The following is a 56,581-nucleotide window of genomic DNA, read 5'->3' as shown; positions in this document are numbered from 1 at the left end:
ACCCACGTTGTTCGGGCCGTAATGAACAGCCGCACCGCCACGCACCAAGTCCACCGCTTCAAGGCTGGGCAAGGTAACCGGGAACAGCGACAAGCCCACGTTGGTGTAGGGGCCAATGGCAATCGGGTACCCGTCTACCAAAATTTGAATGCGCTCGCTGCGCAAGGGGTTCAAGCCGCGCAAGCCAATATTGGGCAAAATCCCGGTACCGGTCTCATCGAGCACTTGAACACCCGGCACACGACGCAATGCATCTTCCAGGTTCAATGCACCACGCTCTTCAAGGTCTTCTTTTTCAAGCACGGTGCGCGCACCCGTGTAGGTTTTTACGCTTTCCTCAGTGGGTGGGCCCAACCAGTCGGATTGCACGGTAACCGGTGCCAGGGTTTCAGCAAAGGCTGCATTACCCAATGAAAGGCAAACCATGGCAACTGCCATGGAAAGCGGGGAAACAAGGGGACGTTGGCGTGTGTCAGCACGACCATCAGAAGAGTACATTGCAATTTCCTTTAGTTAATGTAAATCGTTCTCATTATCTTTATTTTTACCATTAGTTTGTTGTACCCCGCTGCCAAAGCCAACTTTTTTATTCAATAAGCAAAAGAATTCATGCGCCAGTACCCATTTCGAGCGATGAATTGTTAAATCTTTTGAAGCTTTATTTTATTTAATGCTAATATAAATCATTCTCATTTACTAAATTAAAGAATGATCCAATCCTCCCCGCTGACCAAGCCAAAGCCCAACCAGTCACCTTGGCTGGGCTTGCTGAATTCCCTGCCCTCTCCGCTGATCGTCGACATGATTGCCCAGTGCAATTACGACTTCGTCATCATCGACACCGAACACGTACTACTCGATGAAAATACCTTGCGCGAATGCATTCAAACCTGTCGACACCACCGCTGCATGCCATTGGTACGTGTTGCTGAAGTTCGCCCCAACTTCATCGGGAAGGTGCTGGATGCCGGGGCCATGGGTATTGTGTTGTCGCGTGCCGAAACTGCCGATCAAATTCATGCACTGGCGCAGGCCATGAAGTTTCCCCCGCTGGGCAAGCGTGGCATTACAGGTGGCACGGTCACCGGCTACGGACAACTTGCCCTGAGTGACTACATTGCGCGGGCCAACGAGGAAATCTTGCTCGTGCCCATGATTGAAAGCCAAAGTGGCTTGACTGCCCTGCCCGATATGCTGGCCACCGGGCAGGTCAGCTTTGTCATGGAGGGTGCGCTAGACCTTGCCTTGAACCTGGGCCTTGGACCCAGCCCCTTGCACCCGGCCACGTTCGAAGCATTGAACAACATGCATGAAATTTGCGTTCAAGCCAATGTCCCTTTTTGCCCGAATCCACGAACACCGAGTCAACAGAGACACTGGCAAGAACTGGGCTGCACTCTTTTTCTGTGTGGTGAAGACCGCAGCCACTTCAGCAAAACACTGCGCAACAACCTTCAACCATTCCACACACTCCAGCCCGCCCCTCAAGGAGCCTGAATTGAAACCCACCATTGTTTTCCTGACCCATGTTTTGAACAATGCGATTGTCGATGGATTCATTCCAGCAGCCCAATCGCTGGGGCACGACGTCATTGTGTTGACCGACCACGGCCATGCACATCAGCAAGCGCTGGCCAATGTACACATTCATGAATGCGATGTGTTCAACCCAATCGCAGTAATTGACCTGATCGCCGCACTGAAAATTCAACCCCGGGCCGTATTCTCCAATAGCGATCACCTTCAAACCTGCACCGCGCTGGTGGCCTCGCTGTTGGGTGTTCCTGCAAAACCCTGGCAGGTTTGTTACCACGCGAAAAACAAACACTGGATGCGAAAAAGGCTTGAATCGCTTCACCTGCCCACCATCTGGAGTCAAACAATTCGCCGCGGCGATCCGGTAAACATGGAATGGCCTTTCCCTTTGGTGGTCAAGCCCACACAAGGTGTGGCATCCATGGATGTGGTTCGCGTCGACACGCCCGCACAGCTCAATCAATATCTTGCACAAATTGATGAATCGCAAAGCGTGTTGCTGGAGGAATTCATGGACGGCCCGCTCATCACGCTTGAAACGCTGGGCGATGGCAAACACCTGCACACCATCGGCGGGTTCGACGTCAGCCTGTCCAACCCACCCTATTTTGTTGAAACTGCGGCGCAATGGAATGGCCCGCACACGCGGCAATGGCGCACGCACATGGCACACATTCTTGCGCAATTTGGCGTGGCGCTGGGCGCTTGCCACAGTGAATTCATCGTGACTCCGCGTGGCCCGGTTTTGGTGGAAATCAATTACCGCAGCATTGGCGACAACCGCGAATTTTTGCTTGATCAACTTGTGGAACAAGGCTGGTTCAAATCCATTTTACAAATTCACCTTGGTCATGAAATTGACGTGCCACATGTAAAACCGACCTACGCACAAATCAATTACCTGGTTGCGTCCAAGCCAGGCACCGTGCGCCTGGCACCGCGCATTGAAAACAATGGAAAGGTTCAATACCGGGCAATCAAACAGGAAGGGGAAACATTACAAATCAGCCACTCCAACAAAGACTACATTGGCGTGTTCACCTTCCAGGCCGATTCCGAAATCGAACTGCAACAACTACAAAGTGAAACCTACAAGTGCAATCCCTGGAGCGTTCAATGAACACACTGCACAACCAGCGAATTGCGCTACGACTGATCAATACCTGCCTGCGGGAAGACGTTCGTAACCTACTCAGTTTGGGACGTATTGAAGCCAACGAAGGCCGCACATTTCTGGTGTTCGACCACCTGCCCACCGCCTGCAGAATTGAAGTGAAAGAAAGCCCCAGCATGCAAACCCACCGGGCCACCAACCCCCACTGGGAAATACGTCAACACGGTCAGTGGGTTGAGCAACACGGCGCAAGGCAATGGATCCGTTTTCTGGCGCAAGGCTTGCCCGAAGATTCAGCCGCCCTGTACCGAAATTATGAACTTGAAGTGCAAGCGGCCATTGATCAAACCGTGCTGTGTGATCAAACCTACACAGAACAGCAGCACCAACTGAATTTTAATGACAGCCCGCGCAACTGGGCCGAGCGCATGCTGCACGCCGATCAAATGGCCAGTTTTCTGGATCATCCGTATTACCCCACCGCCCGTGCAAAATTCGGTATGGACACCAGCGAACTGAAGGCCTATTCACCCGAGTTCAACCCCACGTTTGAGCTGGCCTGGTTTGCCGTGCCTGCAAGCGAATTTGAAAGTACAGGCACTGAACCCGTGTGGTGGCCCACACTGGCACAGGTGGGTCTGCCACAGTCACTTTGCACCACACACACATTGCTGCCGGTTCACCCCATGATGCGCGCTGCAATAGCACAGGGCATCCCGGAAAGCATTGAAGCACCACACACGTATTTGTCCGTCAAACCCACGCTGTCGGTGCGCACTGTGGCCGTGCTGAACCACCCCGCCTCACACCTCAAACTACCCATGCCCATTGCCACACTGGGCCAGAAAAATATTCGCTACATCAAGCCATCTACCCTGAGGGATGGCGACTGGTTTGCCCGGGCGCTTGCGTCGATCGAACAAACCAATGAAGGAATCAAAGGCTTGTACCGACACGTGGATGAATCGTTCACCGGCTGCTACAAACAACTGAACACCGCAGGTTTTTTACACCGTCTGTACCCGGCAGAATTGCCCGATGAAACACTGGCTACCGTGGCCACGTTGTGCAGCCCCATGCCCAGCGGAAAATCTTATCTGCTTGAGTACCTGGAACAACAAGGGCAAGACTTGCAAAGCTGGTGGGCAAGCTATTGCACACTGATGATTGGCGTGCACCTTCGCTTGTGGATTCAACATGGCATTGCGCTGGAATCGAATCAACAAAATTCGGTGCTGTCGTTGCGCCCAGGGCGACCACCCACGCTTGTGATGAAAGACAACGACGCGGCACGTTTGTGGCCAAGTCGCTTTGAAACAGCCGCTGCAAGCCACGGACACAATGTGCACGACCTGCAAGACGCCCGCATTCTGGTGAACGACGAGGCACCGCTTGCCCACATGTTTATCACCATCACCCTGCAGCTGAACTTGCTTGCTGTGCTCGACGGGCTCGCCCAAAGTGGTGCCCTGAATCGCCAACAAGCTTTGCTTACATTGCGCAAGGCCATTGAACACACCCTGAGCAACCTGCGCAAGGAGGGATTCGACACCGACCTGGCCAGCGAGCTGTTGTTGTATTCACGCATGCATCCTGTTAAGTACCTGTTGCAAAGCGCGAGCCTGTTGAGCAAACAAGAGTGCGGCGCACGCGACGTGAACAAGTTTTACGGCATGACTGGCCCCAACCCCTTGCGAGACCTGCCATGAATCGTGTCTTGCTCGCAGTGCTGTCCTGCCATTTTCTGGCCGCATTCACAGTGTTGGGTATGCCCCTTTACCTGCCCTTGCTGTTCACCGATCTGGGGCTGCCATCGAACAGCCCATGGATCGGATTTGTATTTGCATGGCCCACACTGCTGACCGCACTCAGCGGCCCGCTGTGGGGCAAAGTGGCTGACCGGTTTGGCCGGCGTTTCTCGTTGATTCGTGCACTGGCCGGTTTGTCCATCGCGTTCGTGTGGGTCGGTGTTGCCAGTTCAGTGCCCGAACTGGTCATGGCATTAACCCTGCAAGGCCTCATGGGCGGCACGCTGGCTGCGGCCAATTCCTATCTGGCCACCACCATGCCGCGTGAAACCCTGGCAGCCACATTGAACTGGACACAGTTCAGCGCGCGCATGGCGCTGCTCACTGCGCCATTGGTGCTGGCTGTTGGCATTGAGTATCTCAAGTTGCAACAACTGTACATTGTGTTGGCCGCTCTCCCCATGCTGGGTGCACTGTATGCCTTCACATTGCCCAAAGACTCGAGCCAACCGAACTCGGCACACTTAAACCCGGCGGTAAAAAAAGATGCCATTGCCAATGAAATAAACCCGCCAGATCAATATGCATCGACGCTGGCCGTGTGCAGTCTGCAAGCCCTGTTCTGCTTCGCAATGGTGGTCACATTCCCGTATTTTCTTCCCTATGCTGCCCCCGGCATTGCCAGCACAACAGCCATTGCCCTGCTGTACGTACTGCCCCACCTTGTTTATTTACTGCTTCAACCGCTGCTGAAAAAGCGTTTTCCAAACTGGGCTTTCAATTGCCAACTCAGCATGTTGACGCTTGCGACTGCCGCATGCATTCAGTGGCAATTCAGCAACGAGTTGGCGTTGGCGGGAGCACGCATTTTGTTTGGCGTTGGCATCTGGATGGGTTACCACGGCATTCACCAACTGGTTGCAAAATCATTTCAGGCTGCGCACGCCGGCGCCTGGTTTGGTTCACTCGATAGCGTCGGAAAACTGGCCGGTGTGGCCGCAGGCATTGGTGCCGGTTTTGCAGTCAGCCACATGACCCTTGCTTCGCCTTTTCTGCTTTCCGCCGTGGCAAGCCTTGCTGCCATGCCACTTGTTTATCACATTCAAAAAACAGGATCACGCCAATGTCTCAAGCTGAACTCCACAGTCTCAACCACCTGCTGAACTGCTACCTGCGCGAATTTGCAGTGCCGCATCAACTGGTCGACTGGCATGCTCAGGGCGACTTGCCCAAGGCCTTGCAAAGCGACCTGCTGGAAGGCGAAACCGTAAGAATTCGCACAGCCTACCCCGTGCTGAAAATCGCTTTCAAGGTACAGGCACGGGGCGCATTGAACCAGATCAAACTGGGCTCAAAACTGTTTGCCAAACCCATGGGAAAACCATGGCAAGTACTGAGTACGCAAGCGGCCATTCAAGCCCTGCTCGAACACATGGCCATGCTGACCCAAACCGAACCAAACGTCGAATTGCAGGCGCAGATCAACAATAGCCTGCAGAACATGCAAAGGTTTTTGAACAGCACCAAAGTGCCTTACCTGAACGCCTTGCAACACACCGAACAGTCCTTGCTGTGGGGGCACCCGTTTCACCCGAGTCCGAAAAGCCGCTCGGGTGTCCAGCCCGACGAACTTATGAACTGCTCACCAGAAGTGGGCGCCGCTTTCCAGTTGCATTGGTTTGACATTGATCCTGCCCTGCTGCAAGAACTGGGGAAGCCAGTGATCAACAAAGTGTCTGAAGTGCTAACCGGGCGTGGCGGTTTGTACCCTTGCCACCCATGGGAAGTGAACCTTGTTCTGGGCTCAAGAATTTATCAACAGGCAAACCAGAAAAAACTGATTCGCCACCTTGGCCCTTTGGGCAAAGTGGTGTGGCCCACGTCGTCGGTGCGCACGCTGTATCACCCTGAACTCGATGTGTTTTTGAAATGCTCCATTCATGTTCGCCTGACCAACTGCATTCGCAAAAATGCATGGTACGAACTTGAAAGTGCAGTGGGAATGACTGAATTACTTGCACCCACCTTTGAACAGGTTGAATACAGGCACCCTGGCTTTCGCATGTTGCGGGAACCGTCGGCCTGCACACTGAACCTGAACCAAACCTACACAGCCGCCAGCATCGAAGAAACCGTCAACCTGCAGGAAAGCTTCGGAATTATTTTCAGGGAACAACTTCGCACCCAGCACAGCGATATTCACATGGCTGGATCCCTTGCCGCCTGGAACAACTCGGGTGAAAGTCAACTGGCACTGCGACTTGGCGAACAGGCCGAACAGGCCGCACAGCAGGGTGCAGGCAAGGCTGAATTCATCCTGAACTGGTTACAGTGTTACTTCAAACTGCTGGTACCCGGCACGCTAACCTTGCTGTTTAAACATGGCGTAGTACTTGAACCGCATTTGCAAAATACGGTGTTGGCCACTTCAAACGGATTGCCCGTGCAGGTATGGATCCGCGACCTGGAAGGCACCAAGCTGATTCCGCAACATTGGCCCCATGAACGCCTGAAAAACCTTTCGGAACGTGCGATTGCTTCGGTGCATTATTCCGCAGACCAGGGCTGGAAAAGAGTCAGTTATTGCCTGCTCGTGAACAACATTGCCGAGATGATTTTCCACGCCTGCCAGCATACCCCGGGCCTGGAACAACGCGCCTGGCAACACCTTGCAACATTGTTGCAAAACATTCTCCATGAGTTGGGTGAACCACAGGCCCTTTCCGATTTGCTGCAAGGGCATGCACTGGCATCGAAAAACAATCTTAAAACACGTTTATTCAGAAAGGCAGACCGCCTTTCAGACTACACATTTCTTTCACATCCTTTGATTGCACACCATGACAAACAAACTGAAGAAACTGCTTGTTGAAAAAGCCAGCTCAGGCACATCACCCTGGTGTGCCTACGTGTACGACCTGCCTGCATTGGCCACGCATGCACAACACATGAAACAGCACCTTCCGCAAAACTGCCAACTGTATTACGCGGCCAAAGCCAACCCCGATGTGCGGCTGCTAAACACGCTGGCCCCACACGTTGACGGGTTCGAAGCCGCATCGGCGGGCGAGCTGGCCCACTTGAATGAGCAGCAATTTGGCAAACCCCTGATTTTTGGTGGCCCCGGCAAAACCACTGAAGACCTGCAACAGGCACTGAACCAACATGTGGCCTGTATTCATGTGGAAAGTCTCACTGAACTGAAACGCCTCGCCACGCTTTGCGCCAACGGCTCTCAAACCCAAACCATCATGCTGCGCATGAATATTGCGCTCGACGGTATCGCGGGCAGCAAACTGCAAATGGGCGGTCAAGCCACCCCCTTTGGGCTCGACCCCAGCGACCTTGGCACCGCGCTGGCGCTGATTCAAGAATCACAACACCTTGAGTTTGATGGATTTCATTTTCATTCCATGTCGCATCAAATGTCTGTCGAGAACCATTTGAAATTGATGGAACGATACTTTCAGATCAATCGTGAATGGGAATCGCAATGGCACATTCGCAGCAAAGTGTTGAATGTGGGCGGCGGGATTGGCGTGAACTACCAGTGCGTTGACGAACAGTTCAACTGGGAACAATTTTGTAGTCAGCTTGATGAGTTGATCAAGCAACACGACCTGCAAACACGGCAAATCAGGTTTGAATGCGGCCGCTTTGTAAGCGCGTTTTGTGGGCACTACGTGATGGAAGTGATTGATCTGAAACAAAGCCATGGACAGTGGTTTGCGATTGGCAAAGGCGGTACCCATCACTTCCGAACGCCTGCGGCACAAAGCCACAACCACCCAGTGTGGGTGCACCGCAACGGACAGGCTGCGGTTGTACACAATTCAACGGCGAATATTGTGGGGCAGCTGTGCACACCAAAAGATCGTTTGCACCACCAACTCCCGGTTCAAGAATTGGCTCTTGGTGATTACCTGGTGTTTACGCTGGCAGGGGCTTATGCGTGGAATATTTCGCACCAGAATTTCTTGATGCACGCGCCGCCCCAGGTTGTTTACCTGGAATAAATCAGGCTGTTTGCTGGCTCATTTCGCTGACCTGAACCAGCGTATTGTGAGCATCAATTTCGCTTTGGCAGTGCATGCGGCACTGGCCACAGCCTGAACATGCACCTGTTTTCATGGTGATGTCGTCTACAGAACCGCAACCGCTGCGAACAGCTTCGGAAATGGTACGGTCGCTAACATTGGCACAAATGCATACGATCACGGGCGGACCTCAAAATGCGTTGAACTTGAAATTAATAATAATGATTCGCATTACTATAATCAAGTGTTTTTTCAACGCATCGTGAAAATCTTTAGAGAATTTACTCTGAAACACCCATCATGGACTGCTCATAATTCTGCAGACCTACCCTGTCAATCAGGCTCAGCTGGGTTTCCAGCCAATCGATGTGCTCTTCGGTGTCTTCCAGAATCACTTTCAAAATGTCGCGAGAAACATAATCCCGCTCTTCTTCGGAAACCTTGATGCCGTCTTTGATGGTGACCTGGGCTGCGCTTTCCATTTTCAGGTCGCTTTGCAGAATTTCATGGGTGTTCTCGCCAATCATCAATTTGCCGAGGTCTTGCAGATTCGGCAGCCCGTCCAGCATCAACACACGTTCAATCAGCAAATCAGCGTGCTTCATTTCGCCAATTGATTCTTCGTACTCTTTTTTCTTGAGCACGTCCAAACCCCAATTCCCGAAAATGCGCGAATGCAGGAAATACTGGTTAATCGCTGTTAGCTCGTTCTTCAACTGCGCATTCAGCGCCGCAATAACCTTGTTCGAACCTTTCATTGTTCTTCTCCCTTGCATTCATAAATCGACTCAAGACCATAGTGTACAACGTGCGCCAAGTCGCCTGAAACCCTTTTCTGGTGCGCTTCTTAAAAAAACACTTGATAAAATCAAAAAGCTAAATGATAATGAGAACACTTCTCGTTTTAATCTTTCCGAGTGAGATTGCCGTGGGTCTACCGCAAATCTCCTTCTTCGCAACAGTTGGCATCCTCACCGGTAGGCCCTCCTCGCTCGGAAAGACCCTTCTCGGTGGCAGCGCTGCATGAGTAATGACCCGAACCTGACGGTCGAGTTTTAAAGGTGAAGATCTGCTACACTCTCTTTGATATTAATTCTCATTCACTAAACTGGAATGCATGACACCGGCTTGCTCACCCCATGGGCAGCAAGCAAAATGGCAACAAACGATTCGATGAACACCCTATCCATTCCAATGAGTGCTCCGCTGAGCAACAACGCACAATCCCTTGGCAACGCCACGACTTTGGTCGGCGTGGTGCTGTTGCACGTGCTGGGTTTGGTTTGGGCGGCACAGCAAATGAGCATTAGCGATCCGGTGATTACACCGCCAAGCGTGATCGGTGTGCTGGTGGCTCCTGAGCCTGCACCACCACCGCCAAAGCCGGTTCCGCCACCACCGAAGCCCGAGCCAAAACCGGTTGCGAAACCCGAACCCAAACCGGTGCCCAAACCCACACCAAAGCCCACACCAAGGCCCGAGCCTGTTCGTGAAGTGGCACCGGAACCCGTTGAACAGACTGCACCGGTTGCACCACCTGCGCCGCCAGCGCCTGTGCAAAAGGCAGCCCCGGCACCCGTGGCACCCGCACCGGTCACACCACCCCGCACCGATGCAGCGCACCTGAATAACCCTGCCCCGCAATACCCCGCGCTGTCGCGCAGATTGGGTGAGCAAGGCCGTGTTTTGCTGGACGTTTACATTCTGCCCGACGGCAGCGTGGGCGAGATCAAACTGAACCGGTCAAGCGGCTTTGCGCGACTGGACAACGCAGCCCTTCAGGCTGTGAAAACCTGGAAGTATGTGCCCGCCAAGCGAGGCGACAAACCAATACCGTTTTGGTACGTACAGCCGGTTTCTTTTGTATTGAATAACTGAGAACATTGAATTTAAGCGAGGTTTATTGAAATGGAAAACAACCCCTACGGTATGGCCGCAATGTGGGCCCAGGGCGACTGGGTCATCAAAAGCGTTGCGTTGTTGTTGCTGATCATGTCGATCGCGTCGTGGTACGTCATCATCACCCGCAGCATTCGCCTGTACCGCTTGCGCAAAAATGTGGGCGCAGTCGATCAGTTCTGGCACACACACAGTTTTGCTGAAGGCCTTCAAGTGCTGGGCAAAGACACCGGCAATCCGTTTCACCACATGGCCATTGAAGGCCAGGCAGCGGTCAACCACCACAGCACCAACAAAGACGACTTGCACGGACAAATCAGCCTGGCCGACTGGCTGAGCGAGGCCTTGCGTGGCGCCATGGACGAGGCCGCAGAAAAACTGCAATCTGGCTTGTCCATTCTGGCCTCCGTGGGTTCAACCGCGCCGTTTGTTGGCCTGTTCGGTACCGTGTGGGGTATTTACCATGCCTTGGTTGGCATTGGTGTTTCCGGCCAGGCGAGCATTGACAAGGTGGCTGGCCCCGTGGGCGAGGCACTCATCATGACAGCCTTCGGTTTGGCTGTGGCCATTCCGGCGGTTCTGGGGTACAACGCACTAACCCGAGCCAACAAGGGCTTGCTGGGCAAGTTGAACCGTTTTGCACGCCAGCTGCACGCCTACTTCCTGACCGGCTCACCCATGCAAAAAGATTCCGCAGTGCGCACGATGTCCTTGAAAAAGGAGGCGTAAGCCATGTCGTTCAATTCTTACGACGATCAGCAGGAAATGAGTGAAATCAACATGACGCCCCTGGTGGACGTGATGTTGGTGCTGCTGATTATTTTCATCATCACCGTGCCCGTGATTACGCACTCGGTGAAAGTAGATTTGCCACAGGCCAGCCAGCAACCCACCGAAGTAAAACCTGATGTCGTCACGCTCAGCGTTATGCGTGACGGCACCTTGAACTGGAACGATGAAGAACTCACCTTCGAAAACCTGGAGCTTCGTTTACAGGCCGTGGCGCAACAGGAAAAACAACCTGAATTGCGCATTCAAGGCGACAAGGCTGTGGAGTACGAAAAAGTGGTGCAAGTGATGGCTGCTGCACAACGTGCCGGCATTGAAAAACTCGGCTTCATGACCGAGCCGCAAAGCACACCATGATCTAAATTTTCAGATAGATTAAACACTCTGTCTTGAAGTCGTGCGAAACTGGGCGCCAAAGCTTGTCTTTAGCGCCTTTTTTTATTGATGCCTTATTCATGAACACATCAGCCTTGAATCCCGGTTTCCTATCCCGAAGTGTTGGTCCCATTCATATCAATCTTGACAGGCAGCTTTACAGCGCCAGCGAAGTATTGAACTTTGAAAAAACAAAGGCTCACCAACAATTGTCTACATTCATTCACCACATGTTCAGCGGTGAAGTGGTCAATTGCACGGAAAACCGGCCAGCGGGTCATTGGGCCCTGCGCGCAGCATGCAATGCACAGGCCTACCATTCTCCGGTGTCTTTGGTGGTCAATGGGCGCGATGAATTGGCCTTGACCAAACAGGTGCAGCAGCACATGGAAGCCTTCGTTGATCAGGTTCGATCCGGGCGCTACACCACACCGGACGGTGTACCTTATGACAGCGTGTTGCATTTGGGCATTGGTGGCTCCGACCTGGGTCCTCGCTTGCTCAACGACGTGTTCAGCAAACTGGATTTGGGCGAGCCGCCTGCATTGAAAATCCGCTTTGCAGCGAACGTGGATTTTCATGAAATGAAAGCTGCACTGGCAGCACTCAATCCGAAAACCACGCTGGTGATCATCGCCAGCAAATCCTTTTCAACCCGCGAAACCCTGCACAATGCCCAGCACATTTTCAAATGGCTGGATGCGGCTGGCCCTGCTTACCGCGCCAAGGCATTGGTCGCTGCCACCTGCAAACCGAACAAGGCCATTGAAGTGGGGGTGGCCGCCGATCGCGTATTTGAATTCAGTGAAACAGTGGGTGGGCGCTATTCACTGTGGGGCCCTGTGTCGATTGGTGTGCGCATGGTGCATGGCAACCTGGTATTCAATGAACTGCTGGAAGGCGCTGCCCTGATGGATGGGCATGTACTGGAAAGCAAAGCAAGCCAGTGTATTCCAACCCTGCTGGCCCTGAGCGACCTGTACAACCTGGAGCAAGGCGTGGCCTCGCTGATGTTGAGCCCCTATGATTCTCGCTTGGGCCAGCTGGTACCCTACCTACAACAACTGTGGATGGAATCGCTGGGCAAAGGCGTGAACAACAAAGGCGAGTTACTTGACAGGCCCTCCTGCCCCATTTTGTGGGGCGATGTGGGCACCAACGGTCAGCATGCATTTTTTCAAATGCTTCATCAAAGCCGCATTGCGAGTTCGGTTGAATTGATTGCCGTGGTTCAACCCGACCACGATGAAGTGCGATCGCACCAGGTCTTGCTTTCTCACGCTTTGGCACAGTCGGAAGCCTTCTCAGTGGGTCGCTTGAACTCACCCGCTGAACTAGGCAACCCGGCCAGCAATTACAAATCTTGCCCCGGGCACCGACCGGTTCAAATGATGTTTCTCGACTCACTCACACCCTACTCACTCGGCGCACTGTTGTGCCTGTGGGAACACCGCACCGCTGCCTTGGCCGCCATGCAAAACATCAACCCCTTCGATCAATGGGGTGTTGAGCTGGGCAAAGGCATTGCCGAGCAACTGGAGCACAGTGTGCCGCCTGGCCATGCCCCTGCAGAAAACCCGGTGACAGCGCACTTGATTAACCACTTTCTGAAAAACGCTGCGCAATGATGCCTTGGCAAGCCCTGCCATTGCCTGCGTGCAGCCTGGCTGAGAGCCCCCGCTACGCGCATGGCGGCTGGGCTTGGGTGGACATCAATCAACGCGTGCTGTACCGATTAAACCAACACGATATTTTCAAGCCCAAGCCACAGAACTTGCACACCTTGCAACTTCCCGATGAAATGGGCTGTGTGCTGCCCACTGCAAAAGCAGACACCTGGGTGGCACTGGGCAGGCAGGGTGGCTGGTTGATCGAAGGCGATACCTGCACACATCAGCTGAACGCACCATTTGATTCGGGCAAACACCGCTTCAACGATGGCCGGGCTGACACAGTTGGCAGGATCTGGATTTCCACCCTTGTCGATGCACGCAGCCCTGCGACCGCTGCCCTGTATTGCATTGAGTCAGGAAAGGCAGAACTGAAAATTGCTGATTTGATTGTGGGCAATGGCCTTGCATTTTCACCCAAGGGGGACTCGGTTTTTCTAAGCGACACCCGGCACAAATGCATTTGGCGATTTGACTACACGGTCGAGACAGGTGAGTTAAGCAATCAACAATTGATCAAACAATATTCTGAGGGCACAGCACGGCCAGATGGTGCCTGCTTTTCTGCCGATGGCAGCTATTGGGTTGCAATTCTGGAAGGCTACCGACTAGACCGATTCAGTGAGCGCGGTGAATTTATTGAAAGCGTTGAATTGCCACTGGCCAAACCCACCATGCCGTGTTTTGGCGGCGAACAGGGCAATGTGCTGTTGGTGTGCTCGGCACAGGCCGACGAGAAATTCCCCAACGCGCCAGGTTTCGAAAACATCAGCCTTGTTGCCTGCGAAACCGGCTTTAAAGCTTTACACGAAAATTTTGCCGACGCCACTCACTTGGCATAACGACTTTCGATCAGGTTTTTTTTCAATCGCGCCATGTTTTTCTGAACTGAATCGCCCAATTGAATAGCCACCTGCGTGGCCAGAATATCCACAATACACAAATGCAGCAGGCGCGACACCATGGGGCTGTACTGTTCGTAGTACTCACCGTGATCTGCGGGTATATGAACCTGCACCGCATCGGCCAGGGGTGAACCCGAGGCTGTAATCGCAATGGTATTTGCACCGGCTGCGCGTGCAATTTGGGTGGCGTCCAGCAAGTCCTGACTGCGACCCGAATTTGAAATGATGATGAGGCAATCGCCCTTGTTCAACATGGATGCTGCCATGATCTGCAAATGCCCATCGGAGTAGGCATGCGCGGTGCAGCCCATTCGAAAAAACTTGTGCTCGGCATCCAATGCCACAAACCCTGAATTGCCCACGCCGTAGAAAATCAGCCGACCCTTTTTGGCGATGGTTTTTGCAAGCAGCTGAGTGGCTTTGGCAATGGGCGCTGTGGGTACGGTATTGCGAAACGTACGCAGTGTGTGAATTGCGTTGTCGAGTACTTTCTGAATCAGAATTTCAGGGGTGTCACTGACCTGCACCGATTGATGAACAAAGGGCACGCCCTCGGTCATGCTGGCAGCAAGTTTCAGTTTGAAGTCGCTCAAACCCTCATAACCAAGCGTTCTACAAAACCGCACCACGGAGGGGCTGCTCACCCCTGCACGTTTGGCCAACTCGGTAACCGGCATTTTCTGAAAACCACTGGGGTCTTTCAAAACCAGCGTAGCCACAGCTTGCTCGGCGCCGGAAAACTGATCCAGCGCCATGCGGATTCGATCGAGTAAATTCATTCACTCAGCGGGTAAAAACCCGAGGTAATAAAATTACATTGTACTAGCGAATGACACCACGCGCCTTAAAGTACTGCACCAGCACATTGGGCTCAAAAGGCTTGGAATAAAAGGCGTCGATTCCTGCCGCCATGGCACGGGCATATTCAGCCAAACGCGAGCCTGCGGTGACAGCAACTATTGGGGTTTTCACATATTCAACCATGTCACGAATGTGGCGTGTGGCACTGAAACCGTCCATCACAGGCATGTGCAGGTCCATTAAAATGGCCGCCACATTGACACTTTTGTCCTGAAGCATGTCCACAGCCACTTGGCCATTGCCCGCCACTACCACTTGGGCACCCAGTTTGCGCAAACGAATTGCATTGATTTTGGCAACGACGGGATCGTCTTCAACCAAGAGCAACGTCAAATTGTTCAAAGGCAATTCGCTTTCAGGATTCTGCGTGGAAATAGACTGGGCAGTGGCCCGCCCCACCAGCTTGACCGGAATCTGAAAACCGGCACACGTGCCTTTGCCCAGTTCACTTTGTATCTGGAACTGACCGTTCATCATCTCGAGATACTTGTGCGTGAGGTAAAAACCGACCCCCATGCCACCACCACCGCGCATGCGACGTTCCGATTGGTTTGCAAACGGAGTTCCTAACGAATCAATCAGCCCGGCAGCCATGCCAATGCCGTTGTCGCTGACCTGAAAATGGAATTCTGGCTCAGGCTGGGCATGAAACGAAATTTCGACCCGAATCTGGTTGGCATCTGAAAACTTCATGGCATTGTCGATCAGGCCATGCATCATCCGCCCGATCCTGACCTTGTCGCCCAACACAATGGGATCAAATTCAAATTGTTCTGCACTTTGCAGCAGATGAATTTGACCCGGGTGAGCGCGCTGCACCAAACGCAAACGATCAATCCACAAGGCTCTTAAATCGAATTCTTCTTCGTCCAGTTGAAGATCGCCCAACATGCTGTCGGCATAATCCATCAACATTCGCACGCTGCGGGTTACGTCAATATTGGCTTTGTCGAGGTCTTGAAAAAGCTCAGCCTGGTCTTCATCCAGTTGCGTTGCGGAAAGCTGGTTCAGCATTTCGAGAGAATTGTTCAGTGGGGTACGCAGTTCATGGCTGACCACGTTCAAAAAGTGATTTTGCTGCCGAATCACCTGCATCAACTCTTTTGTTTTGTGCCTTAAACGCTCGTTGCCGTGCTTCAATTCGGCAAGAAGCCTGGCTTTTTCAGTGACATCGGCAATGGCCAAAGTAACCAAGGGCCAGGCACCCTCGCGGTTCACATTCAAGCCGATCTGAACCATGATTTCTTCACCTGATTTGCGACAGGCCGGGAAGTATTTTTGCCCGGTACCCTGGCCCATCATTCGGCCCTGGGAAGACTGCAGAAAACCTTTAAACAGGACAGCATGGCCGGCACGCAAATGGGCAGGCAGCAGCAACTCGAAATTTTTGTTGTGCAGTTCGCGTACGGTGTAGCCAAACAGGTCTGCACAGAAAGCATTCAGAGAAAGGATCTTCCCGTGGTGATCGATCTGCATCAAACCAACAGGGCTGTGCTCCAGTAAGTCAGGGGTGATCTGTTCGAAGTTCAAGATGGAGCAGTTTCAATGTATTGATTACTGCCCAGTGTGCCAACATCCCGGCGGGAACAAGGGGACATTACAGCGGTAAAGTCCCCTCTTCTCTCTGAATTGATAAATTAATGTTTTTAAATTAATTAACAATTAAAGACTGTTAATTTCGAAACGCAGCAGACGCCCAACCCTGCCTTGAGTTGGCAGGTTTGGCGGGCAAAGGTACGCCACCAATGATCTTCTCAGTGGCAGTGCCGTAACGCAGCCAGGTCTGTGTGGGCTGTGTACCCACACCCGGCAAGGTGTAATCGCACACACCTTGCGGGAAAATTTCTTTCACCTGCGCCACAAAAGCAGCTGTATCGGCCATCGGCACCACACCTGCGTAGTCTGCTGCATCAACTGGTTTCAACACGCATTTGTTGGCCAGGGTGCGAATGTCGTCGCCAGCCACGGTGCGAGGTGTACCGAAACGCGTTTGCACCAGCACGTGTTGCAGCTCGGCAATCGGGCCGGTCAGTTGAGCCGACATGCCAGTGGAATCCACCGCCGAGAAATCCAGACCGCACACCTGATTGCTCAGCTGGTCAAAAATTTGACCCGCCTCGGGTGGTGGCTTTGGAATGCTGCTGGAATTGGCCATGGGCAAAATCGGATCGGGGAAGAACAGGTTGCCACTCATTGGCACAAACGGCCCGTCTTCGGCATAAATGCTTTGGGCCGATAAACATTTGTCTCGCGCAGCACGGGGCTTGTTGGCCACCACTTTTTCCGGCAAGGGTTTGGTGCTGCCATCGGCTTCAATCTGGCTTAGCCAGCGGTCCATCACCAGCAAGGCTTCTGTGCTGTAAGTGGAATCGCCCGCCAATACCAATTGACCGAACCAGATCACATGGTTGTCAAAATGCCCTTGGGTGGCGTTCAAGCGTGCACGCATTTGCCAGCTGTGAAATGCATCGTGGGCAATGCCGGGGTCGGGGCCGCGCAAGTCGATAATCGGAATATTGCTCAAATGTTCAGCCGTATTCACTGCACCGGTTTTGTACGAATTGGTCAAAGCCAGTGGGTCGGCCACGGTGCGCTTGGCCACACGTTGAATGTCCACATCGAAACCACCGATGTTGCGGTTCAAATCCAGAAATTGATTGGCCGTGATGGTGCCCTGCTTCAAGGCGCCCAGGCCATACTGCACGCCCACATTGTCCAGCGGTATGCCGCCGAACCCACGACCAATTTTTTTCTCGTTGGCGCTCCACACATCGGGCGTTCTAAAGCCGAACTGGGTGCTCATGTAATCGATCAAGCCGCAACGCAAACCACCCGGGTTGTTCACGGGGTCATAAGGCGTGGCTGCGCCATTCAAGCCGCGGCAATTCTGGGCATAAGGATAGGCCTTGGGGAAAAAGGCGTTGTCAGACAACACAGGGTTGACCGGCAAGTGCCCGTAGACAGCGCTCCACTGCACATAGGGCAAAAAGTTTTGGTTGAAATTCGGGAACTGATTGGCGTTTTCCGCCTCGTTCACGCCTTGGTAACGGTTGCCAAAATAGGAATTCAACAGGTTGTAATCTGCAAACTGGCTTGCGGTAGTCCATACATCGGGATACGAACATTGCACGATAATGCCCTGATAAATTCCGGGGTAGGCATTGGCAATGTGCTGCTGCGCAATGGCCCCACCCGAACAACCTGTGCCCATGGTGTAGCGGATTTCGCCGTACTGCTCAACAATGCGTTCTTTCACCATCATCAGTGATTCTGCAGCAGTCACCAAATTCACGTTGTGACCCAAATTGGCCATGGCTGTGGAGGTGGCAATAAAACCCCGGCCCAAGGCCACGGTGATGCTGTCACCCAGCAAGAATTCAGCGCCGTCCGGGGCTGTGCCGGAAATGTCGCCATTGGGAGGATTGCCGGGCGCATAGCTCACGCCCACATTGCCACCGTGATGAACCAACACCTTGCCGTTCCATTGGGGCTGCGGCTTCCAGGGTTGCCAATCTTCTGCCGGATTAAACAGCGTGCGAATTTGATACCGATCGCGATTTTGCACACCACGCTCGGTGCGAATGATGAAAGGCACGGTCACGCCGTTGTCGGTCGTGGTCATTGCAATTTCGCTGGCGGGTGGTGGGTTCGCCGGGTCGTAAGGCAGGAAAGTGGGGGCAAATTCCTGTTCCTGAAAATTGGAATTGCTCAGAAAATGCTGCAACTTGTTGGCAGGCAAATAAGAAAAACTGAACACGGCAGGCTGGTTGCATTGGGCATCCACTGCGCCTTCGTTGGTACAGGTCCAGGGCTGCACTTGCGGCCCGGAAAACACAGGGCCACCGTTGGGGTGATTGATGATGGTGGCAACAATGCGGCCTGTGTTTTTCAACACCGCCATGATGCGGTTTTCACCCAAGGTCAAGCCTTGAATGCGGCCCATGTAACGGCCATTTTCACGCAAGGCAAACTGATCGCTCACATCAACCGTGCCCAACATTACGCGCACCACTTGCAGGTTGGCGGGGTCTTCTGCAGTAATTTCAACCAGGGCATTGCCGTCGCTGATCAAATCAGCGCGGTTGGATAAAACCCGAATGCCATCACCGGGCTTCAGGTCCACGGGTGTTTCTTCGTTGGGATTGGTCACGGTGGGGCTGTCGCCCCCGGCCACAGTGCTGGAATCATTGCCGCCCAGGCAACCAGCCAAAAGCGCAAGCGTGCTGAACGCCAGCGCAGTGTGAAGTGTTTTGCTCATGTTTTCTTGTAAGTTTGAATTGTCTCCAAACCTTCATACTTCAAGCCAACACTTTCAGATTCATTTTGTAAATCAGTTACTTACTTATCAAGATACTTTACTTAACAACTTTTGCGCTTTTTACTGCCGGTGTTTTTTGGGCATGATATGGATTAGCCCCAACTCCATTTCCACCACACAGGGTGCACCTTTTTTCAGGCCCAAACGCTGGGCCCCCGACACCGCCATTTTCAGTGTTTCAAAAGGCGCCACTTCCATGGTCAGATCGATCAGGCTGAGTTCACCCAAGTCGCGGTGGGCATCGACATGCGCGGGCAACACCACAAATCCATCGCGTTGCAAATTATAAGCTGCGGGTTTCAAGGCCAGGCCATCGGCATGCACCACCCAATTCACGGGGAAACCTGGCGGAATTTTTCCTTTGTCTTTGACCTGAAGCTGAAAGCTGTTCGACGGCAAGGCCTGTTGCGTATCCAGCGCGCTGGTCCACTGCAGCATGCCAAATCCCGGATGATCCGAAGGGCCCAGCCATGCACCATGGAACCGGTTTTGAATACCCACCAAATCGGCCACACGAGAATTGCGAGGTCTGCGGTGTACATCGAAGGCCTCGCCTTCTTGCAACACCTGCCCATGGTCAAGCACCACCAGTTTGTCGCACAACATGCGGGCTTCATTCAGATCGTGGGTCACCAACACAATCGGAATATTCAGGTCGCTGCGCAGTTCTGCCAGCAATCGGTAAAGGCCTTCGCGGTTCATTTGATCGACTGCGGAGAACGGCTCGTCCAGCAACAACAACTTCGGTTCGCGGGCCAAGGCACGGGCCAAAGCCACTCGCTGCTGCTGCCCTCCCGACAATTCGGCGGGCTTGCGCATGGCTTCGTCATTGCTCAGGCGCACACGTTTAAGCCACTGCACTGCTTCGATAATTTGATCGCCTTTGGGCAAGTGCTGCAAAGCCAAAGCCACATTGGCAGCTGCGCTTAAGTGGGGCATCAAGGCGTAGTTTTGAAACACCAAGCCAACCCGGCGTTGCTGGGGTGTTTGAAACACGCCTTTTGTAGTGTCTAACCACACTTGGCCACCCACTTCGATGCGCCCCTTCGCGGGTTTCATCAAACCTGCCAATACACGCAAAATGGAAGACTTACCTGCCCCCGAAGGCCCCACCAGGGCGAGCAGTTGACCCGCCTCACAATGAAAACTTCCACGCAGTGGCATGGGTTTGAGTTGCTCAAACTCAATGTGAAGACTTGTGGGCAGGCTCATTTGTTGCGCCTTCTTCGGTTTGACAACAACAGGGATGCGGCCACCGCCACCAATGAGAACATCAACAAGGCCAGCGACATGGTGTTGGCTGCTTTCAAATCGAAACTTTGCACACTGTCGTAAATGGAGATCGCCAAAGTTCGGGTTTCGCCAGGAATATTGCCACCGATCATGAGCACAACGCCAAACTCGCCCAGCGTGTGCACAAATGTCAGTACCATGGCCGACAAAATGCCAGGCCAGGCCAATGGCAATTCCACTTTGGTAAAAATCGCCCAGCTACCCAAACCGCTGACTTGTGCAGCCTCATTTAAATTGTGGGGAATCGACTCAAAAGCACGTTGAATGGGTTGCAACATGAAAGGAATGTTGAACAGCACCGAGGCCAGCAGCAGCCCGGCAAAATTAAAAGTCAGCGTGATGCCAAACGTACTTTGCAACCACTGCCCCACTTGCGAACCACCCCCCACCGCCACCAACAGGTAATACCCCATCACAGTGGGAGGCAAAACAAGCGGCAGTAAAATTGCAGCTTCAATCCAGGTTCGGCCCTTGAACTGGGTGCGGGCAAGCCAGCGCCCCGAGACCAGGCCAATGGGCAACAATACCAGCAATGTGCTTAAAGCAAGTTGAATGGAAAGCGAGAAAGCAGACCAGTCCATCATGGTTTTAACACCGGATCGTAGCCATATTTTTTCAGAACCGCGCGGGCTGCTTCCGTTTGCATGTACTGCACAAACGCCTTGGCAGCCGGGTTACCTGCTTGACACAAGACCATGCCCTGAATCAGTGGCTGATGCCACTCTTTGGGAATCAAACTGTGGCTTGCGCGTGCGGCCACCTCGGGTGCAATTGCCAAAGACAAGGCCACCAAACCGCCCTGAGCCGCACCAGAGGTCGCAAATTGCGTGGCCTGCCCAATGTTTTCGCCCATCACGAGTTTTCCTTGCAATGCATCCCACAACTTGATCTGGATCAGAACCTCTCGTGCCCGCATGCCGTACGGTGCCACCGCGGGGTTGGCAATGGCCAGTTTGTTCAGGCGACCGTCTTTCAGCGCGGCGGCCAGGTCTTTCAAACTGCCATCGGGTTTTAATGCACTTTGGTGCGGCACAAGCAAAACCAGTCGTCCTTCCGAATACGGCACAACGGGTGCAGCGGCCAACTTTTCGTCCACCAGCTTTTGGGGAAACACCATGTCGGCTGACAAAAATACATCGAAAGGGGCACCCTGTTTGATTTGACTGTAGAAGTTGCCCGAGGAGCCATACGCCACCTTCAGTGTATGCCCAGTCGCTTGGGTAAACCGGGGCGATATTTCATCGAGTGCGTGACGCAAGGTGGCAGCAGCAGCCACTGTGACGTTGCCAGCGTGGGCAAGGCCTGCACAGATCAACGCAATTAAACAGACAAATGTTTTCAAATTAAATGCTGCGCTGGTTGACTCGTTTGGACAATTCCTCTGCAGACTCTACCCGCTCAGAATAGCGATCTACCAAATACTGTGCGTGACCACGGGTCAGCAAGGTGAACTTCATCAGCTCCTCCATCACATCCACCAAACGGATGTAGTACGGGGAAGGCTTCATTCGGCCACTTTCGTCAAACTCCATAAACGCTTTGGCAATTGACGATTGATTGGGAATGGTGATCATGCGCATCCAGCGCCCAAGTACCCGCAACTGGTTCACTGCATTGAACGACTGCGAGCCACCACACACTTGCATCACCGCCAGTGTTTTGCCCTGCGTGGGCCGCTTGGCGCCACCGGTTAACGGCAACCAGTCAATTTGTGTTTTCATCACGCCGGTCATGGCGCCGTGGCGCTCGGGCGAGCTCCACACCTGCCCTTCCGACCAATCGGCCAGTTCACGCAGTTCTTGCACCTTGGGGTGCTGCTCATTGGCGTCATCCACCAAAGGCAAACCATCGGGATTGAAAAACCGGACTTCTGCCCCCATCAGCGTGAGCAAGCGCCCAGCCTCTTCTGCGGCAAGTCGACTAAAAGAGCGAGCGCGCAAAGAACCATACAAAATCAGGATTCGGGGTGGGTGCAACAGGCTGTCACCCAACAATTCCCGATCGGGTTGCTTAAAACAGTTTGCGTCCAGATTGGGCAAATCACTTGGATTCATAACAACACCATTTCCTTCCCATTCAATGAATTAGAACCAGGCCACCGACATTTCAGAAAAGTAAATCACAGCCACATAACGCAGCGATTTACCAACGCCCACAAGCAGGATAAACAGCCACAGGTTTACTCGCATAATACCGGCGACCAGCGTCAACGGGTCACCACCAACGGGCATCCATGCAAACAACAGGCTCCAGACACCATAGCGTTGAAACCAAGCCTGCATTTTCTCGATTTGCCTGGGTTTGAAATAAAACCATTTTTTGTGCTGAAAGTGCAGCAGGTAACGCCCCAGCACCCAATTCACCACAGCCCCCAGGGTATTGCCCATTGTCGCAACTGCAAGCAACAGGCCGGCGGGTTCGCCTGCACGGATCATGGCGAACAGCACCACCTCGGAATAGAAAGGCAAAATGGTGGCTGCCAAAAAGGCGGAAGCAAACAGCAAGGAATACGACATGGATTATTGACTCTGGGGAGCTTGCCTGCATTGTTGCACAAGCCATTTGAACAAGCGCCTGTGTTTGGGGCGGTACAACAAATATTCCGGGTGCCATTGCACCCCCAGCCATTGGCATGCGCCGTCGGGCTCAATGCCCTGCACAAAACCGTCCAGGTCGCGGGCCACAATTCGTACCCCTTGGCCCAACTCGTCTATGGCCTGATGGTGCAGGCTGTTGATGCGCAACCGGCTGGCGCAGGTTACCGCTGCCAGGCAACTGCTGGCACGCAATGCCGCTGTTTTTCGCGGCAACACGGTGCCCCGGTTTGAAGTTAATTTGCGCCTTGCGCGAATGTCGATGTGCAAACTGCCGCCCAGGCTGACATTGATTAACTGGGTACCACGGCAAATGCCCAACATGGGCAAGCCATGCTTCAATGCCCAGGCAATGTGCGCCTGTTCCAGCGCATCGCGATCGGGGTCGTAGTGTGCTTTGGGTGCTTCTTCTTCGCCATAGAGCGAAGGGTGGATATCGTCCCCACCACTTACGATCAAGGCATCAATTTGATCAATTGGCCAGTGGTGCCTCACGCTGATGCGTCGGGCCTGCCCACCAGCCAGCCACACGGCCATGCGAATGCTGAACCACGACGGCGACCACCACTTGGCATTGCCAGTTACACCGACAACAGGTTTTCGTGAATGTGCGCCAGTTCCTGGTGCCAAGGCTCTTCCTTCAGGTTGATTAAATTCTGGTTGTACTCAATCCACTGCTCGCACATGGACCTCAATGTGACCGGGTCAGCGGCCAGGTGTTCCACCACACACCAAATATTCCAGCTGTCCGTTAAAGTCCAGCCCGGTTTTTCGATTTCGCAATTCGGCAAGCGATAGTGAAAGGTTGGGCGTGCATTCACACGCTCATCGCTGACCACTGCCAGTACACGAGCCTCATCAATTTGCTTGAACAAAGGCAACAGGTCCATGCCCCGATTTCGGGTGGGGTTGAACTCCAGATAATCGTCGATGATCTGCGACAACGGAGTATCGGCTGTGTAAGCCATGACCAATTCCACATACCGCTTCGGATACATGTCAATGTAGGGCGTCAAACGGCGCAAGGTATCAATTCTGTGCGCCTTCATCAACCAGTGCTGTGACACACAATAGGCTTGCAGATAGGGCACGATGGTTTGTGAATTCAGATCAGGCAACTCGGCGTTGATGTGTACCCCAAAAGCATAAATAAGCGAATCGGAAGTACCCAGGGCCCCTGCCTCTCGCAGCTTGGTCACCATGTCGTTGAGTACGGAAAGCCTGTTCACGGGGATGGGTGGGCACACCACTTCCAAGGGCACTATCTGCCGGGCCAAATCTGTCATCAAAGCCAGCACAGCATCTTCATTTGCGCCCTGCTCTTCAAGGCGCTTGCGGGCCATGTTCTTGGCGAAACTCCAGTCCAGTTCAATTTTAAAATGACCGAACTCGGGATGTTTTACCTTGCACTCGGCCTGCGTGTCACGAATCACTTCACCCTGCAAGGCCTTGGCCACTGCGGCTGCCGCAGACTGCAAGTCCAAGCCGGCAAACTCCAGTTCGAACCCCGCACACCGAACTTCGCGCTTGACGTTCTTCATCCAGGCGGGTTTGGCATAGTTGTGCTGCATTAATCATTCCCTGCAAAAAAACAAAAGCGGCGGGCTTTAACAAAAGCCCACCGCCAGTCAACGGTTAAGTGGCTGCGCTTGCTTACACCACAGTCAACTTTACATCCACATTGTTACGGGTTGCGTTTGAGTATGGGCACACCTGGTGTGCTTTCTCAACCAATGCGTTGGCGGCTGCTTTGTCCATGCCTTCCAGCTTGATGCTCATGTCCACCGCAATGGCAAAACCAACACCCTTCGGGTTGCCGCCAATGCCCACAGTGGCAGTAATTTCGGGCTCGGAAGGCAGCTGGATTTTGTCCTGACCGGCCACGAACTTGATCGCGCCGATAAAACAGGCGGAATAACCTGCAGCAAACAATTGCTCAGGGTTGGTACCCGGGCCGCCCGCGCCACCCAGTTCTTTGGGCGTGCTCAATTGCACTTTCAACCGTCCATCGTCTGTGGCTGAACCACCCTCGCGACCGCCAGTGGATGTGGCCTTAGCCGTGTAAACAACTTCCATGAATTTCTCCTGTAGTTTGGTGGATGAACAATCAGATAGTTATCGCGATAACTATCTAAAGAATTGATTTGATAAAATCTTGGTCTCTTTAGAAGGTTATCGCAATAATTAATGAAGGGCAAGCAATCAGGCTTTCAACAACCTTTCCCGCAAGGCGTCCAGTTCACATTTCAGGCGATGAATTTCCGTGGGTGTCATGCCGCACTGGTCAACCACGCAGGCGTATACATTGAGGGCCTTTTCCCGAATCTGCTTGCCCTCCTCGGTCAGGTAGATCTGCAGTTGCCTTTCATCATCTGCACTTCGGTTGCGTGTTAGCAGGCCTTGCTCGGCCATTCGTTTGATGACGGGGGTCAATGCGCCAGGCTGTTGGCCCAGTTGACGGGCCACATTGATCAAACTGACTCCGTCTTCTTTCCACAAAATCATCATGACCAAGTATTGCGGAAAGGTTAAACCCAAGGGTTGCAGCAGCGGCTTGTAAACCTGCGTAATTGCAAGAGAGGTTGCATACAAAGAGAAACAAAGCTGATTGTCTAACGCTAGTGGATTCTCGATTTTCATGTTCTTGGAGTTTTAACCAGACGATTGGGATGACTCAAGTGTAATCGCTTGAACGGTTTGAGTCATCCTTGTCTAAGTCAATCCAAGACAATCGTGAATAAATGCATTCAATTTGACTCAAATTGTCCTCGTCTGGCCCGTGTTTTTACACGCCCCGCTCTTTAAACCAGTCCAAAGTCAGTTTCCAGGCATATGTGGCAGCCCGCCTGTCATAGGTGGGGCGGTAGTCGGCATGAAAACCGTGATTGACAGCGGGGAAGACCACAATTTCAGAGGCGCTGCTGCCCTTGCCCAGTTCGTTACGCATTTTGTCCACAACGTCATCGGGCACAAAACTGTCCTCGCCAGCGTACAGGCCCAGCACGGGGACCTTCAGATTTGCAGCCACATCAACCGGGTCTGCTGGCTTGTTTGGTCCTTTCAACCCGGCCAGCAAGCCGTAATAGGCAACGCCAGCCTTTACATTTGAATTGTGGTTGGCGTACAACCAAACCGTGCGACCACCCCAACAATAGCCCACGATACCCAAGCGCTTTGTATTGGCTTTGCCGCTGGCTTTTGCAAATGCCACGGTGGAATCAATGTCGCTCATCACCTGGGCATCCGGCACCACTGGCACCACTTCTTTCAAAATTGCTTCAAGGGTCATGTTGGACACATCCGCTTCGCGGCTGAACAAGGCCGGTGCAATGGCGTAATACCCTTGCTTGGCCAAGCGACGGCAAATGTCCTGAATGTACTCATGTACGCCAAAAATTTCCTGAATCACAAGAATGACCGGAAAGTTTCCGCCTTTGGCAGGCATTGCGCGGTAGGCTGGAATTTGCCCGTCTTTCACGGGAACTTTCACTTCACCCGCAGTAATTCCCTGGGTGTCTGTTTTTATGGCCTGTGCAAACAGGGGCTCTGAAGCCACTGCAAAACCACCCGCAAGCGAGGTGAGCAAGAAGCCTCGGCGACTCACGGTGGTTTCATTGATTTTCTTTGCCAAGCCAAATTTCAGTTGATCCATGGTTACTGCTCCTGGGTGTTAAAATTGAAATTATCAGTTATCACGATAACAAAATATCACAACAAATCGACTACCTTGGCGATGGAATAAGCCCGATCCTGCGGATTTTTTATCTTGAGCGCAGATTGAAGGTTGGGGCTGTAATGCAACCTCAACAATTCTTTGTAAAAGTCGTATTCGTTTTGAATTCCCAATGCAGCACGACGCATTTTCAACTGGGCTTCCTGAAAGGCTTTACGATGCTTGGGGAAATAACGCTCAACATGAGAAAGTGCGAACACATCGGCATACAGTTCTTCGCGGTGGCGCCTGCGCACAGGTCCAAAATCAATTTTCTCTTTCATTTGCACGCAATGGCCTGACTCGTGCGCAAAAAAGGCTTCGTACACCACCTGCTTCGGCAAGCCATCAAAAAACTCCAGGTACTGCTCAAAGCTGTGCCAGGTTTTGTCGCGAGTGCTGATAAGAAATGTGCAGCGCTTCAATGGGGCGTTGTACTGAACCAGCAAGGGTGACTGGTGCGGCGTTTCTTTTCCGATCAATTTAAAATCGACTGAATAGCCATGCATGCGGCCATAACCACGGGCCACGCTGCCAGCAATGTGATCGATCAACTCTGCATCATCGAAGTCTTCAAAGCCATTGGCTTTCAGTGGTGTTGAGCACAGCACCATTGCGCAGGCCAAGGCAAGGCCAGCCCAGTTAAAACACCCAGATTTTTCCACCCTGTAGTCTCCCGCCTGTGTGTGGCTTATTTTTTCATCATGGCCTTGAAAGCTTCGCAAGGATCTTCACGGGAATGGGCAGGCACTGTGCGAAGCACATCAAATTGCTCAGCGCCATTGGCCTGTGAATCTTCGATAAAGCCATACACGGTTGTTGTTTGTTGTAGTTTAACGGGCAACCAGTGAACAACGCCGACATCTTTTTGGACATGGCCATTGCCTGCAATCAAAATCACATCGCGTTGCGTGGCCTGCTGTTCAATGACCTTGGCCATCCACACATCGCGAGCCACTTGTGCCGGAATCATTTTTTCTGCAACGTGCTGGGGCAGCATATTGCAGTGCCCTTCAACAATGTTTCGACGATGCTGTTCGCCCAGCGGCTTCGGCAATGGTTTGTCCAGTTCATATTGGGCAATGGTGTCAGGGTCCAGGGCCGCGCCGTACCCGCCCTTCACGATACGGTTTGCTTCTTCTCGCGACACATTGGCCGCCAACAAGGGCAGTTGATAATCAATTGCAAGTTGAATCAGGGGTTCATACAGTTCCCACTGCCAATTTTCTACCCATGGCTGCGATGTAATACAGCTTGCCTGCTTGCATTGATCTTGCGCAGTGCGCAACAAGCCCTGGTGTTCCCGATCAAACTGCTCCATTGCAATGGCGGGTCGCCAGCCTGTTTTCACTTTTGCTGCGATCATTTCATAACGGGCTTCATGGGCCTGAGGGTTGTCGTGAACCTCGCCCATTAACCACACAGTGGGCACTGTTTGCTGTGTGGTTTGTGTTGCACAGGCCGCTGCCAGAAAGACAACACACAGGGCATATACAATTTTTGAAGGTACTGCCATTGAAACTATCCCTTTGCCTGCACCGGCAATACAAAGTCGAACAAAGCCTGTGATTTATCGTGGGCCCACTTCACCAACAAGTCGGGGTTGAAAAAGCTGTCGCGCAGATTCAGCACTTGGTCCGGAAAATAAAGTTGTGTGGTCAGCAATGGTGTACCAGGGCCCTGTACCTTCACGTGCAAATGCGGCGTGCGCCGAAAAGTCGAATTGCCGTAAGAACCGGGCATTAAGGTTTCAAAACGAAATCGCCCTTGGGCATCCGTCAGTTGATGCCCTCGCAATTTGAAACCGGTGTTGTCGTATTCACCTTCCGAATCGCAGCCCCACACATCCACAATTGCATTGGGAACAGGTTGGCAGGCGGTATTCAACACCCGCCCTTGCAACACCAAAACATCACCGGGCAAACCATCAATCAGCGTGCTGCGTCGGGGAGTTTGCGGGGTGTAATACGGGCCTTCAATTTGCCGGGCAGTGGGCTCGCCGCTGCAGGCTGGCGTTAACGCCAAAGCCTGTCGCCAGGTAAGCCAGGGAGCAGCGACCAAAAGCCCGGCACCAGCCTGAAGAATTGTTCGTCTGTATTTCAGCATGCCATCTCCCACGCCAATACTTCTCTGTTCTTGGATACAACATCCAAATAAACGTTCCCTTCAGTAAGAGATTGGGTACGCAATAACAATCACCACTTCCACTTGTCACCCTATGTTGAAACAAAAAGGTTTTTACGCTGCCTGTCTTTTCTCGCTTGGCCTGGCAGTTGGCATGCTGCTCAGCAGCGCCATGCCCGCGCTTGAAAACACAGCGACCGAATCTGCAAACACGGCAGGTACGCAGCCCAATTCGATCGACATTGGCTTTGCGCAAAGCATGATCATTCACCATGACCAAGCCATTTCCATGGCCATGCTGGTGAAGGGCAAGGTGTCGCCCAATCTGGATTTACTGGCCAATGGAATATTAACCGCCCAACTGCTGGAAATGGGACAAATGAAAGGCTGGCTAACCGCATGGAATCAGCGAGTAACCCCACCGCAGAAAGGCGCAATGGCTTGGGTCGAAGACGCAAAGAATGTGACCAATGTGCAAGACCTGCTGTACGTTGCGCAATGCAAGTCAGCCAAGGGCGTTATGCCTGGAATGTTAAATGTGGATCAATTCAACGAAATGAGAGCGCTGACAGGCCCAGATCTTGAACGAAGATTCCTCGAGGCAATGATCGACCACCACCAGGCCGCCATTCCCATGGCGCGTTTTGCGGTGAACAACGGGGAATCGTTGCTGGTAAAGGGTTTGGCAAAATCCATCATTCGGGAACAGGCGGCAGAAATTTCCCTGATGAATAAATTGCTCGCACAAGTTAACTCGAAATAATGAATTGGGCTGTTGCAGTTTCGACCCCAGTTTTCACAGCGGCAAACGCTGAAGATTTGTAGGGAGATGGTGAACTGTCAGAAACCAGTAAGTGCGCAAACCCACGATGATTAAAAAAACAAACAGGGAGACAGGGGAATGCAATCTACAAAACTCGCAACTTTATTGGCCAGCACAGCTGTGTTGGCAGCATGCGGTTCAGAAGGCGTCGGGCCAACAAGCTCAAGCAGAACGACACCCAGCGAAGTGATGGGTGCCAGTTTCGTTGAGCCCGTCCAATGTGGCGCAGGCTCTGTGCCGGAAACCGGCATTCAAGGTCAAGTTCCGCTGGCCGACCGCGAGAGCGGGCGCAGCAAACAAGGCTACCGGTGCAATATGGAACTGGTGGGGCAATACCAGGGCGAAGGCAGCACATGGGTCAACCCTTCCTACAAAACCTGTTCGTACATGGGCACCACATTCTCGGGCATTCCGACCAAAGTGTCACAAGGGGTTCAGGTAATCGACGCGCGCGATCCGGCCAATCCGGTGCTGTCGACCAACCTCACCAGCCCGGCATTTTTTCAAAGCCCTTGGGAATCCCTGAAAGTGAATGAAGCACGCGGCTTGCTCGGAGGCGTTGCGGTGGGGCCGGTGCTTAGTGCCGGTTTTTTCGATATTTACGACATTGGCACTGATTGTGCGAACCCGATCTTGCTGAATTCTTTTGCGGCCAACCTGACCCTGCCCGCCAACTTGATAGGCCATGAGGGCGCGTGGTCACCCGATGGAAATACTTACTGGGCCACTGGGTTGAACCCGGGCAGTATTACTGCCATTGACACCAGCAACCCCAGCCTGCCGCGAATTCTGTACACCACCATTGCCTCGCCCAGCAACCACGGCTTTGAATTGAGTGAAGACGGCAACCGCATGTATTTGACTTCACTGACCCCGCCCGGTGTGATTATTCTGGACACGAGCAGCATTCAAAACCGCGACCCAGTGCCCATGTTGACCGAGGTTGGCAGCGTGTATTGGGAGGATGGAGACTTGAGCCAACACACCATTCCTGTTTCGTACAATGGCAAACCGTTTGTGATCGCTGTGGACGAGGGCGGTGCTGGCGCAGCACGAATTATTGATATTTCGGATGAGACTGCACCCGTTGTAGTTTCCAAACTGAAACTGGCCATTCATGCAGAAGAAAACGCCGCCATTCGCGAAGCTGACACTGCAAACAATGGAAGTTTTGGCTACGAAGGACATTATTGTGGTGTGGATAAAAAAGTGAACCCCACCGCCATTGCATGTGGCTATTTTCAATCCGGTGTGCGGGTGTTCGATATTCGCAACCCGCTGGCAGCCAAAGAAATTGCCTATTACAACCCGCCTGCGCAGTCGGAGAAAAAAGCACAGTTGGCAGGCTCTGAACACGCAACCAGCGCGATTGGAGGTGATCTAAGCACTGACTGGTGCAGCTCGCCGCCCCGCTTTGTGGGCAGCGATCAAATTTGGGTCACTTGCCAGGACAACGGATTCATGGTGTTGAAATTCACGAACAACGCGTATCCCTTGAAATAACAAGTTAGCCGTTCAACCAGCTCACGGTTTTCGCCCAAATGGTATTGGGCGATTCCTTGCCGCTCATAATGCCAATGTGACCACCTGGGCCGATGAAGAATTCTGATTTTTCAGAGCCCACCACTTTGGTAATTGGCTTGCAACACGCCACATTGGCCAGGTTGTCTGTTTTGCCCGCAATGCCCAACACCGGGCAGGCGATTTCTTTGAAATTCGCTACAGCCTTGCCCACTTTAAAGTGGCCATTCGCCGTTTCATTTTCCAGCCAAATACTTGCAAACCAGTCGCGCAGGGCACCGCCGGGATAAGCTTCCAGGCTGTCGATAAATGCAGCCTGGTTGGCGTGCTGGGCCACAAACTCGCGGTCGTGCAATTGCGAAATCAAGTTCCAGTAACCTTTCAAACTGCCCACAGGGTCGAGCAATTTAAAACCAATCACGTTGGCCCAACCCGGTGTGTACAACAACTTGGCGGGCACTTTGCGAAAATTGATACGGGCCGATTTCAACAAGTGCGCAAGGCGTTTGTACTGTTGACCAATTGCGCCATTGGCATGGCCGTCGATCGGCGTGCCGTAGGTCACAATTTTGTTGATGTTTTCATCTTTGAACAAGGCGGTGTAGGCCAAGGCCATGCCACCACCCATGCTCCAGCCTTGCAAATTCAGTTTTTTCGAACCGCTGTGTTCACGCACCGCGTTCAGGCACGCGGGCAAAAACTCCTTGATGTAATTTTCAAGCGTAAGCCCTGCCTGTTTGCGTGTTGGTTTGCCCCAGTCGATCAAGTACACGTCAAAACCCTGCGCCATCAGGTAGCGCACGAAACTGCGTTCGGGCAGCAGGTCATACACGAACATGTTCACGGCCAACGGGGCAATCAGTACCAGCGGAATTTTATTGCGCTTCTTGGTCACGGGCAGGGTTTCGTCGCCCACGGTGATGCTTTCTTCGGTCAACGGCAGGTAATGGCGAACACTGTGAATACCGCTTTGGTGAATGATCTCGAACGGCTGCAAACCGGCACGCACCATGGATTCCGACTTGAACAGACGATTCCAGCCATTGCTGGACATGTGGCTAATGCGGCGAATACTGAGTGCGGTGGACATGGCGACAAACCTGATTGTGAAAATAATGTGTGTCAGATTCTAACAGCGCTCACGCCAAGGGGAGTGGTATGGACGTTCTAAATGTTACTCAAAAGTCACCTCATTGGGGTTACTCAAATTGAGTGAGGTGTTTGTGGGCAATCGGGACGAATGATAATTTGCGGACCCATTCAGCAAAGCCAAACAAAATGTAGCCAAAAGGCTACGCCTGAGATATGATCGAAATACGTAAAACCGCAACCTATGCCAATTGGCTTGACAGCTTGCGCGACATCAGCGCACGAGCTCGAATTCAGGTTCGAATAGAACGATTGGCGGCGGGCAATGCTGGGGATGTTAAGCCGGTAGGTGGAGGCGTATCTGAATTGCGCATCAATTTTGGTCCAGGCTATCGAGTCTATTTCACAAAACGTGGGCAAAAATTAATCATCTTATTGGCAGGAGGAGACAAGAGCACTCAACAACAAGACATTAAAGAGGCCTTGTACCTCGCACAAAATATTCAGGAAAACCAATGACGAAAATTTTGACTACTCGGTATGACGTCGCTGAACATCTTCGTACCCCCGAAGAGATGGCTGCTTATCTTGAAGCTTGCTTCGAGGAAGCAGGTGACGATGCAGCGTTCATCGCCAAAGCACTCGGGGATATCGCGCGCGCCAAAGGCATGACCAAAGTTGCGCACGATGCAGGATTATCCCGGGAAAGCCTTTATAAGGCACTTTCAGGCCAACGCAGCCCCGACTTTCAGACAATTCTGAAAGTGATGACTGCACTAGGTTTAAAACTGCATGCTCAAGTTGCGCGCAATTAATCTACTGCTGTTACTTCCACTTCAGCCCCACCGTTACACCTGCTAAAAACTGTCGCTCGCTGGCAGGCTCAAAGAACTGCCCTGCCCCCTGGTTCACAATCACCGAGCCCACGTATTGCTTGTCGAACACATTGTCCACGCGCGCGTAGGTGCGCACATTCCAGCCACCATCCAGCGGCCAGTCTTTGCTGGCGCGCAGGTTCACCACTGAATAGGAGGGTGCAAAAGCATCGTTTGCATCATTGGCAAACAGTTTGTCAACGTAGCGCAATTCAGTTGCCGCCTCGTACAAGCTAGACGGTTTGTACACCACTTCACCGAAGAAGGTTTTCTTCGGAATGCTGGGCAGGCTGTTGCCCGCCTGAATGCTGTTGACCGAGGTGTCGTAAGTGGCGCGGATATAGTTCACCGCCACATTGGCCTGCCACTGCGTATTGAACGCGTGTTGCAAACCCAGTTCCGCGCCTTCCCGGCTGGTTGAGCCTGCATTCTGGAATGAGGTGGCACCGCCGTTTGCAGACAGCACCACGATTTCATTTTCAGTATCGACCGTGTACAGCGCGGCATTGACACGGGTGGCGCCAAACTTGGCTTTCACACCCAATTCAAGCTGCTCGCTTTTTGCAGCTTCCAATTGCGAATTGAAGTTGGGGCTGGGTGGCGCAACAGACAAATAAGCGGTTTCCAGCAAGGTCGGCGTCTCGAAACCCTCGCCATAAGAAATATAGGTGTTGATGTTGGGCTGCAACCGATAGGTGAAACCAATATTGCTGGTCACTTCGTCGTACTTTTTGCTGCCACTGCCGTTGCCATTGCTCAAGAACTGGTCGTTCGATTCAATCTCGATGGATGAATTTCGCACGCCACCCAACACACTGAATTTGTCGGTGAAAAAGTATTCCGCCTGCAGGTACTGGTCGAACTGGCTGGCGGTGTTGGCCTCGTCGCGGTTGGGTGTGGTGCTGCCCCCGAAAAATCCGAGGCGCGCCTGTTCCAGTTCACCCACGGTCAGGCCGGCATTCAAAAACAGGGGCTTTTCCAACAAGCTGGTTTGGTGGCCAAAGCGCAGGTCGGCACCGCTGTATTCGTTTTTCAAATCAATCACGGCTGTGCTGGCCAACACCTGGCGAATTTTTCGGTCGCCATAGTAGGGGCTGAAGGTGACATTGGTACTGGGGCTGAATTTGTGTTCCAGCACAAACCCTGTTTGGCTTTGCTCAACGGTTTTGTTGGTGTTGTTGGCCACGGTGTTGTTGCCCGCCTGCCTGCGGTTGGTGGCCAATTGCGCCGCAGTCAGCCCAGCCGGGTCTTGCGCCAGCGGAATGTCCACGTAGTTCAGTACCCAGCTCAGCCGTGTGTCGCTGCTTAAATTCCAAACCAATTTGCTGTTGAAATTGTCTCGCCGTGCTTTGCTGTGGTCGCGGTATCCATCGGTTCGGAAAGTGGACGCGTCAATCACAATGCCCACTTCCTCATTGCCTTTGTTCAATTTGATGCCGCTTCGGCGTGTGTTGTCGGTGCCGAAAATCTGGTTCACTTCCAGTTCGGTACCGGGGCGCGGGTTCTCGGTGGTCAGCAAAATTACGCCGCCCGATGAATTCCCGTACAGCGAGGAAAAAGGTCCGCGCAACACCTCGATCGACTCGGTTGACGACAAACTGAAATGCGAAATTTGACCTGAGCCATCGGGCATGGTGGCGGGAATGCCATCCGAGAACAAACGCACGCCGCGCACACCTGAAGTAGCGCGCGCACCAAAACCACGAATGGAAATTTGCAGGTCTTGCGCAAAGTTGTTGCGGTTGTTGATCACAAGGCCCGGCACGCGGGTTAATGTTTCTGACAAATTCACCTGAAAGCTGGCCGCTTTCTCCAGCGTGTTCTGGTTGATTTTGTCGACCGAGGCAGGTACTTCAAACGGGTCGCGGGCTTCCCGAGTGGCAGACACCACAAAGGTGTCCAGGCTTTCAGTTTGCGCAAAGGTTGGGGTGGCCAGCCCCAAGGCGGCAAGGGCGGCGATCAAGGGCGTACTGCGGTGCTTCATGAAAAATGTCTCAACATTGTTGTAATTGGCGTTGCGCAAGCATGAAGGAAACAGTCCGTGAAATTTTCCCGATCGTCATGAAAAGTGGAATATTTCCTCTGCTTCAAAACTGCCTACTCTTTGTACAATCATCGTAACAACTGTTAACCCCAATAAAAATCAGGAGACACCCGCATGTTGCATGCACTCGAAGTGCTCGCTCTACGCATCTATATGGCCATTTTTAAAGTGGTCACCGCCTTGATGCCATTCAAGTGGCCCCGCATGTTCGAAGGCGCAGGATCGTCGCTGGAACTGGTCCGGCACATGGCCGATGCGGGTCACCGCAATGTGCTTGTTGTGACCGACGCCGTGCTGGTGAAACTTGGTGTACTCGACAAAATGAAAACCGAGCTTGAAACCCAGGGCGTGAAATACGTGGTGTACGACGGCGTGGAGCCCAACCCCACGGTGGAACAAATTGAAGCCGGTTACCGGATGTTGATGGAGAATGGTTGCCAGGCCATCTTGGCAGTGGGCGGCGGCAGCCCCATAGATGCTGCAAAAATGATCGGTGCACGCGCAAAAAACAACAAACCTGTATTGAAATTAACTGGTTTGCTGCGAGTGCACAAAGGCATGATCCCCTTGTTTGCAGTGCCCACCACGGCCGGCACGGGCGCCGAAGTGACCATTGCAGCCGTGGTCAGCGACACAGCAAACAAACGCAAAGTGGCCGCCATGGACCTGCGCCTGCTACCCACCGCAGCAGCCCTGGATGGTTCGCTGATGACTGGACTGCCTGCACACATCACCTCGTCCACAGGCATGGACGCACTTACCCATGCTGTGGAAGCTTTCGTATCGCGCAATGCCACACGGAAAACCAACCAAAAGGCGCTGGAAGCCACGCAGCTGATCATGAAATACCTTGAAACTGCAGTGGCCGATGGCAACAACCTGGAAGCCCGCCAGAAAATGGCACGTGCATCCCATTTGGCTGGCATCGCCTTTACCCAGGCTGGCGTGGGTTACGTGCATGGCATTGCCCACAAATTTGGTGCGCTGTACCACACGCCCCATGGGCTGGCCAACGCCATCGTAATGCCCCATGTACTGGACTACTCCTTACCCAATTGCGCCGATCGCTTGGCGATTTTGGCGCGCGCCTGTGGCATTGGTGACAAGGGTGCCGACGATGTTCATTTGGCTCGTGCCTTCGTGGCCCGAATTCGTGCCATGAATGAAAAGTTCAGTATTCCAACACAACTGGCCGCATTGAAACCGGCAGACATTCCGGCCGTGGCCAGGTCTGCCATCGCCGAAGCCCGCTTCACCTACGCCGTACCGCGCTACATGAGCCAACCCGTGGCGGAATCGGTCATCAAGAACATGTTGCCCACAGCCTGAATACAATCGTCTGAAAATTATATTTTTAAGACACTGTAACTTCCTTCTCGCGCCAACGATCTATTGCGTACCTCCACCCGAACCATCGGGTGGGTTGCGAGGTTGATGACCATCAAAAGAAGGATGCAGGAAATGAGAACAGCGCATGGTTTGGCCGCAGTGGCCACAATGGCCGCTTTGGCCGCACTTGGTACACAAACAGCAGTCGCCCAGACTGCAATTCCCAGCGAACCTGCCAATGCTGTGAATTTGGTAGATGGCCTTGAAGGCGTATTCGGCACCCACGCTGCACGACGTTCCGGTGCGCGCGGTGTTTGCGCAGCAGGCGAATTTGTTGGCAACAAGGCAGGCGCCGCTGTTTCAAAGGCCTCCGTATTTTCTGGCAAACCCGTACCGGTCATCCTGCGCTTTTCGGTGGGTGGCGGTAACCCCAACGCACCCGAAAGTGGCAAAGGCGTGCGTGGATTGGCGGCACAATTCGATTTACCCAACGGTGAACAATGGCTGATGGCCAATATCTCAGCGCCTTTCTTCACTGCTGCAACACCCGATGGTTTCCTGGCATTCCTTGAGGCCCGCAAACCAGACCCAGCGACCAAAAAACCTGATCCTGCAAAAATTGCAGCGGCTGCGGCCAAATACCCCGACTTCAAACCCCAAATGGAATGGGTTGCAAAAACTGGCGTGCCTGCCAGTTACGCGGCAGTGAATTACTGGAGCACACATGCATTCAAGTTCACCAATGCTGCGGGCAAAACCCAGTTTGCCAAGTGGATGTTTGTGCCTGTGACAGGTCAGGAATTTATTGCAGACGACAAACTGGCCACACACGCCAAGGTATTTCTTGAAGACGAGCTGAAAGGTCGCGTTTCACAGATTCCGGTTGAATTCGACATGGTTCTGCAATTGGCCCAGGCGGGCGACCCCACCGACAATGCGACTGTGGCCTGGCCCGACGATCGCAAAAAGGTGGTGGCTGGTCGCTTGAAAGTCAGCGCAGTGACTGACAAAGCCGCTTGCGATGGCATCAATTTCAACCCACTGGTATTGCCCACCGGTATCGAAGGATCGGATGATCCTTTGCTGGCAGCACGGGCAGGCAGCTACGCAGTGTCACAGGCGCGTCGTTTGGCCAAATAAACGATGTTCCCCTTTTAGCCTGTACACTATTGGCCGGAATCCCCTCCAGGGTTCCGGCTTTTTTTATGCAGCAAACACGGAGCAGTACATGGAATTATTCGATGCAATTTACCAACGCCGGGCCATCAAGGCGTTCGACCCCGATTACACCATTCCGGCAGATGACGAGAAAAAACTGTTTGAAGCGGCCATTCAGGCACCCACCAGCTTCAACATTCAGCACTGGCGTTTTGTGGTGGTACGCGACAAAACCTTGCGCGCTGAAATGCGCAAGCTGGGCAATGACCAAGCTCAGATCACCGATGCCTCGCTACTGGTTATCATGACCGCCGACATGAAGGCCTGGGAGAAAAACCCGTCACGATACTGGACTGAAGCCCCCAAAGAAGTGGCGGATTTGCTGGTGGGCTGGATGGGACCGTTTCATGATGGCCGCGAATGGTTGCAGCGTGACGAAGCACAGCGGTCGATCGGCATGGCCATGCAAACCCTGATGCTGTCAGCCAAAGGCATTGGCCTGGATTCCTGCCCCATGATCGGCTTTGACATTGAAGCCGTGGCCAAAGTGATCAACTTGCCTGCCGACCATGTAATGGGTCCTATGGTGGCCATTGGCAAAGGCACCAAAGCGCCTTGGCCAAAACCTGGTCAGCTCAATCTTGACGAAGTGCTGGTCAACAACACGTTCTAAAGTACGTCATAGCTTTTCGAGAAACGCAATCAACGCCGCTTGATCTGCAGGGCTTAAGCCTTGGAAGCGGCGTTTTGCACCTTCGGCCTCTCCGCCGTGAAACTCAATTGCCTGTGTAAAATCCCTGCCTGCGCGACCATCGTGCAACAAGGGTTTGTCGGTTTGACCAACACCCCACAACGGCGCTGTTTTCCATTCGGTGGGCAAGCCCAAGCCTTCCGGCGCATTGTCGGCCAGTGCCTCTCCCATGTCGTGCAACAACAAATCGGAGTACAACCACACCTCGCGGTCGCTCAGCGGCGCGGGAGCCATGGCCGATGTTTTCATCATGGGTGTGTGGCAACTGCTGCACTGAATGTCGTTAAACACCCGCTGGCCTCGCAAAGCAATGCCTTTGAGCTCTGGCCTTGGGGGTGGTGCCAACCAGCGCTGGAAATCAGCCGTGGCCTGTGTTTGCGAAAGGCTAACCGCTTCGCCCACAAAGGGTGTGCAATCGGCCGTGGCCAAATTGCCTTTGGGGCGCACCGGCGCGGCAAACAGAGGGTGGAACGTCGCAATGCCCAATTCGGTTGAAAATGCACCTTGGGTGAACGATTGCACATCGGCCACAAATCCGCGGGCACCCAAACGGCCCACCAACTGGTCAGCGGCGTTTGGATCATTCACGCCACCGGGAAACATCAAGCCAGGGCGACCACTGACTTCCGGGTTGGCTTGTGCGCTGCTCAAGCCGTTCTGAATCAAGGTGGTGTCAGGAATATTTTCCAGCAAACCAATACCAAACAGGTGGGGCGTTACCCGCGTGGTGCTGGCGATGGCATGTGGAGGAACGCGCTCGCCACCCAACACGCAGCCGGGTACTTCATCTGGAAATTCAGTGGCCACGGAGCGTGCATGCACATGGGGTGCACCATCGGCCTGTGTGACCAAACCGACCGAAAAATGGGGTGCCAACACGGTGGTAAAACGCTGAATGGTTTTCGTGGGGTCGGTACCGCCCACCGCCGGTTGCCCATGGCATTCCACACAGCTTTGTGCGTTAAACACAGCGCCCAGACCGTTACTGGGCGTAAATACCTTCTCGAAGATTGCTTTGCCCTGCTCAAAACGCGCCAGTTGAACGGGCGTTAGTCCGTCGATGGGCGCGGACCAATCATGGGTCTTTAATTTCAATGCCGGAGAATCCTGCGAATTCTGTGCGGCCTGAACTGAGGTGTTGGTATTGGCGGAGTTCTGTGAATTGTCGTCTGAAGTGCAGGCGCCCAGCAGCAATCCCAAAGCTGCAAGAGTCACCACATGGCGAGGTGTTTTGATCATGTCTCAAAAATTGTAATAGTGGTTATGGTTTTTAACTTCTTACTGTCTCCGGCAAAAATCGGATTCAAAAGTGACTAGTGTCGGTTACACGACATAGTTCAACGCTTGCCAACCCCTGCTGAATCTGTGCACCAAGCTGCGCAGTAAGAACTCAAGGAGACATCTACAAGAATCAACAAATATGAAGAACACGAAACAACGTGCCGTCCGCAGCCTGTTGGCCTTGACTGCGGCCACAGCACTGGCTGGTTGCCTGGGCGAAAGCAACGACTTGCCCGTAAGCGATGGCCGCACCAATCCGAATGAAAATTCTGGCAACAATGAATTTGTCGACACCGCTGGTTTGCAGTGCGCGCTGACCGATCCAAATTTATTGATTGGTGAGGGGCAAGACAGCCCTTCCATTTCACCGGCCAGTACGCCCAACAGCAACGTTCAACCCAACACAGGTTTGAACAGTGGCGCTTGCAAAAACAACACTGCGTTTACCATGGGCACTGGCATTGTCGACATTACCGGCCCTGCAGCGGGTTCCGTGATGATGGGTTATGAAAGCCCCACCCACGCCAGCCTTGGTTTGCACACCCGCCAGTTTTCCCGCGCCTATGTGATCGGCTCACCCTGCAACGGCAAACGCGTCGTGTATGTGGTCAACGACCTTGGAATGATTTTCCACGCAGTGCGCCAAGGGGTGCTGAACAAGGTGGCCGCCGACACAGAATTGGCTGGCTTTTACAATGAACAAAACATCATGCTGAACGCCACCCACACCCACGCCGGGCCCGGTGGCTATGCGCACTTCACCGCATTCAATGCCTTCCGTTTGGGGCACGACGAAGAGGTTTACAACTTCATTGTCGATGGCATTGTGGAGGCCATTCGCCGCGCACACACCAACCTGCAAGCCAACCCGGAACCGGGTCGCTTATTGGTCAATAACGGTGAGCTGCTCAATACCAATGTGAACCGCTCAGCCATTGCCTACGATCAAAACCCGCAAGAAGAACGCAACCAGTATTTGAACCAGCGCGGTGAAAGCCAAAATGTGAACAAGGAAATGGCACTGCTGAAATTGCGCCGTGCCGATGGCACACCGATTGGACAAATCAACTGGTTTGGTGTGCACCCCACCACCACAGGGAACACCAACCCTTTGATTTCTTCCGACAACAAAGGTTGGGCTGCCCTGGCCTTTGAAAAATTGATGGGCACGCAATACGAGGCACCCGCCGGGAAAGACACCTTCGTCGCCGCATTTGCGCAAACGGACGAAGGCGACAGCAGCCCCAATATTTTCTTCAAAAACAAACCGTTTGAGGAACGTGGTGGTTCTACAGACGAATTGAAAGCGGTTGAAATCAACGGCAGCAAACAGCTTGCGAAAGCTTTGACGCTGTACCGAGATGCCAACCAGATGGTGCGCGGTGGTGTGAACTTTGCGCAATTCCACGTAAAAATGGACGAGGTTGAAATTACCGACCCTGCGGTGTTGAATTCACTGCGCCACCCGGAATCACTGAACAGTGCCGTGAAGAAAACCTGCACGGCCGCCATGGGCGTTTCATTTGGCGCCGGTGCTGAAGACGGGCCAGGTCCAACTGTGGAAGGCGCGAGCTGCACAGCGCGCACCGACCCTGCCCGCCTCACCCGCGACCTGGCGGCACTGGCTGCGGGCAAACTGCCACCGGAAGTATTGGCGACCGCCGTGTTGTGCAACCTCAATGACCTGCCTTTCGACGCCGTACCGGTGGGCACCAGCTTAAGTTGCCAAGCTGAAAAACCGGTGCTGTTTGTGCTCGGCCCACCCCTGAACTTCAGCAACAATGTGCTCCCATTCCAGTTGTTCACCATCGGCAATGTGGCCGTGTTGGGCTTGCCATGGGAAATTACCACCATGGCGGGGCGGCGCATTCGCCAAACCGTATTGGAAGTGTTGGAACCACAAGGCATCGACCAGGTCATCATCAGTGGTTTGAGCAACGACTTTGTGAATTACCTCACCACACGCGAAGAATATTCCATTCAGCAATACGAAGGCGCATCTACCCAATTTGGCCCCTGGACCCTGGCCGCCGTGCAACAGGAAAGCCGCAGGTTGGCCATGTCATTGGCGCTGCAAGCTCAGCCACCCGAAGGGCCACCACGCACAGTGACCAGCAATCCGATTCCACGCCCGCCGTATGTACCATTTGATCAGGCACCCGGTGCTGCATTTGGCGATGTATTGGCGCAGCCCGCACCCTCGGTGGCGGCTGGCAACACGGTGACCGCACAATTTCAAAGCGCTCATCCACGCAATATGAAAACCCGGGGATTGGCCATTGTTGAAGTAGAACGAATGAACGCTCAAGGTGAGTGGGAAAGCTTCACCCACGACCGCGCGCCCGAGCTTCTTTTCCGCTGGCAACCTTTCGAGCCCACACCTTACCTCAGCCCTGTTCCGCTCGCTGGTTTTGTGTCCACCGCACTGGCGGAATGGAAAATTCCGGCCAACACGCCCGTGGGAAAGTACCGAATCAAACATCGAGGTGTGGCAGTGCCAGCAGGATCACCCGAAGAGTTTGAAGGTATCAGCGAAGCATTCGATGTAACGGCCACTGGGGCCACGTGCAGCGACGGGAGAACATTGTGATTCACAAGTTTTTATTTGGCATTGCAACTGCCTCGCTGTTGCTGACTGCCTGCGGTGGCGACTCAAGCAGCACAAACAGTGCTGGCACACGCGTAGGCGCCAGTGCAGCCAATACCACCAACCCGTTTCCAGACTATCAAAGTACGCTTTACACCGGCACCAGCAACTGGCTTTGCCACCCCGACTTAATGGGCACCAACAATGTGTGCAACGGTAACTTTGACAGCACTGCGGTGGCCGCCGACGCAACAGCAACCACCCTAAGCTACACACCAGCCACTGCACCGCAAGTGGATTGCTTTTATGTGTACCCAACTACCAGCATTGACCTGGCGGGTAATTCCGATTTGAACGACGACCTGCAAGAGCAACAAACCACCGCCCTTCAGTTTGGTCGATATGGCGAAGTATGCCGCCAGTTTGCACCGGTGTACCGGCAACGCACACTGACCGCGCTGGGTTTGAACACACTCACCGGCGCACTGGGTGGCATTGACGTTGCACCCAATGCTGGCGAAGTGGCCTATGCCGATGTGCTGGACGCTTTCAAGGAATACATTGCCAACCAAAGTGAAGGGCGCGGTTTTATTTTGGTGGGTCATTCACAAGGCTCAGGCATTTTGCGCAGGCTGATTGCCGAGGAAATTGAAACCCGACCCGAGTTGCTCAGCCGCTTTATTTCCGCACACATTCCTGGCACCAATGTGCTGGTTCCAACTGGTCGCGATGTGGGTGCTTCTTTTCAAAAAGTAGCTGCATGCCGCAGTGCCAACCAGCTTGGCTGTGTGGTGGCTTACGTGACCTACCGCGCTGGCGACCCCGAACTGGAAGACCCGCGTTTTGGCTTGAGTTCAGTTGAAGGCACACAAGCCCTGTGCACCAACCCGGCCGCACTGGCGGGTGGGCAGTCTGATTTGTTTCCGATCATTCCGCGCCAGCAACCACCTGTTTTTCGCGTGTTGTTGATTCCACGTGGGCCAGGTGGACCCTATGCCAATCCGGTCAACAATCTGACCATTCCAACGCCCTATTATTCCATGCCCGGGCAAATCAAAGGTGAGTGCAAGGTAGGGCCCAATGGTGTCAGTTATCTGGAGGCCAGCATTGTGGCCGACCCCAACGACCCACGCGCAGACGACTACCCCGGTGAATTCATCGGCGGCATGAACTGGGGCTTTCACCTGATTGATGTATCGATTGCGCAAGGTGACTTGATTCGCCTGGCCCAACGCCAGGCGGGCAGTTACCTCAGGCAGTAAAAAGGCGCACAGTGCATCGATTCACTCCACATTCGTGCTGCATTCCGCAGCACTGGGTGTGTGGTGGCAACGTACCTTTTTCAGCAGGCTCATCATGCGTTTGTCGTACACACCTTCTTGCGTTAACTGCACGCGCGCCTGCTGCATCATGACATTGTATTTTTCCTGATCGGCGGGTGTCACATCCATCCAGAATTTGGCGGGCACCTGCTTTTCAATTGTTTTGACTGCGTCAAGCGCTTGGTCAATAAAGCCCAAACCAAACTTGCGCATTTTCTTCAAACGATCGTCCAGGTCAGGCACTTCTTTTTCCAGCCGGGTACGGTTGATAATCGCTGAACCGGTCACATTCAGCAGCGGCATTTTGTAAACCCCGCCCTTGGTACCCAGGCCGCGATACAGCTCCAACGGCGCAAAGGCCACAGCCGGTGCAGCCACAATATCAACCACACCGTTGTTGAATTTTTGCGCGAAGTTGGTAATGTCGCTGGGCACCGCCTGCGCACCCAATTGCTGAATCATTTTTGACTGGCTTTTGTCCCAGTCCATCACCGCGACTTTCTTGCCAGCGGCCTTCTCGATGGAATCAATGGCGCGGTCATTCACCATCACATACGCGGCGCCCAAGGGGGCCATGCCCACCACCTGGTACTTGCCTTGAATCGACAAGTCGTACAAGGTGTCGCTGCCCATCAACACCTGCAATGCAGTTTTGACATGGTCATAAGTTGGTAAGGCACCCACGGCATCAAAGCTGCCCATGAACTGATTGAACAAACGGGCACGCAACGTGGTAATACCCACCGCTTCACACTGCCCCGTGCGAAAAGATTCGGTGGCAACAGTTTCATTGGTGTGCGGAATCAGCTCGGCAAACACATTCCACTTGCGCGCTTCCAGTGCAATGTCTTGCGCAATGCTGAACACTGGGCCCGCCTTTCCCAAAATATCAAAAATGCAAATCTTGATGTGCAAGGGTTTTTCCAGCGGCTTCATCTCTTTCATAAGTTGGCGCGACACATTGCCAATCAAATTCGGAGGAATCTCCGGGCCTTTGACTTGAGCATAGGCTTGGGTAGCAGCGCACATACTGGCCAAAACCAGCAAAACGGGCAGAAAACGGGTGAGCATTGTGTTGTTCCAGTAAGGCGTACAAAGCGGGCGCAATGGGGTACTGCAACACAGATGTAACTGAGCAGTTACATGTTGATTGAATCGCGGCGCAGGGTCAACCATGCGCCGCAGCATTCAGTTTAGAAATCGAGCGAGGCCGACACTGTCAGGGTGCGCGGGTTGCCAATGGTCAGGTAGCCCGAGCCAGGGAAACCGCCCGCTGACGCCCAATAATCGCGATCAGTTACATTGTCCAATCGGGCACGAAGTGTAAGTGCCTGATCATTGCCCACTGCCATCACATAACGCACACCCAAATCCAGGCGAGTCCATGAAGGCACTTCCTGCGTATTGGCTGCGTCGGCGTACTGGCTGCTGGTGTATATTGCGCGGGTCTCGAACGCCAAACCCTGCACCTGTTCCGGGCTCCATTCAAGGCCCACATTGGCCTGCGCGGAAGGTGCGCCAATTGCATCACGGCCATCGACATCGGTGTTCAGAACGCTCAAGCCGCCCAGCACCTTGACTGTTTTACTGGCTTTGCCAAACGCCATGATTTCCAGACCCTCATTGGTTTGATCACCAATTTGAGAAAAGGTGTTGGTGCTGTCAATGCCGTAACTGGGCTTCTCGCTTTGAAACACCGACACCGAACCGCCGATGTTGCCACCGTCGTATTTCACACCCAACTCAACTTGCTCGGTTTTGAAAGGTTTGAACACGGAGCCTGCGTTGGTCACAGCCTGATTATTTGCAGTCTGCGGTGCCGTTTCACCTTTCACCAAACCCTCAATGTAATTGGCATACACCGAATACTGTGGGTTCAGTTTGAATACAACCCCTGCCACCGGCGTGGTGGCGCTTTCTGAATAAGAGGCTGTTTGAGCGCCTGTGGTGAAATCAAAGCTCTTGGCTTCAATTTCCTGACGACGAACGCCCACAGTCAGCAACAACTGATCATTCAGGAAGGCCATTGAGTCTGCAATTGCAAGACTCGAAGTGTCTGTTTTCTCGGTGACCAAGGGATTGTTAAAGCTACCACCCGGAAAAATCACTACCGTGGGCTCAGCCACCGGTTGAGGATTGTAAATATTCCCTGAAAAACTATTGTAGAAATTGAAGGCATTTTTTGACTCCAACTCATACATCGCAGCCGAGGTGCTCACGGTGTGCTTCACGCCACCTGTGTTGAACTTGAAACGCAAACCGGCTTCAGCGGTTTGAACGGAGTCTTCTCGCACATTCGAAAATCTGTTCGCGTCATAGTCTCCGTTGGAATCATCCACGGTAGGGTTGGCGAAATTGCCAGCCTCAACACCTTCCCGAATACCCCCAGCAATCCAGCCCGTTACTGTGTCATTGAAATCATATTCTGCACGCACGGTACCAAAGGTGTCTTCTGCGTTCGAGAATGTCCAGGGCTGTGCAATGCTGCGGTCCGCGCGCGGTGTTGCTGGAATAGCCAGCCCAGCACCAATTGTTATATTGGGTTGCGAAGCTTGTAACTTGTGCTCCTGGTAGCCCACATCTGCGGAAATTCGCAGTTTGTCACTGCGGAAATCTGCGCCCACCGCAAACAGGGTTAATTCACGCGATTCCCCTTCAACATTCGTGTCGCCATCGCGCTTGGCAATGGTTGCGCGCACACCCGTAGAACCGTCGTTAAAACGGCGTGCAAAGTCACCCGCCAGGTAAGCCTCTCCGCCATCCTGAATGCCCACGGTGGCCTGGTTGATGTCGTAGTTGGGTGCACGTTTGGGCACCACGTTAATGGCACCACCCAAACCGCTTCCACCGGGTGCGGCACCATTCAAAAACGCATTGGCACCGCGCAACACCTCCACACGTTCAACCAACTCAGATGCCAGGTATTGGCGCGGCAACAAACCGTACAAACCGTTGTAGGACATGTCATCTGAAAAAATTGGCAAACCACGGACCAAATACACTTGCTGGAAATTGCCGAAACCCCGTGCCACGCGAACGGCTGGGTCATTCAGCAGCACTTCGCCCACACTGGCCGCTTGCTGGTCTTGAATCAGCTTGGACGTGTAGCTGGTCAAATTAAAGGGGGTGTCCATGTTCGATTGGGTACCCAACAAACCCACGCGCCCGCCTGAAGCGACCTGGCCACCTGCGTATTCAGGTGCCAAGCCCTCGGCGGAAGCATCGGCACTGGCGTTAACCTGCACGGCGGGCAACTCGGTGGTTTGAGCAAATACTGGAGAGGACAAGGCAGTAAACACGGCCAAGGCCAAGACGTTTAATTTCGGATTCTGGGCGTTCATGAGAAGATTGAGGACAATGAATAATCGAACAATTATAATGATAATTATTATCATTTGTATTAACGAGTGTTAATTTTTCACCATGACAACTGACCTGCACAATTGGCTCGACTCGTTTTACCAGCAAGAGTCGCGACGAATACTGGCAACACTGATTCGTTTGCTGGGCGACTTTGATTTGGCCGAAGAAGCCATGCAAGAGGCCTTTTCAATTGCGATTCAGCAATGGGAAATCAATGGCATTCCTGCCAATCCCCGCGCATGGATGGTCTCAACTGCTCGCTTCAAGGCCATTGACCAAATTCGCCGGCGTGCAAAATTTGATACGTCATATGAAGAGGTCGCCGATACACTGGCAGAACAACTGCACCACGAACCCGATTACACAGACGAGGGCATTGAAGACGATCGCCTTCGACTGATTTTCACTTGCTGCCACCCTAGCCTGTCGCCCGAGGCACAACTTGCACTCACCTTGCGAGAGGTCTGTGGTCTGTCTACAGAAGAAGTGGCCAGTGCATTTTTAAGCGCAGTGCCCACGATCGCTCAACGAATTGTTCGTGCCAAAACAAAAATCCGCGATGCCAAAATTCCCTACGAAGTGCCACAAGCAGAGCAACTTCAAGAACGTCTGCATGCGGTTTTACAAGTGATCTACCTGGTCTTCAATGAAGGCTACTCCGCTTCGGCGGGCGACGCCTTGATTCGTCAGGAACTGAGCGGTGAAGCCATTCGACTGGGGCGTTTGCTGGTGGAATTATTGCCCGAACCAGAAGCGATGGGGCTGCTGGCGCTGATGCTGATTAACGACTCGCGCCGCACAGCACGCAGCACGCCCGAAGGCGACTTGATCTTGTTGGCAGACCAGAATCGCAAATTGTGGAATCAGGAACAAATCAACGAAGGTGCCCAGTTGGTTTTGCAAGCGTTGGCATCCCGACGATTTGGTGCCTACACGCTTCAAGCGGCAATCAGTGCAGTGCATGCCGAGGCACCAAGCGCCGAGGAAACAGACTGGATACAAATTGTGGGCCTGTACGATGCCCTGCTGGAGCACACCCACTCACCGGTGGTTGCACTGAACCGCGCTGTAGCAGTGGCCATGCGCGACGGCCCCGAGGCAGGGCTTGCACTGGTGGACGAATTGCTTGCGCAAGGGCAGTTGACCGAGTACCACCTGGCCCACGCAACACGTGCCGACTTGTGCCGACGCCTGGGCAAACTCAACGAGGCCATGGACGCTTACCAGGCAGCACTTCGACTGACTCGGCAAGGACCGGAACAACGTTTTCTGCAGAGCCGCATCAACAATCTGAAAAAGTAATTGAAAAATTTTTGATCGCTTGTCGATTTCCAGATTTGCCGTTCGACTAATTCATGAAGCACCAACCCAAGGAACCACAAAGGAGTGAGCATGAACGCAATCAAAGCTGTACTGGAAAGCTGGCAGCAAGCCGTAGTCGAGGAAGATCTGGACAAGATCATGAGTCATTACAGTGAGGACATCGTGTCTTTTGACGCGGTCAAAGCGCTACACATCGTTGGCAAGGCCAATTACACAGCGCACTGGGAATACTGCATGCAATTGTGTGGCGGCGGAGTCATCATGGAAATTCATCAGCTGGCCATGCATGCTGCAGGCGACCTGGCTTTTTGCCACTACCTGTCACGCTGCGGTTCCGTGCAAGATTTCGGCGAGGAAAACATCGGCTGGATGCGGGCCACGGTTTGCCTGCGCCTACAACACGGCGAGTGGAAAATCGTGCATGAACACTTTTCCTCCCCCTTCGACCCTGAAAGTGGCAAAGCCATTTTTGATGCACAACCTTGAAAGGCGGTGTGAAATGAAATACTTGTGCCTGGCCCACGAGGAAGAGGCCCTTTTCAATGCCATGCCACGCGAGGAGTGGTTGGCCTTGCGACAGGAAACATTGAGTTATGTAGAAGCTTTGAAAGCCAGCGGTCATTTGCTTGCAACACACGCCCTGCAAAGTGCCAGCAATGGCGTGCTGGTTCGTGTACGCAACCAACGGCTTGTGACCACCGATGGTCCTTTTGTTGAAACAAAAGAACAATTGGGTGGGTATTTTCTGATAGAGGCCCACGACTTCAACGAAGCCCTGCGCATTGCATCACAATGGCCTTCTGCAAGACTGGGTACCATAGAAATTCGCCCAATCGAGGAAACACTTCGCGAAGACTCTCGCTACGGAGACCCATCATGAAATATCTGGCATTGGTGTACTACGACGAAAACATCATGAACGGCATGTCCCAGCAAGAATGGGACGCCTTGAACAACGAGTGCAGTGCCTGTGTAGAGAGCCTAAGCCAACGTGGACATTTCATCACTGGGAGCCCATTGTTGCCTGTGAATACCGCCACCACCGTGCGGGTACGCAATGGCAAAACTCACACCACCGACGGCCCTTTTGCAGAAACCAAAGAACAACTCGCTGGTTTCTACATGCTGGAAGCCAAAGACCTGAACGAAGCCATTGCATTGGCCGAAAAAATTCCGCCGGCCCGTTATGGCTCCATTGAAGTACGCCCTGCCCGGGAACTGCTTAGCCATGGCAATGCAGCGGGCGGTGCGCAGGCAGGCTGAATCAAAGACTCATTAATAAATTTACATCGACGTGTTCAAATGCGCTGGCAAGTGGCTTACGCCGTTGAAACTCAGCAAACTGACTTTGCCTTTGGAGTACAGCACTTCGGTGAGTGACGCATTTCGGATCACGCGCAGCAGGCTGTACCAGCTGGCATTGGGCAAACCCATGACTTCACACACCAGCGCTGCAATCGACCCCGCCGAGGTTACCACCCATTCAGTTTGTCCCGGCGCTTGCTGCGCTTGGGAGTGGCTGTTCAGCCACTCGCGCAATTGCGCACGAAAATCCACCAGGCTCAGGCGGCCCGGAATGTCCACTTCACCATTGCCCCAGGCGCGGCAAGTGGCATCGTAATCGCGCAATATCTCGATTCGTTCGCGCCCTGCATTCAGCGCCATGGATCGGCCCAGCAATTGTTCGGCTGTGCTGAAAATTTCCTCGCCCTCGGCAAACTCGTCCAGCAGCGCGTGTTCAACACCTCGCAATTCAAAACCTGCATCCCTCAACAACCACGCAGCCGTGTCAGCCTGCCGTTGACGCGGACCATGCAACACCGCTGTGGGTTGAACACCCTGCGTGCGCAACCACTGCCCGGTGGCGCGTGCCTGTGCCTGCCCCACTTCCGACAAGGCATCGTAGCGCGCTGCACCAAAGGAAGCCTGGCCATGTCGCATCAACACCAGGGTGCTCATGCTGATTGGCCTTTCAATACTTTGGGGTTGCTGGCCAACAAGCGGCTTTTGCCCACGTCGCGCAAATGATTCAACACCGCTGCACACTCGGTGCTTTCAGGGTCAGCGACACCGGCACGAATGCGAGCCGCAAGTTCACGATTGGCCTGCGCCACATCAAACACAGGTTCCCCCAACAACTGGGCCAGCGCTTGCTGTTCGCGCTCATCAGGGGCTGTTCCCTGCTGCAGTTCACGCTGCGCAATGGACATGGCGTTCATCACCATCAACACGTCTCGCTTGGCGTCGCCTTGCAGCATGGGCAGCACATTGTTTTTCAACACATCGCGGGCGCATTGCAACAGCGACTCACCTGTGGGTTGTTCACGCATTGTTGTGCTCCGTCATGTTCAAAATTTCCCATTCCAGTTCAGGCACAATGTGCCCGGTCAAGGCGAGTAGCAATGAGTTTTCCTGACCCGAGCAATAACGCTGTGCCTGCTCAATGGCCACCACAGCCCAGCGCACATGGGCCATCACTTCCCAGTAATGAATTTGTTCTCGTTCAATCGTGCAGCCCGACTCCGCTTCATAGCCTTCGTAGAAATGCGCACGCTCGCCGATGCCGCCAGCCTGCAAATCGTTTTGACCAAAACACCAGCACTTGGCGCAAAACCAGCCAATGTCCTCCAGCGGGTCGCTCCATCCGGCAAATTCCCAGTCCAGAATACCGGTCAGGCCATGTTCGTCCACCATGTAATTGCCAGTGCGAAAATCGCCATGCGCCAAGGCAATCACATTGCGCTGTGGCGCGTGCCGTTCAAGCCAGCGCAAACCCCACTCCAAGGCTGGGTAGGCCGTGTGGTGTTGGTCCAGAAAAGCACGGTGGGTGTTGATTCGGTACTGCGCAGGCGACTCGGTATAAGCATGCAAAAAGCCAAGCGCATTAACAGGTGGCTTTACCGAATGAATGCGTGCCAATTCCCGCCCCAAGCGGCGTGCAAGCTCGGTACGATCCGGTGCATACCCCGTGTTTTTTACAAGCACATGGCCAGCGGCAGTGCCGCCTATTCTGCGCATCACAAAAAACGGGCGGCCAAACACTGCGGTGTCTGTGCACAGGCACAGCGGTTGCGGCACAGCAACCCCGGCATTAAAAACCGTTTGCAACAATGCAAATTCTTGAGCACGACCATGGCTAATGGCCACACCTGCTGTAGGTGAATCACAGCGCAACACGGTATTCAGCAGCCCGGAATATTCACCACCCTTTACTTGCAAATCAAGCGCCCAGTTCTCTTGCACGGCACCGCCTGAAAGCAAGGCAGCCTTCAGGATTTCTACGGTGTCCGCAGCCAGGGCCGTGGTCAAAAATCGTTGCAGTGATTCTTTCTGTGTCTCGTTCATTCCACCGCCCTACAGTGCGCTGACCAAATGGCCACGATCCACTGCAACACAAGCGCCGGTCATGCCTGCACCTGCATTCGAAGCAAGCAGCAACAGTGGCCCAGTCAAATCGCTGAGTTCACAAAACTGCCGGGAGGGAATTCGCTTGCGCAATTTGTCGCCCAGTTCGCTGTGCAAAAAATCGCTGTTCATGTCGGTGGCCACATAGCCAGGCAAAATGGCATTGACCCGAATGTTGTAACGGGCCAGTTCAAGCGCCATGGCTTTGGTGGCCTGCACCAAACCAGCTTTTGAAATGGCATAAGGCCCCACTGAGCCCCCCACCCGCTCGCCCAAAATGGAAGCAATGTTCACAATGGAGCCCGGCTTGCCCGCTGCAGCCAAGGCACGCGCAAGTTCGGTGGCCACAAGCCAGCAACCCTTCAAATTGGTGTCAAGTATTTGGTCCCAATCGTCTTCGGTCTGCTCCAGCATGGGTTTGGCAATGGATTGCCCTGCGTTGTTCACCAGCACATCGGGCACACCATACATTTGGATCAAATGTGCCATTGCGTTGCTCACCGAGGCTGAACTACTTACATCCATGGCCACCGCAAATGCCTTGCCGCCCTCCGACTGAATTTGGGCAAGCACCTGCTGCAATTTGTCCACGCTGCGTGCGCTCAACAACACGGTTGCACCGGCCTGCGCCAATACGTGTGCAAAATGCTTGCCCAGCCCGCTGGAAGCACCTGTGACCAGCACCAACTTGCCCTGCATCGAAAACAATTGATTTGTATTCATCTTAATACCGCCCGGCAATCAGTTTCTTGCCCATGCTGAATCGGTGCACTTCACTGGGGCCGTCGTAAATTCTGAAGGCGCGCATGTCGGTGAAAATTCGGCTCACAATGGTTTCGCCGGTTACGCCCTGCCCACCCAGAATTTGCACACTGCGATCCACCACGCGCCACTCGGCTTCTGAGCACACCACCTTGGCGCGGCTGGATTCAAAATTACAGCGCTCGCCTTGGTCCAGCATCCAGGCGGTGTGCCATATGTGCAAACGTGCCGTGTGCAAATCCATTTCATTGTCGGCCAACATAAAACTGACCCCTTCATGCGCACCCAGTTGCACACCAAAAGCCTGCCGCTTTCGGGCGTAGTCCAGCGCAATGTCGTGCGTGCGGCGGGCTTGCCCCAACCAACGCATGCAATGGGTTAAACGGGCGGGTGCCAGGCGCACTTGCGCATACCGAAAACCTTTGCCAATTTCACCCAATACATCGGTGGCAGGCACACGCAAATTGTTGAACTTCAACACACCGTGCCCGCCTGTAAAGCAGGCATCCATCGCGTCCATGGTGCGCACATACTCAATGCCGGGCGCATTCATGTCACTTAAAAACATGGTGGCGGTGCCGTCTTCCATCTTCGCCATGATGATGGCGAAGCTTGCACCTTCCGCACCGGTGATAAACCATTTGTCGCCATTAATCACATAATGGTCGCCGTCTTTCACCGCGGTGGTTTGCATCATGGAAGGGTCGGCGCCTGCGCCAGGTGCAGGCTCGGTCATGGCAAAGCACGAGCGAATTTTTCCCTGCACCATGGGCTTTAACCAGCGCTCTTTTTGCGAATCCGTGGCCACCACCTCCAGCAAATGAATATTGCCTTCATCGGGCGCATGGATGTTCATGGCCGTTGGACCCAGTGTGGAATAGCCCGCCTCTTCGAACGCGATTGCTTTTTCAATGTGGCTCCAGCCCCGACCACCCAATTCCACTGAAGCATGGGGTGTTAACAAACCGGCACTGCGGGCCAGGCTGACCAATTCCTCGCGCAAAGTCTCCGTAGGACCATGCGCTGTTTGGCGCGCGTCTTTTTCCAGCGGAATGATTTTTTCGGCGATGAAATTTCTCACTTCGTCTTGAAGTGACTTCAGCGCAGGGGTCAGGGAAAAATCCATGGAGTACTCCGTGTCAGTCGATACATCTACTGTAATCGACTTCAACGCGGCCACCCAAATGCAGACAACCAGCCCGGCTCATGGATAACCCTGAAAACCCGCTTATGACCAGGGCAGAATGGGGGCTTGTAAACGCGCCGCAGAACCCACATCACCAAAACGCGCATCGCCCTGCTCCCAAGCCTGCTGGGCCTGGGCAATGGCTTCTTTGCTGTGGCCCACAAAATTCCACCACATTTGCACGGGCTGCTTGAATGGTTCGCCGCCCAGCAACAACACGCGCGTATTCGCGCCAAGCGTCATATCCAGGCCTTCTGAACCCTTCTCCAAATAAGCGAATTCTTCAGGCGTGTAAATCTCGCCCTGCACATTCACTTGTCCGGTCAATGGCAAAAATCCGTACTCAAAATCGGGGTTCAAATTCAGCGCAACCGTGCCGCCTTGTGGGCTGAACAAATCCATGCCCAGCATGGGCGAATGCACCGCAGTGGGTGCCTTCATATCGCCATGGCTGCCCGCCAACAGTGTGAACTGAACACCGTCGGAATGCCAAACTGGCAACTCGGGATAATGCGCAAAATCAGGATCGCAATTGGCCAACGCTTCAGGCAACGCGATCCACAATTGCGCAGCATGCAGGCGGCCACCGTTCACCACCGAGTCTTCGGTGTGCACAATGCCACGGCCTGCCGTCATCAAATTCACCTGGCCTGGGCGAATAATCAGCTCATTGCCCAGGCTGTCTTTGTGCAACACTTCGCCATCGATCAGCCAGGTGAAAGTTTGCAAGGCAGTGTGCGGGTGCGCCCCCACATGCATGCCTTTGCCGGGCGCAAAGTTCACCGGGCCAGCATGGTCCAGAAAACACCATGCCCCCACCATGCGCTGGTGGCGACTGGGCAAGGCACGTTTCACCAACATGCCTTCGCCCAAGTCTGCGCTTCGAAGTTCAACTCGCTTGATTTTATTCATAACAAAATCATAACGCCTTGCGCTTACTTCGTCAGTGCGGTGTAGCTGGTAATCAGGTTGCGGTAGTCAGGAATGTGGTTGGAGAACAAAGCACCCAAACCTTCAATGTCGTTGCGCCAGTCGCGGTGCAATTCACAGGCCACGCCAAACCAGGTCATCAGTTGCGCACCCGCTGCCGTCATGCGTTCCCAGGCGGAATCGCGGGTCAGCTCATTGAATGTGCCCGATGCGTCGGTGACCACAAACACCTCATAGCCCTCGGCCAAGGCGGACAAGGCTGGAAATGCCACACACACCTCAGTCACCACACCGGCAATAATCAACTGCTTTTTACCGGTGGCTTTGACGGCCGCCAAAAATTCTTCGTTGTCCCATGCATTGATTTGTCCGGGGCGTGCAATGTAAGGCGCATCGGGAAAAATTTCCTTCAACTCGGGCACCAGCGGGCCGTTCGGGCCAGTCTCGAAACTGGTCGTCAAAATGGTGGGCAAATTGAAATATTTTGAAAGGTCGGCCAGGGCCAATACATTGTTTTTGAAACGATCGGGGTCGATATCGCGCACCAGCGAAAGTAAACCCGCCTGGTGATCCACCAACAGAACTGCAGCATTGTTTTTATCAAGGCGAACGTAGGGCTTGCTCATGATTATTTCCTTTACATATTGACAGTGAATAATGGCAATATGCTATTGGAATAAACAATCATCGATAAGTAGTCCAATTTTCAACAAATCGTTCCACCAACAGAACGGTTAAGGGGAGCCCAGTGGACTTAAATGACCTGTATTACTTCGCCAAAGTGGTTGAGCATCAAGGTTTTTCAGCTGCTGCGCGTGCATTGGGCGTGCCCAAATCCAAAATAAGTCGCCGAATTGCCGAACTCGAAAAGCGCCTGAACACTCAGTTGCTTTATCGCTCCACACGCAAACTGCACATCACCGAAATTGGCAAAACTTACTACCAACACTGCAAAGCCATGTTGATCGAGGCAGAAAGCGCCCAAGAATTGATTGAGCACAGCCACGCCGAACCCAGGGGCCTGATTCGCATGACCTGCCCCATTGCCTTATTGCATGCTCACATTGGCGACATGCTGGCCGAGTTTCTGGTGAAACACCCACAGGTAACCCTGCACATGGAAGCCAGCAACAGGCGGGTGGATGTGGTGGCCGAGGGCATTGACCTTGCCATTCGTGTTCGCCCCTTGCCCCTGGACAGCAGCGACTTGGTACTCAAGGTGTTGTCAGACCGTGGATTGTGTTTGGTGGCCTCGCCTTGCCTGATCAGCAAAATGGGCATACCCAAACACCCCAACGACTTGAATACGTGGCCAAGCCTTGGCCTGGGTCAAACCCAAGGTCAGGTGCAGGCCAGTTTTGAATGGTGCTTGACTCACGACAGTGGCGAACGCGTGGTGGTGCCCCACTCACCCCGGCTTGTGACCACCGACATGGTTGCTTTGCGCGCCAGTGCCATGGCCGGCGTGGGCGTAGTTCAACTGCCCAACCTGATGGTGCCCAAGCAAGTGACCACGGGCGAGTTGGTGAAGTTGCTGCCCGGTTGGTCACCCCGGCGGGAGGTTATTCATGTGGTGTTTCCATCGCGGCGCGGAATGCTGCCTGCGGTGCGGGCATTGATCGACTTTCTTTCTGAAAAATATGACTCTTTTGACGAGGAGTGACCGACGTTTTTTTCAGGATTAATATGGAAGACATGCAGGCGGTCAACAATATCCATTGTCACTGCCTATAGAGCAAATTTATAAAAACAACTTGATTGATAGGATTTAGCCACCTACACTCAATTGAGCAGTTAATAATTAACGGCAACACAAGGAGAGATGTATGTCAAACGATGCAAAATGCCCTTTCACGG

The 56,581-nt window shown here is 53.4% G+C and carries 57 protein-coding genes (2 of these 57 running past the window's edge); 26 read left to right on the top strand and 31 right to left on the bottom strand.

The features are described from left to right. A protein-coding gene (locus tag FRIGORI9N_RS13650) for a TonB-dependent siderophore receptor (protein ID WP_159572303.1) crosses the window boundary here: on the bottom strand, positions 1-498 show its 5' end (the start). It extends 1,575 nt beyond the left edge of the window; the window shows 498 of its 2,073 coding nt (coding positions 1-498); its start codon is at positions 496-498; its stop codon lies off the left edge, out of view. 210 nt (positions 499-708) lie between these two features. On the opposite strand from FRIGORI9N_RS13650, the gene FRIGORI9N_RS13645 reads away from it, so the two are divergent. From FRIGORI9N_RS13645 to FRIGORI9N_RS13620, 6 genes are read left to right on the top strand one after another with little or no spacing between them, the layout of a single operon-like run. Next, positions 709-1,497 carry an HpcH/HpaI aldolase/citrate lyase family protein gene (locus FRIGORI9N_RS13645; protein WP_159572301.1) on the top strand — a complete coding sequence of 263 codons (789 nt, stop codon included), beginning with the start codon at positions 709-711 and terminating at the stop codon, positions 1,495-1,497. Position 1,498: 1 nt separating this feature from the next. Continuing rightward, positions 1,499-2,656, top strand: a complete 1,158-nt coding sequence (locus FRIGORI9N_RS13640) for an acetyl-CoA carboxylase biotin carboxylase subunit family protein (RefSeq protein WP_159572299.1) — start codon at positions 1,499-1,501, stop codon at positions 2,654-2,656. Further along, positions 2,653-4,359, top strand: coding sequence for an IucA/IucC family protein (locus FRIGORI9N_RS13635; protein WP_159572297.1), 1,707 nt, complete (start codon positions 2,653-2,655; stop codon positions 4,357-4,359). Before FRIGORI9N_RS13640 ends, FRIGORI9N_RS13635 begins: the two co-directional genes overlap by 4 nt. Then, on the top strand, positions 4,356-5,561 hold the full coding sequence (locus FRIGORI9N_RS13630) for an MFS transporter (protein ID WP_159572295.1): 1,206 nt from the start codon (positions 4,356-4,358) through the stop codon (positions 5,559-5,561). The genes FRIGORI9N_RS13635 and FRIGORI9N_RS13630 overlap by 4 nt, the downstream gene beginning before the upstream one ends. Further along, positions 5,522-7,270, top strand: coding sequence for an IucA/IucC family siderophore biosynthesis protein (locus tag FRIGORI9N_RS13625; RefSeq protein WP_159572293.1), 1,749 nt, complete (start codon positions 5,522-5,524; stop codon positions 7,268-7,270). Before FRIGORI9N_RS13630 ends, FRIGORI9N_RS13625 begins: the two co-directional genes overlap by 40 nt. Next, positions 7,239-8,414 (top strand): type III PLP-dependent enzyme, encoded by a 1,176-nt coding sequence (locus tag FRIGORI9N_RS13620; RefSeq protein ID WP_159572291.1) that lies wholly within the window; start codon positions 7,239-7,241, stop codon positions 8,412-8,414. Before FRIGORI9N_RS13625 ends, FRIGORI9N_RS13620 begins: the two co-directional genes overlap by 32 nt. A 1-nt stretch (position 8,415) precedes the next feature. On the opposite strand, the gene FRIGORI9N_RS13615 is transcribed toward FRIGORI9N_RS13620, so the two are convergent. Further along, on the bottom strand, positions 8,416-8,616 hold the full coding sequence (locus FRIGORI9N_RS13615; protein WP_159572289.1) for a bacterioferritin-associated ferredoxin: 201 nt from the start codon (positions 8,614-8,616) through the stop codon (positions 8,416-8,418). Positions 8,617-8,716: 100 nt separating this feature from the next. Continuing rightward, positions 8,717-9,193 carry a bacterioferritin gene (gene bfr, locus FRIGORI9N_RS13610; RefSeq protein ID WP_159572287.1) on the bottom strand — a complete coding sequence of 159 codons (477 nt, stop codon included), beginning with the start codon at positions 9,191-9,193 and terminating at the stop codon, positions 8,717-8,719. A 397-nt stretch (positions 9,194-9,590) separates the two neighbouring features. Here bfr and FRIGORI9N_RS13605 point away from each other — a divergent pair, with 397 nt between their 5' ends. From FRIGORI9N_RS13605 to FRIGORI9N_RS13585, 5 genes are all read left to right on the top strand, one after another. After that, positions 9,591-10,313 (top strand): energy transducer TonB, encoded by a 723-nt coding sequence (locus FRIGORI9N_RS13605; protein WP_159572285.1) that lies wholly within the window; start codon positions 9,591-9,593, stop codon positions 10,311-10,313. Positions 10,314-10,343: 30 nt separating this feature from the next. After that, positions 10,344-11,063: a MotA/TolQ/ExbB proton channel family protein gene (locus FRIGORI9N_RS13600; protein WP_159572283.1), complete on the top strand. Its 720-nt coding sequence runs from the start codon at positions 10,344-10,346 to the stop codon at positions 11,061-11,063. A gap of 3 nt (positions 11,064-11,066) precedes the next feature. After that, on the top strand, positions 11,067-11,480 hold the full coding sequence (locus FRIGORI9N_RS13595; protein ID WP_159572281.1) for a biopolymer transporter ExbD: 414 nt from the start codon (positions 11,067-11,069) through the stop codon (positions 11,478-11,480). Positions 11,481-11,578: 98 nt separating this feature from the next. Beyond that, entirely contained in the window at positions 11,579-13,126 is a 1,548-nt protein-coding gene (locus tag FRIGORI9N_RS13590) for a glucose-6-phosphate isomerase (RefSeq protein ID WP_159572280.1), read from the top strand. Next, positions 13,123-14,010, top strand: a complete 888-nt coding sequence (locus tag FRIGORI9N_RS13585; protein ID WP_159572279.1) for an SMP-30/gluconolactonase/LRE family protein — start codon at positions 13,123-13,125, stop codon at positions 14,008-14,010. The genes FRIGORI9N_RS13590 and FRIGORI9N_RS13585 overlap by 4 nt, the downstream gene beginning before the upstream one ends. On the opposite strand, the gene FRIGORI9N_RS13580 is transcribed toward FRIGORI9N_RS13585, so the two are convergent. The 16 genes from FRIGORI9N_RS13580 to FRIGORI9N_RS13505 all read right to left on the bottom strand — a co-directional run bounded on the left by FRIGORI9N_RS13580 (position 13,998) and on the right by FRIGORI9N_RS13505 (position 28,957). Next, positions 13,998-14,852, bottom strand: a complete 855-nt coding sequence (locus FRIGORI9N_RS13580; RefSeq protein WP_159572277.1) for a MurR/RpiR family transcriptional regulator — start codon at positions 14,850-14,852, stop codon at positions 13,998-14,000. The two genes, FRIGORI9N_RS13585 and FRIGORI9N_RS13580, sit on opposite strands and share 13 nt — an antisense overlap. Before the next feature lie 43 nt (positions 14,853-14,895). Continuing rightward, positions 14,896-16,464, bottom strand: a complete 1,569-nt coding sequence (locus tag FRIGORI9N_RS13575) for an ATP-binding protein (protein ID WP_159572275.1) — start codon at positions 16,462-16,464, stop codon at positions 14,896-14,898. 142 nt (positions 16,465-16,606) lie between these two features. After that, positions 16,607-19,192: a DUF6351 family protein gene (locus tag FRIGORI9N_RS13570; RefSeq protein ID WP_159572273.1), complete on the bottom strand. Its 2,586-nt coding sequence runs from the start codon at positions 19,190-19,192 to the stop codon at positions 16,607-16,609. A gap of 120 nt (positions 19,193-19,312) precedes the next feature. Continuing rightward, positions 19,313-20,464, bottom strand: coding sequence for an ABC transporter ATP-binding protein (locus FRIGORI9N_RS13565; RefSeq protein WP_159572271.1), 1,152 nt, complete (start codon positions 20,462-20,464; stop codon positions 19,313-19,315). Then, a complete protein-coding gene (gene modB / locus FRIGORI9N_RS13560; protein ID WP_341236867.1) occupies positions 20,461-21,129 on the bottom strand; it encodes a molybdate ABC transporter permease subunit in 669 nt (222 codons plus the stop codon). The genes FRIGORI9N_RS13565 and modB overlap by 4 nt, the downstream gene beginning before the upstream one ends. Beyond that, positions 21,126-21,887, bottom strand: a complete 762-nt coding sequence (modA, locus tag FRIGORI9N_RS13555; protein WP_159572268.1) for a molybdate ABC transporter substrate-binding protein — start codon at positions 21,885-21,887, stop codon at positions 21,126-21,128. Before modA ends, modB begins: the two co-directional genes overlap by 4 nt. Before the next feature lies 1 nt (position 21,888). Next, entirely contained in the window at positions 21,889-22,599 is a 711-nt protein-coding gene (gene arsH, locus FRIGORI9N_RS13550) for an arsenical resistance protein ArsH (protein WP_159572265.1), read from the bottom strand. Positions 22,600-22,629: 30 nt separating this feature from the next. Next, positions 22,630-23,061, bottom strand: a complete 432-nt coding sequence (locus tag FRIGORI9N_RS13545; protein ID WP_159572262.1) for a YqaA family protein — start codon at positions 23,059-23,061, stop codon at positions 22,630-22,632. Positions 23,062-23,064: 3 nt separating this feature from the next. Further along, positions 23,065-23,769, bottom strand: coding sequence for a gamma-glutamyl-gamma-aminobutyrate hydrolase family protein (locus FRIGORI9N_RS13540; protein ID WP_236550902.1), 705 nt, complete (start codon positions 23,767-23,769; stop codon positions 23,065-23,067). After that, a complete protein-coding gene (locus tag FRIGORI9N_RS13535; protein ID WP_159572259.1) occupies positions 23,721-24,710 on the bottom strand; it encodes an amidoligase family protein in 990 nt (329 codons plus the stop codon). The genes FRIGORI9N_RS13540 and FRIGORI9N_RS13535 overlap by 49 nt, the downstream gene beginning before the upstream one ends. An 82-nt stretch (positions 24,711-24,792) precedes the next feature. Beyond that, positions 24,793-25,215, bottom strand: coding sequence for an organic hydroperoxide resistance protein (locus tag FRIGORI9N_RS13530; RefSeq protein WP_159572256.1), 423 nt, complete (start codon positions 25,213-25,215; stop codon positions 24,793-24,795). A gap of 126 nt (positions 25,216-25,341) precedes the next feature. Then, positions 25,342-25,731 (bottom strand): MarR family winged helix-turn-helix transcriptional regulator, encoded by a 390-nt coding sequence (locus FRIGORI9N_RS13525; RefSeq protein WP_236550901.1) that lies wholly within the window; start codon positions 25,729-25,731, stop codon positions 25,342-25,344. A gap of 193 nt (positions 25,732-25,924) precedes the next feature. Further along, positions 25,925-26,791: a dienelactone hydrolase family protein gene (locus FRIGORI9N_RS13520; protein WP_159572250.1), complete on the bottom strand. Its 867-nt coding sequence runs from the start codon at positions 26,789-26,791 to the stop codon at positions 25,925-25,927. Between the two features lie 56 nt (positions 26,792-26,847). Then, positions 26,848-27,516 (bottom strand): hypothetical protein, encoded by a 669-nt coding sequence (locus FRIGORI9N_RS13515; RefSeq protein WP_159572247.1) that lies wholly within the window; start codon positions 27,514-27,516, stop codon positions 26,848-26,850. A 26-nt stretch (positions 27,517-27,542) separates the two neighbouring features. Beyond that, positions 27,543-28,367, bottom strand: coding sequence for a ChaN family lipoprotein (locus FRIGORI9N_RS13510; protein ID WP_159572244.1), 825 nt, complete (start codon positions 28,365-28,367; stop codon positions 27,543-27,545). 5 nt (positions 28,368-28,372) lie between these two features. Beyond that, a complete protein-coding gene (locus tag FRIGORI9N_RS13505; protein ID WP_159572241.1) occupies positions 28,373-28,957 on the bottom strand; it encodes an intradiol ring-cleavage dioxygenase in 585 nt (194 codons plus the stop codon). Positions 28,958-29,069: 112 nt separating this feature from the next. On the opposite strand from FRIGORI9N_RS13505, the gene FRIGORI9N_RS13500 reads away from it, so the two are divergent. Both FRIGORI9N_RS13500 and FRIGORI9N_RS13495 read left to right on the top strand, forming a co-directional pair. After that, a complete protein-coding gene (locus FRIGORI9N_RS13500; RefSeq protein ID WP_159572238.1) occupies positions 29,070-29,738 on the top strand; it encodes a DUF305 domain-containing protein in 669 nt (222 codons plus the stop codon). A gap of 138 nt (positions 29,739-29,876) precedes the next feature. Then, positions 29,877-31,301 (top strand): LVIVD repeat-containing protein, encoded by a 1,425-nt coding sequence (locus tag FRIGORI9N_RS13495; RefSeq protein ID WP_159572235.1) that lies wholly within the window; start codon positions 29,877-29,879, stop codon positions 31,299-31,301. 4 nt (positions 31,302-31,305) lie between these two features. On the opposite strand, the gene FRIGORI9N_RS13490 is transcribed toward FRIGORI9N_RS13495, so the two are convergent. Next, positions 31,306-32,409: an alpha/beta fold hydrolase gene (locus FRIGORI9N_RS13490; RefSeq protein ID WP_159572232.1), complete on the bottom strand. Its 1,104-nt coding sequence runs from the start codon at positions 32,407-32,409 to the stop codon at positions 31,306-31,308. Between the two features lie 215 nt (positions 32,410-32,624). Here FRIGORI9N_RS13490 and FRIGORI9N_RS13485 point away from each other — a divergent pair, with 215 nt between their 5' ends. Continuing rightward, positions 32,625-32,927: a type II toxin-antitoxin system RelE/ParE family toxin gene (locus FRIGORI9N_RS13485; RefSeq protein ID WP_159572229.1), complete on the top strand. Its 303-nt coding sequence runs from the start codon at positions 32,625-32,627 to the stop codon at positions 32,925-32,927. Next, positions 32,924-33,223, top strand: coding sequence for an addiction module antidote protein (locus tag FRIGORI9N_RS13480; protein ID WP_159572227.1), 300 nt, complete (start codon positions 32,924-32,926; stop codon positions 33,221-33,223). The genes FRIGORI9N_RS13485 and FRIGORI9N_RS13480 overlap by 4 nt, the downstream gene beginning before the upstream one ends. Positions 33,224-33,233: 10 nt before the next feature. Here the strand turns inward: FRIGORI9N_RS13480 and FRIGORI9N_RS13475 are convergent, their stop codons facing one another. Further along, the gene (locus FRIGORI9N_RS13475) at positions 33,234-35,267 is read right to left on the bottom strand and encodes a TonB-dependent receptor (RefSeq protein ID WP_159572225.1); all 2,034 of its coding nucleotides are present in this window, start codon (positions 35,265-35,267) and stop codon (positions 33,234-33,236) included. Between the two features lie 174 nt (positions 35,268-35,441). On the opposite strand from FRIGORI9N_RS13475, the gene FRIGORI9N_RS13470 reads away from it, so the two are divergent. The 3 genes from FRIGORI9N_RS13470 (at position 35,442) to FRIGORI9N_RS13460 (ending at position 38,487) form a co-directional block, all read left to right on the top strand. Next, entirely contained in the window at positions 35,442-36,656 is a 1,215-nt protein-coding gene (locus tag FRIGORI9N_RS13470) for an iron-containing alcohol dehydrogenase (protein WP_201301503.1), read from the top strand. Positions 36,657-36,788: 132 nt separating this feature from the next. Then, positions 36,789-37,796, top strand: coding sequence for a catalase family peroxidase (locus FRIGORI9N_RS13465; protein ID WP_236550900.1), 1,008 nt, complete (start codon positions 36,789-36,791; stop codon positions 37,794-37,796). 88 nt (positions 37,797-37,884) lie between these two features. Beyond that, positions 37,885-38,487 (top strand): nitroreductase family protein, encoded by a 603-nt coding sequence (locus FRIGORI9N_RS13460; RefSeq protein WP_159572223.1) that lies wholly within the window; start codon positions 37,885-37,887, stop codon positions 38,485-38,487. Between the two features lie 6 nt (positions 38,488-38,493). Here FRIGORI9N_RS13460 and FRIGORI9N_RS13455 read toward each other — a convergent pair whose 3' ends face one another. Further along, a complete protein-coding gene (locus FRIGORI9N_RS13455) occupies positions 38,494-39,804 on the bottom strand; it encodes a di-heme oxidoredictase family protein (RefSeq protein WP_159572221.1) in 1,311 nt (436 codons plus the stop codon). A gap of 181 nt (positions 39,805-39,985) precedes the next feature. Here FRIGORI9N_RS13455 and FRIGORI9N_RS13450 point away from each other — a divergent pair, with 181 nt between their 5' ends. Continuing rightward, on the top strand, positions 39,986-42,436 hold the full coding sequence (locus tag FRIGORI9N_RS13450) for a neutral/alkaline non-lysosomal ceramidase N-terminal domain-containing protein (RefSeq protein ID WP_159572219.1): 2,451 nt from the start codon (positions 39,986-39,988) through the stop codon (positions 42,434-42,436). Continuing rightward, entirely contained in the window at positions 42,433-43,695 is a 1,263-nt protein-coding gene (locus tag FRIGORI9N_RS13445) for a DUF3089 domain-containing protein (RefSeq protein WP_159572217.1), read from the top strand. The genes FRIGORI9N_RS13450 and FRIGORI9N_RS13445 overlap by 4 nt, the downstream gene beginning before the upstream one ends. Before the next feature lie 21 nt (positions 43,696-43,716). Here FRIGORI9N_RS13445 and FRIGORI9N_RS13440 read toward each other — a convergent pair whose 3' ends face one another. Together FRIGORI9N_RS13440 and FRIGORI9N_RS13435 are read right to left on the bottom strand one after the other, a co-directional pair. Then, complete coding sequence (locus tag FRIGORI9N_RS13440) at positions 43,717-44,826, bottom strand: putative solute-binding protein (protein ID WP_159572215.1); 1,110 nt, start codon at positions 44,824-44,826, stop codon at positions 43,717-43,719. Between the two features lie 122 nt (positions 44,827-44,948). Then, positions 44,949-47,096 (bottom strand): TonB-dependent siderophore receptor, encoded by a 2,148-nt coding sequence (locus FRIGORI9N_RS13435; protein ID WP_159572212.1) that lies wholly within the window; start codon positions 47,094-47,096, stop codon positions 44,949-44,951. Positions 47,097-47,178: 82 nt separating this feature from the next. On the opposite strand from FRIGORI9N_RS13435, the gene FRIGORI9N_RS13430 reads away from it, so the two are divergent. From FRIGORI9N_RS13430 to FRIGORI9N_RS13415, 4 genes are all read left to right on the top strand, one after another. Beyond that, positions 47,179-48,420, top strand: a complete 1,242-nt coding sequence (locus FRIGORI9N_RS13430; protein WP_159572209.1) for an RNA polymerase sigma factor — start codon at positions 47,179-47,181, stop codon at positions 48,418-48,420. A 90-nt stretch (positions 48,421-48,510) separates the two neighbouring features. After that, the gene (locus FRIGORI9N_RS13425; RefSeq protein ID WP_159572206.1) at positions 48,511-48,927 is read left to right on the top strand and encodes a nuclear transport factor 2 family protein; all 417 of its coding nucleotides are present in this window, start codon (positions 48,511-48,513) and stop codon (positions 48,925-48,927) included. A gap of 13 nt (positions 48,928-48,940) precedes the next feature. Beyond that, on the top strand, positions 48,941-49,321 hold the full coding sequence (locus tag FRIGORI9N_RS13420; protein WP_159572203.1) for a YciI family protein: 381 nt from the start codon (positions 48,941-48,943) through the stop codon (positions 49,319-49,321). Next, positions 49,318-49,704: a YciI family protein gene (locus tag FRIGORI9N_RS13415; RefSeq protein ID WP_159572200.1), complete on the top strand. Its 387-nt coding sequence runs from the start codon at positions 49,318-49,320 to the stop codon at positions 49,702-49,704. Before FRIGORI9N_RS13420 ends, FRIGORI9N_RS13415 begins: the two co-directional genes overlap by 4 nt. A 21-nt stretch (positions 49,705-49,725) precedes the next feature. Here FRIGORI9N_RS13415 and FRIGORI9N_RS13410 read toward each other — a convergent pair whose 3' ends face one another. From FRIGORI9N_RS13410 to ycaC, 7 genes are all read right to left on the bottom strand, one after another. Next, on the bottom strand, positions 49,726-50,400 hold the full coding sequence (locus tag FRIGORI9N_RS13410; protein ID WP_159572197.1) for a histidine phosphatase family protein: 675 nt from the start codon (positions 50,398-50,400) through the stop codon (positions 49,726-49,728). After that, on the bottom strand, positions 50,397-50,771 hold the full coding sequence (locus tag FRIGORI9N_RS13405; RefSeq protein ID WP_159572194.1) for a DUF6285 domain-containing protein: 375 nt from the start codon (positions 50,769-50,771) through the stop codon (positions 50,397-50,399). The genes FRIGORI9N_RS13410 and FRIGORI9N_RS13405 overlap by 4 nt, the downstream gene beginning before the upstream one ends. Beyond that, the gene (locus tag FRIGORI9N_RS13400) at positions 50,764-51,786 is read right to left on the bottom strand and encodes a phosphotransferase family protein (RefSeq protein ID WP_159572191.1); all 1,023 of its coding nucleotides are present in this window, start codon (positions 51,784-51,786) and stop codon (positions 50,764-50,766) included. The genes FRIGORI9N_RS13405 and FRIGORI9N_RS13400 overlap by 8 nt, the downstream gene beginning before the upstream one ends. Before the next feature lie 9 nt (positions 51,787-51,795). Next, entirely contained in the window at positions 51,796-52,569 is a 774-nt protein-coding gene (locus tag FRIGORI9N_RS13395) for an SDR family NAD(P)-dependent oxidoreductase (RefSeq protein ID WP_236550899.1), read from the bottom strand. Position 52,570: 1 nt separating this feature from the next. Further along, complete coding sequence (locus tag FRIGORI9N_RS13390) at positions 52,571-53,734, bottom strand: acyl-CoA dehydrogenase family protein (protein ID WP_159572427.1); 1,164 nt, start codon at positions 53,732-53,734, stop codon at positions 52,571-52,573. Between the two features lie 102 nt (positions 53,735-53,836). Beyond that, positions 53,837-54,706, bottom strand: coding sequence for a pirin family protein (locus FRIGORI9N_RS13385; protein ID WP_159572188.1), 870 nt, complete (start codon positions 54,704-54,706; stop codon positions 53,837-53,839). A gap of 23 nt (positions 54,707-54,729) precedes the next feature. Continuing rightward, complete coding sequence (gene ycaC / locus FRIGORI9N_RS13380) at positions 54,730-55,350, bottom strand: isochorismate family cysteine hydrolase YcaC (protein WP_159572185.1); 621 nt, start codon at positions 55,348-55,350, stop codon at positions 54,730-54,732. Positions 55,351-55,472: 122 nt separating this feature from the next. Between ycaC and FRIGORI9N_RS13375 the strand changes: the two genes are divergently transcribed. Together FRIGORI9N_RS13375 and katG are read left to right on the top strand one after the other, a co-directional pair. Continuing rightward, positions 55,473-56,387, top strand: coding sequence for a LysR family transcriptional regulator (locus FRIGORI9N_RS13375; RefSeq protein WP_159572182.1), 915 nt, complete (start codon positions 55,473-55,475; stop codon positions 56,385-56,387). A 163-nt stretch (positions 56,388-56,550) separates the two neighbouring features. Next, positions 56,551-56,581, top strand: the 5' end (the start) of a protein-coding gene (katG, locus tag FRIGORI9N_RS13370; protein WP_159572179.1) for a catalase/peroxidase HPI. Its footprint extends 2,180 nt past the window's final position; only the first 31 of its 2,211 coding nucleotides appear in the window; the start codon lies at positions 56,551-56,553; the stop codon falls past the right edge of the window.

It is taken from the genome of Limnobacter sp. 130 (assembly GCF_902506325.1).
Lineage (GTDB): Bacteria > Pseudomonadota > Gammaproteobacteria > Burkholderiales > Burkholderiaceae_B > Limnobacter.
The sequence above is the reverse complement of the archived record's forward strand: the minus strand, read 5'-3'. Positions and strand labels throughout refer to the sequence as shown.

What these genes read in the sequence shown, in the direction of transcription:
- FRIGORI9N_RS13465 (WP_236550900.1), top strand. Translation starts at nt 36,789, where the DNA reads ATGAGAACAGCGCATGGTTTGGCCGCAGTGGCCACAATGGCCGCTTTG.
- FRIGORI9N_RS13530 (WP_159572256.1), bottom strand. Translation starts at nt 25,215, where the DNA reads ATGGAAGTTGTTTACACGGCTAAGGCCACATCCACTGGCGGTCGCGAG.
- FRIGORI9N_RS13605 (WP_159572285.1), top strand. Translation starts at nt 9,591, where the DNA reads ATGGCAACAAACGATTCGATGAACACCCTATCCATTCCAATGAGTGCT.
- FRIGORI9N_RS13585 (WP_159572279.1), top strand. Translation starts at nt 13,123, where the DNA reads ATGATGCCTTGGCAAGCCCTGCCATTGCCTGCGTGCAGCCTGGCTGAG.
- FRIGORI9N_RS13440 (WP_159572215.1), bottom strand. Translation starts at nt 44,826, where the DNA reads ATGCTCACCCGTTTTCTGCCCGTTTTGCTGGTTTTGGCCAGTATGTGC.
- modB (WP_341236867.1), bottom strand. Translation starts at nt 21,129, where the DNA reads ATGATGGACTGGTCTGCTTTCTCGCTTTCCATTCAACTTGCTTTAAGC.
- FRIGORI9N_RS13430 (WP_159572209.1), top strand. Translation starts at nt 47,179, where the DNA reads ATGACAACTGACCTGCACAATTGGCTCGACTCGTTTTACCAGCAAGAG.
- FRIGORI9N_RS13480 (WP_159572227.1), top strand. Translation starts at nt 32,924, where the DNA reads ATGACGAAAATTTTGACTACTCGGTATGACGTCGCTGAACATCTTCGT.
- FRIGORI9N_RS13390 (WP_159572427.1), bottom strand. Translation starts at nt 53,734, where the DNA reads ATGGATTTTTCCCTGACCCCTGCGCTGAAGTCACTTCAAGACGAAGTG.
- FRIGORI9N_RS13495 (WP_159572235.1), top strand. Translation starts at nt 29,877, where the DNA reads ATGCAATCTACAAAACTCGCAACTTTATTGGCCAGCACAGCTGTGTTG.
- FRIGORI9N_RS13485 (WP_159572229.1), top strand. Translation starts at nt 32,625, where the DNA reads ATGATCGAAATACGTAAAACCGCAACCTATGCCAATTGGCTTGACAGC.
- FRIGORI9N_RS13425 (WP_159572206.1), top strand. Translation starts at nt 48,511, where the DNA reads ATGAACGCAATCAAAGCTGTACTGGAAAGCTGGCAGCAAGCCGTAGTC.
- FRIGORI9N_RS13590 (WP_159572280.1), top strand. Translation starts at nt 11,579, where the DNA reads ATGAACACATCAGCCTTGAATCCCGGTTTCCTATCCCGAAGTGTTGGT.
- FRIGORI9N_RS13510 (WP_159572244.1), bottom strand. Translation starts at nt 28,367, where the DNA reads ATGGCAGTACCTTCAAAAATTGTATATGCCCTGTGTGTTGTCTTTCTG.
- FRIGORI9N_RS13410 (WP_159572197.1), bottom strand. Translation starts at nt 50,400, where the DNA reads ATGAGCACCCTGGTGTTGATGCGACATGGCCAGGCTTCCTTTGGTGCA.
- FRIGORI9N_RS13435 (WP_159572212.1), bottom strand. Translation starts at nt 47,096, where the DNA reads ATGAACGCCCAGAATCCGAAATTAAACGTCTTGGCCTTGGCCGTGTTT.
- FRIGORI9N_RS13580 (WP_159572277.1), bottom strand. Translation starts at nt 14,852, where the DNA reads ATGAATTTACTCGATCGAATCCGCATGGCGCTGGATCAGTTTTCCGGC.
- FRIGORI9N_RS13645 (WP_159572301.1), top strand. Translation starts at nt 709, where the DNA reads ATGATCCAATCCTCCCCGCTGACCAAGCCAAAGCCCAACCAGTCACCT.
- FRIGORI9N_RS13475 (WP_159572225.1), bottom strand. Translation starts at nt 35,267, where the DNA reads ATGAAGCACCGCAGTACGCCCTTGATCGCCGCCCTTGCCGCCTTGGGG.
- FRIGORI9N_RS13405 (WP_159572194.1), bottom strand. Translation starts at nt 50,771, where the DNA reads ATGCGTGAACAACCCACAGGTGAGTCGCTGTTGCAATGCGCCCGCGAT.
- FRIGORI9N_RS13625 (WP_159572293.1), top strand. Translation starts at nt 5,522, where the DNA reads ATGTCTCAAGCTGAACTCCACAGTCTCAACCACCTGCTGAACTGCTAC.
- FRIGORI9N_RS13400 (WP_159572191.1), bottom strand. Translation starts at nt 51,786, where the DNA reads ATGAACGAGACACAGAAAGAATCACTGCAACGATTTTTGACCACGGCC.
- FRIGORI9N_RS13415 (WP_159572200.1), top strand. Translation starts at nt 49,318, where the DNA reads ATGAAATATCTGGCATTGGTGTACTACGACGAAAACATCATGAACGGC.
- FRIGORI9N_RS13600 (WP_159572283.1), top strand. Translation starts at nt 10,344, where the DNA reads ATGGAAAACAACCCCTACGGTATGGCCGCAATGTGGGCCCAGGGCGAC.
- FRIGORI9N_RS13545 (WP_159572262.1), bottom strand. Translation starts at nt 23,061, where the DNA reads ATGTCGTATTCCTTGCTGTTTGCTTCCGCCTTTTTGGCAGCCACCATT.
- FRIGORI9N_RS13385 (WP_159572188.1), bottom strand. Translation starts at nt 54,706, where the DNA reads ATGAATAAAATCAAGCGAGTTGAACTTCGAAGCGCAGACTTGGGCGAA.
- FRIGORI9N_RS13630 (WP_159572295.1), top strand. Translation starts at nt 4,356, where the DNA reads ATGAATCGTGTCTTGCTCGCAGTGCTGTCCTGCCATTTTCTGGCCGCA.
- FRIGORI9N_RS13520 (WP_159572250.1), bottom strand. Translation starts at nt 26,791, where the DNA reads ATGGATCAACTGAAATTTGGCTTGGCAAAGAAAATCAATGAAACCACC.
- FRIGORI9N_RS13450 (WP_159572219.1), top strand. Translation starts at nt 39,986, where the DNA reads ATGAAGAACACGAAACAACGTGCCGTCCGCAGCCTGTTGGCCTTGACT.
- FRIGORI9N_RS13500 (WP_159572238.1), top strand. Translation starts at nt 29,070, where the DNA reads ATGTTGAAACAAAAAGGTTTTTACGCTGCCTGTCTTTTCTCGCTTGGC.
- FRIGORI9N_RS13395 (WP_236550899.1), bottom strand. Translation starts at nt 52,569, where the DNA reads ATGAATACAAATCAATTGTTTTCGATGCAGGGCAAGTTGGTGCTGGTC.
- arsH (WP_159572265.1), bottom strand. Translation starts at nt 22,599, where the DNA reads ATGAATCCAAGTGATTTGCCCAATCTGGACGCAAACTGTTTTAAGCAA.
- FRIGORI9N_RS13455 (WP_159572221.1), bottom strand. Translation starts at nt 39,804, where the DNA reads ATGATCAAAACACCTCGCCATGTGGTGACTCTTGCAGCTTTGGGATTG.
- FRIGORI9N_RS13460 (WP_159572223.1), top strand. Translation starts at nt 37,885, where the DNA reads ATGGAATTATTCGATGCAATTTACCAACGCCGGGCCATCAAGGCGTTC.
- FRIGORI9N_RS13565 (WP_159572271.1), bottom strand. Translation starts at nt 20,464, where the DNA reads ATGAGCCTGCCCACAAGTCTTCACATTGAGTTTGAGCAACTCAAACCC.
- FRIGORI9N_RS13595 (WP_159572281.1), top strand. Translation starts at nt 11,067, where the DNA reads ATGTCGTTCAATTCTTACGACGATCAGCAGGAAATGAGTGAAATCAAC.
- bfr (WP_159572287.1), bottom strand. Translation starts at nt 9,193, where the DNA reads ATGAAAGGTTCGAACAAGGTTATTGCGGCGCTGAATGCGCAGTTGAAG.
- FRIGORI9N_RS13420 (WP_159572203.1), top strand. Translation starts at nt 48,941, where the DNA reads ATGAAATACTTGTGCCTGGCCCACGAGGAAGAGGCCCTTTTCAATGCC.
- FRIGORI9N_RS13570 (WP_159572273.1), bottom strand. Translation starts at nt 19,192, where the DNA reads ATGAGCAAAACACTTCACACTGCGCTGGCGTTCAGCACGCTTGCGCTT.
- FRIGORI9N_RS13505 (WP_159572241.1), bottom strand. Translation starts at nt 28,957, where the DNA reads ATGCTGAAATACAGACGAACAATTCTTCAGGCTGGTGCCGGGCTTTTG.
- FRIGORI9N_RS13490 (WP_159572232.1), bottom strand. Translation starts at nt 32,409, where the DNA reads ATGTCCACCGCACTCAGTATTCGCCGCATTAGCCACATGTCCAGCAAT.
- FRIGORI9N_RS13635 (WP_159572297.1), top strand. Translation starts at nt 2,653, where the DNA reads ATGAACACACTGCACAACCAGCGAATTGCGCTACGACTGATCAATACC.
- FRIGORI9N_RS13535 (WP_159572259.1), bottom strand. Translation starts at nt 24,710, where the DNA reads ATGCAGCACAACTATGCCAAACCCGCCTGGATGAAGAACGTCAAGCGC.
- FRIGORI9N_RS13620 (WP_159572291.1), top strand. Translation starts at nt 7,239, where the DNA reads ATGACAAACAAACTGAAGAAACTGCTTGTTGAAAAAGCCAGCTCAGGC.
- ycaC (WP_159572185.1), bottom strand. Translation starts at nt 55,350, where the DNA reads ATGAGCAAGCCCTACGTTCGCCTTGATAAAAACAATGCTGCAGTTCTG.
- FRIGORI9N_RS13470 (WP_201301503.1), top strand. Translation starts at nt 35,442, where the DNA reads ATGTTGCATGCACTCGAAGTGCTCGCTCTACGCATCTATATGGCCATT.